Below are 57,671 nucleotides of genomic sequence, written 5' to 3' on the forward strand. Positions count from 1 at the left end.
GTCAAGTGCACGCTGTGGTCGATCACTTCCAGATCCTGCGCTGTCATGGCGTCTCTCCTTTCCTGTGGGTCAGTCTTCAATGGGCTTCATGTCCACGTCGAGCGCGACGTCCGTGTCGCCAATCATGGCCTCGAACGCGAAGCGGGTCATCGCGCCAATGCCCAGAAGCACAAGCGTGTAATTCGCCACCCAGCCCACGAAGGGGATGAAGTTCAGAAGGGCGACAAACACGATGGCCGCCGCCAGGATCATCAGCCGCGCGATCTTGCTGGGATCATCCGCGCCGCCCATCCCGATCCATAGCCGCATGGCGACGCTGTAGGCCCCCAACGCGTAGCCAAGCGTCCACGCCACCACGATGGCGAGCAAGGCAAACGGCACGAACGGCAGCCCGACGATGGTCAGCCCGGTGATCGGCACCATGCCGAACAGCACCGAAAGCCCGATCACGCCCAACAAAAGCGTCTGCCCCGGGGCTGCGGCGATGCTGCGGCGCATCCGCGACAAGCGGTTCGGCATGAAGCCCAGCATCAGCGCACCCAGAACAAGGAAGAACAGCAATGTAACCATAAAGCCGAACATCATCGACGCGAAGGTGGGCAAGGCGGGCATGTCCCGCCCGACCTGCTCCCATTCCTCGAAGACCTTGCTGCCGGAGATTTTCTCAAACGTCACGCGGTCTGCGGGCATCACGCGCGTTGGAACGTCGATCTTGGTCTCGCTGCTATAGGTCAGTGACCCCGCAATGGTCGCGTCGGGCCCGAAGGACAGCGACTTCGCCATGACGCGGACATCCCCCGCGATCTGGGCATTCAGAACCACGTCCCGGCCGATGACAGAAAGCGCGCCGCCGACCGGACCCTCGACATCGACCGAGTTGCCCATCAGCCGCGCGTTGCCGCCGATACGCGCGCCACTTTCGGTCCGCGCGGAGAAGGCCATGACCGACAGATCTTCGGCCACGGTGCCGCGGATGACTACGGTTGCGCCCATGGCATAAAGGTCCTGCGCCACATCGACATCGACCGACACGTCGAACCCGGACAAGTGCATATCACCCGAGGTCGCGCCGTCGACGCGGGCCGAGCGCGCGGTAACGAACGTGTCGCCCTTCGTATCAATCGACTGGCTGACAAGTCCGCCGGTGTAGAACGTATCACCGCCATTTTGCGTCTGAATGGTCTCGGCAGCGGCAATCTGTGGCAGGGCGAGAACGGCAATTACAGTGATGAGTTTCGGAAATACAGACATCTTCGGTCCTTCCATGGGAACTCTGGTTAGCCCCAAGGGCATAGGCGAGATCGCATGGATTCGATTGATCGGGATCAATCGGATGCGGACCGCAGCTTGCTAAGGATCGGAGGACACGACCCGTGTCGGCTACTTTCAAAAGGAGACTGCAGATGTCACGGCAAACGCTTCCACAAAACCGCAGGCCCGGCGGCGAGACCGCCTTGTTTCCTTCGCTGCAGAAGGAGATGAACCGCCTTCTCGACCAATTCAAATCCAACTTTCCCATGCTTGACGACGACGCGCGATCCGTATTCGCAGGTCCCTCTTTCCCCGCCATCGACATGGTCGAGACCGACGACGCCCTGGAGATCAGCGCGGAGGTGCCGGGCGTCAAAGAGGACGATCTGGACGTGACCGTCTCGGGCGAGACGCTGGTTCTGAAGGGCGAAAAGAGCGCCGATCACGAAGAGCAGGAAGACAGCTATCACCTGATAGAGCGCCGCTATGGCAGCTTCCGCCGCCACATCCCGCTTGGTTTTGCGCCCGAAGACGGCGCGGTGAAGGCCGACTTCGCCGACGGCATCCTGAAGCTCACGATCGCAAAGCCGTCCAACGCGAAGGCCGCCGTGCAGAAGATCGAAATCAAGAAAGCGTAAGCGCCGCCGGGGCGCGGCCCTGCGCCCCGGTTGATCCTCATTCAAAGGAACAGACCCATGGCCCTCAAGACGATACTGGTTTGCCTGACGACGCCGGACCACTCGGACACGCTTCTCAAGGTTGCGGTCCCGCTGGCACGCAAACATGGGGCGCATCTCATTGGCCTGCACACGGTCGAGGCGCTGGTCGTGTATCCGGGCATCGCGATGCATCTGCCGGACTCGGCCTTCGCGGCCATCAATCAAAGCCAGAAGGTCGAAGCAGAGACCATCAAGGGCGTGTTCGAGAAACACACCGGGCATGAGGATTTCGTCAGCGAGTTCCGCCTGGTCCGCACCGAGGCGCAATCCGCCAGCGAGCGCATGATCGAAAGCGCGCGGGCGGCCGATCTGGTGATCATGGCCCACGAGGACAGGAACAGCGACCGCTACGACCAGCGCAACGCGCAAACCCAGGTGATCCGCAACAGTGGACGTCCCGTGATCGTGGTGCCGCTCGACTACGACGGCCCGAAGGTCGGCTCGAATATCCTGCTAGGATGGAGCGAGACACGCGAAGCGGCCCGTGCCGCCCATGACATGCTGGGTCTCGCCGATGACAGCGCGGCCCTGACGGTGCTGCGGGTCGGAAAGACCCATCAGGATACGCTTAAGGATTCCGACGCCATCGACGTGACGGAGATGTTCGCGCGGCACGGCCTGAACGTCACGCTGGAGCATCGTGATCCGATGGGCGACAGCATCGCAGAGACCTTGCAATCAGTAGCCTTCGAGAAGGGGGCAGACCTGATCGTCACGGGCGCCTTCGGCCATTCCCGCACCTATGATTTCGTGCTGGGGGCCACGACCTACGAGCTTTTGCGCGATCAGAAACTGCCCGTGCTCTTCAGCAAGTAGCGGCAGGCACCGAAATGTCGGACCAGATCGGCAGATGGTCCGACGCCACACGCGCCAGCGCGCTCTGGTCGACACCCGCATTGTGCAGCGCCACGTCGCGCGACAGGGCAAACCGGTCCAGCGCCGCGATGGGCCGCCGGGCGTGGAAGGACCGCCCCGGCGTGTGCGTCTCGAACCGTGCGGCCAGGGGCTCGAACCCTTTTGTGTCGGACCACTCGTTGAAATCGCCGGCAATCACGCAATGCGCGTCCGCGCTGGTCGCCGTGTTCAGAGCGTCAAGCTGGGCAAGCCTGTCGCGCCGGCGCAGGCCCAGATGCGCCGCAACCACGGTCAGTCCGGCACCCACATCAAGCGTAAGCCGAACGGCCCCGCGGGGCTCCAGCCCCGGCAGATCCAAGGGATCGATGCTGCGCACGCCGATCCCGCGCCGCACCAGAACCGCATTGCCGTGCCATCCGATGCTGACGCCGTTGCGCGCGACTTCGACCAGATCGAAATCGGTCTCCGCCTCGATCATCTTGCGCGGCACGGCCGTTGGCCGTTGCCCGAGCCGCTTGTCCGCCTCTTGCAGCACCACGACATCGGCGCCCAAGGCGTTGATTACGTCCAGCGTGCGCCCCGGCTTGCGCTTCTGGTCAAGCCCGCGCGCTTTGCGGATATTGTAGCTGGCAAGACGTATCCGGGAGTGTTGCATATATCAGATATAGGGACCTTCATGGCAGGATGTAACGACAGACCGGAAGAAGTGAGGCGATGAGGCTGATCCGCGAAAGCAATGGCACGATGCTGGTGATCTGGGCGATGCTTCTGGGCACGGCACTGGTAGCCCTCGCGCTGGCCCGATGGTCGCTGGCTTTTGTCAGCTTTGCCACGCTTCTTTTGTCGCTCGTCCCGCCCTTGCTGGCCGCGCGATGGTCGCTGAAATTGCCCCTGCCTTTCTTGTTGTCGACGACGCTGTTCTTCTTCGCCTCGATCTTTTTGGGCGAGGCGTTTGATTTCTACGAGCGCCTCTGGTGGTGGGATATTGCCTTGCACGGCCTGTCCGCGGTGGGGTTCGGTCTGACCGGGTTTCTCTTCGTTTTCATGCTGTTCGAGGGCGACCGCTTCGCGGCTCCGCCATCGGCGATGGCCTTCATCAGCTTCTGTGTCGCCATGACCGTGGGCGCGATCTGGGAGGTGTTCGAGTTCACGATGGACCAGTCCTTCGGGCTGAACATGCAGAAATCCGGGCTGGACGACACGATGGGCGATCTGATCGTGAACGCGCTCGGCGGACTCATCGCAAGTGCTACCGGTTTCTTCTACCTGCGCCGCAACGCTGCCGGTCTATTGGGCCGCGGCCTGTCGCAGTTCATCAAGATGAACCATCGACTGTACCGCAAATACAAGCAGCGGTTGAAGAAATAGCGCCCCTATTCCGGCATCTGGTAGCGCGCCAACTGGCGACGCGCGGCGTCGCGTTGCTCCAACAGGTCCAGAACAAGCGCGACACCCGCCGTATTCACCCCAAGATCGCGGTTCAGGCGGCGCGCCTTCTTGGCGCGCACGATGCTTGTGCCCACAAAGCGCCAGTTCCGGCTGCTCCGCCCGATGGGATCGATGACCCCGTGCTCCACCAATTCGATGACCCAGGCCTCGTCCGCGTCACAAAAGCGGCAGAGGTCCTGCAAGCTGAGTGCATCCATAACTTCACTACGCAAGGTCGACTTTTTCATGGTTTAACCTCCTAGATGAGTGCGCGGATCGAAGGGCATCTCTTTTGCCATCTTCTCGAAGAAGGCCCGGGCCTCTGGCGTGTCCGCTTTTGGATTAACGATTTTCAGGGTAGCATAAATGTCGCCCTTGGGCTGCCCCGGCAGACCTTTGCCCTTCAGACGCAGCTTTTGGCCGGTGCGCGCGTTCTTCGGAATGCGCAGATCAACCTTGCCGTCCGGGGTCGGCATGGTGACATGCCCGCCCAAGGCCGCCTCCCACGGTGTGATCGGCAGATCAAGGAACAGGTCCTTGCCATCGGGGCGATAGATCGGGTGCGGCGCGAAGCTCACCTCCAGGAACAGATCGCCAACCGCACCCCCGCCCGGCGCGCCCTGACCCGCCAGCCGGATGTGCTGCCCTTCGGAGATACCCTTGGGGATCGTCACGGCAATGGTGCGGTCCTGCAGCGTCACGCTTCCATCGGGGCCAAGAACCGGGCTGCGCAGGCTCAGCGTGCGCTTTGCGCCGGTGTAGGCGTCCTCGATCGCAATCTCGATGCGGGCATGGCTGTCGCGGCCTCGACCAGCCCCGCTGCCGCCCATCGGCCCGGCCCCACGGCGAAAAAGCGTCTCGAAGAAGTCGCTGAACGCCTCATCGCCTTGTGGCCCACCCTGCGAAAAAGAGAAACCGCTGTCCCAGCCCGGGGGCGGCTGGTAGCTGCCCTGCCCGCGCGGCGGCTCTTGGCCAAGCTGGTCGTAGGCCGCGCGCCGCTCCGGGTCTTTCAGCACTTCATAGGCTTCGTTCACATCCTTGAACTTCGCCTCGGCCTCAGGGCCCGCGTTGATGTCGGGGTGGTATTTCCGCGCCGCCTTGCGGAACGCTTTCTTGATCTCGTCCGCGCCCGCGTCCCGCGCGACGCCCAGCACCTTGTAGTAATCCTTGAACTCCATGTTCCTGCCGTCCGCATGCTACCCATTGAGGGCATATTGCCCACCAAAAACAGCTGCCGTTTTGACCTGTGTCATTTGACGGCGCGCACGATGTGACATTCTGAGGTTCACTGGTCCGGCCTGTCGGCTGGACGACTTGTCGAAGGATCACCGCAATGCAAAGCCGTAGCATACTCTTCGTTTTGAACGCTCAGACCCCGGACGCGCAGATCACCGAAGCCGCAGAGGCGGCAGCAGGAGACAACACGCATCTGGTCTGCCTGCTGCTCGGTCAGGCCCCTGCCCTGCCGCTTTATTCCTACGGCATGTCACCCTATGGCGGGATGAGCATCCCCGACAATTGGAACGAGACGATGGCCGACGCCCAGAAGGCGCAGGCGGACCGAGTCAATGAGATCGAGGGCCTGCTCGCCAAGAGCGAGGTTTCGAGCGCGGTTCATTCCGCTCTGAGCATGACCCTGGACGTCAAACACCACGTGGCGCGGCTGGCCCGGATCAGTGACGAGGCGTTCTTCGCCGCTAGCCTGCGCGACGAGCCCGAAATCCTGCGCGAGGCGGTTGCGGGGGTCCTGTTCCATTCGCCCATCGGCTTCCGCATGAACGGGTCGGCCGCTCAGCGCGCCGGGCGTGTGTTTGTCGCGTGGAACAGCAGTCTAGCCGCGTCTGCGGCTGTGCACGCGGCGATGCCTTACCTGAAGGAAGCCGAAGAGGTCGTCATCGCCTGTTTCGATCCGGTGATGTCCGAAGCGCGCGATGGACCGGACCCGGGCACCGACGTGGCGAAATGGCTCAGCCATCACGGCTGCAAGGTCACCGTGTCGCAATTCCCGAGCGGCGGGCGCGAGATCGGGCAGGCCATTCAGGATCGCGCCAAGGAATTCGGTGCCGATCTTGTTGTCATGGGGGCCTACGGCCACGCGCGCATGATCCAGACGGTTCTGGGCGGCACCACCCGCAGCCTGTTGGAGCAGACGGACCTGCCGGTCTTGTTCGCGCACTAGAGCACGGACGCCCGCATGGCCTGCACGAACAAATCCGACCTTATCGCTTTGGCAGAGAAGGAATATGCCAAGCTGCACGCCCTGATTGCGCCGTTAAGCCCGGCGCAGTCGAAGCTGCATCTGGACGATGTGTCGATCAAGGACGTGATCGGCCACCGCGCCCATTGGATCGCGCTGTTCTTTGGCTGGTACAGGGACGGTCTGGCCGGGAAGCAGGTGTTCTTTCCCGCGGAAGGCTACAAGTGGAACGATCTCAAGCGCTACAATGCCGATCTTCGAAAGAGGCAGGCTCAGCTGGATTGGGCCGCTGCCAGCGCGCTTCTGCAGGAGCGCCACGACCAGCTTATCCAGTTTCTCTCTGACTTGTCCGATGCGGAACTCTACGGCGGCCCGATGAAGGGGGCCAACAACGCCTGGACCACTGGACGCTGGGCCGAAGCGGCGGGGCCAAGCCATTACCGCTCAGCCGCAAAGTTTATCCGCTCTGTCCTGCGCAGCCAGAGCTGACTGCGTGTCCGCGCGGGGCGCAAGCGCCCGGTAGGCCGCGAATTGGGACAGGTAGACCGAGCCGGTCAGATGGCTCAGAAGCTCTGCCCGCTGGAGGCGGTCCATCACCGGTCCCTTCACCTCGGACAGGGACAGATCCAACCCCAGCTCGCCAAGGCGAATATTGATCATCTCCAGCGTCTCGAGCGCGCTCATGTCGATCTCGTTCACGGCCGAACACATCAGGACCACATGCTTCAGCTTCGGGTCATCGATGACCCGGTTATAGATGTAATCCTCGAGAAACCGCGCATTGGCGAAATACAGGCTTTGGTCGATGCGCAGGGTCAGGACGGTCGGATCGGTGACCACCTGATGGCGCAGGATATTGCGGAAATGCTCTGTCCCCGGAACCAGGCCCACCTCGGCCACATGGGGCCGCGACGTGTCGTAGAGAAACAGCAGGACCGACAGGACGACACCCGCGGTCACACCGATCTCGACCCCAAATCCCAGCGTTAGAAGGATCGTCACCGCGACCGCGCCGAAGTCGCGTTTGGAATATGTCCACGCGTGGCGCAGGGTATTGAAGTCGACCAAAGACAGCACCGCCACGATGATCGTCGCCGCCAGCGTCGCCTTGGGCAGGAAGTAGATCAGCGGCGTCAGAAACAGCGCGGCGATGGCCAGGCCGATGGCGGTGAAGGCCCCGGCGGCGGGTGTTCTCGCGCCCGCGTCGAAGTTCACCACGGATCGTGAGAAGCCCCCGGTTACCGGAAAGCCCCCGGTCAGCGACGCGCCGATATTGGCGGCGCCCAGGCCGATCAGCTCTTGATCCGGGTCGATGCGTTGCCGCCGCTTGGTGGCAAGCGTTTGCGCCACGGAGATCGACTCGACAAAGCCGATGATCGCGATCAGCGTCGCGGGCATCAGCAGGGCCCCGAGCAGCTCCAGCGACAAGTCCGGCACGGTGAAGGGCGGCAAGCTTCGCGGGACCTCGCCCACGATTGCGACGCCCGATTGTGCCAGCGCGAGTTGCCAGACCAGAAGCGTCGTCACCAAGATGGCCGCGACCGGGCCCGCCTTCGCCAGAAACTCCGCCGCCCCGCGGCGCAGCCCGAGGCGCATCAACGTCGGTCGCAAACCGGTGCGGACCCAAAACAGGAAGGCCAGTGCCCCTGCCCCGATGGCAAGCGTCAGCGGGTTCGTCTGCGGCACATGCGCGACCAGCGCGCCCAGTAGCTCGACCAGGTTATGTCCCTGCGCCTCGACACCCATCAGATGCTTCAGCTGGCTGACCGCGATCAGCAGACCTGACGCGGTGATGAAGCCGGAGATCACGGGATGGGACAGGAAGTTCGCAACGAACCCCAGCCGCAAGACCCCCATCGCCAGCAGGATCGCACCCGAAAGCCCCGCCAGGGTCAAGGCGGCGGCGGCGTAGCCCACATCCATCGTAGCGGTGACATCGGCCAAGGCCGCCGCCGTCATCAGCGAGACGACGGCCACGGGGCCGACCGCCAATGTCCGGCTGGTCCCGAAGATGCTGTAAAGCAGGATCGGCACGATTGAAGCGTAGAGCCCCGCCTCGGGCGGCAGGCCCGCCAGCATGGCGTAGGCCAGCGATTGCGGGATCAACATGATCGTCACAATGATTGCCGCCGCCAGATCGCTCAGCGCGTCAGCGCCGGAATAGGCGCGGCCCCAGTCGAGGATCGGCAAATAGCGCGACCATGTGGACATGCGCGGCATGATCAGCGCGCCGACAGCTTCTCTGGCGTGGCCATCCACTCGCGCCCTTTCAACATCGCCTTCCAGTAGACCGGGGGCAGAATCTTCTCTTTCAGCAACCACGCCAGCCGGCTGGGCTTGGTGCCGTCGATCAGCCAGGACGGGAAGCTAGGCTGAAGGGTGCCGCCATAGCCGAATTCTGCCAGCACGATCTTGCCGCGCTCCACGGTCAGCGGGCAGGAGCCGTAGCCGTCATATTGCGACACCGGGGCGCGGCCCTTGATGTCGGCGATGATGTTGTCGGCTACCACGGGCGCCTGTTTGCGGGCCGCCGCGGCGGTCTTGGCATTCGGAGCGTTCATCACATCGCCAAGCGACCAGATATTCTCGAAGCTTTTGTGGCGCAGGGTCGCCTGATCCACATCGACCCAGCCTGCCGCATCGGCCAGCGGCGAAACCGCGATGAAATCCGGGGCTGACTGCGGCGGGGTGACATGGATCATGTCGAACTCAACCTCGACGCGCGCGACGGCTGTGTCGGGTTTCGACACGTCGAACCACGCCTTCCCGGCCGGGCCATCAATCGCGACGAGATTGCTGAAGAAATTCAGCCCGATCTGGTACTTGTCCACGTAGCTTTGCAGGGCGGGTACAAAGTCCTTCACGCCGAACAGCACGCCGCCTGCGTTGTGGAACCCGATGTCGATGTCCCCGATCACCCCCGTCCGGGTCCAGTGATCTGCCGACAGGTAGATCGCTTTCTGCGGCGCGCCCGCGCATTTGATCGGCATCGGCGGTTGGGTGAACAGCGCCCGCCCGGATTTGAGCCCGGACACCAGCTTCCACGTGTAGGGGGCCAAATCGTAGCGATAGTTCGAGGTCACGCCATTACGGCCCAGGGTCTCCACCAGACCCTCGACCCGGTTCCAGTCCAGCTTCAACCCGGGGCAGACCACCAGACGCTTGTATTTCACCACCCGGCAGCCATCGAGGATCACGGCATCCTTCTCCGGCTCGAACGCCGCGACGGCGGATTTCAGCCAATGCACGCCGCGTGGGATCAGCGAACCCATGGTGCGCACGGTGTCCTCGGCATCAAAGATCCCGCCGCCCACCATGGTCCAGCCGGGCTGGTAGTAATGCGCGTCCGCCGGGTCGATCACCGCGATCTCAAGCCCCGGCTGCCGGGCCTTCAGGCTCGCCGCCACAGCGATACCAGAGGCCCCTGCCCCGACGATCACCACGTCATAGGCCGCATCTTCTTGGTCCACGGGTGTCTTGCCGCCGTTCGCAATGCGGCGCACGACGCCTTTCATGTCATAGCCCGCGGCCTTCGTGGCGCTCAGGATATCGGGCAGCTCCATAGTGTTGGCCTGCGCCAGCGACCAGAGCGTCGTGGAGCGTGTGCCGGTGCGGCAATAGGCCAGGATCGGCTTTGGCAAGCTCTGGAGCGCGTCGCCAAAGGCCTCCGCATCCATATCCTGAACCAGCCCGCCCGAGATCGGAATGTACCGCATCTCGAGCCCCACCTCGCCTGCGGCCTGCGCCAATTCCTCGAACGTCGGCTGATCCGCACCCTCGCCATCGGGGCGGTTGCAGATGACGGACCGAATGCCCCGCGCCTTGAGGTCCGCCAGATCGTCGGCGGAGATCTGGGGGGAGACATAGACCTGGTCCGAGAGTTTGTTGATATCCATGGACGGGGCTTCCTTTGGGGTCGAAGTGGATCGGGACGCGGCGGCTCAGATCGCGTTGATCGGAACCTTCAGCATGGGCTTGCCATCCTCGGTCTTGGGCACATCCCCGGCGCGCATGTTCACCTGCAGGGACGGAAGGATCAGTTTTGGCACCGCCAGCGTGGCATCGCGCGCCTCGCGGAACTTGATAAACTCCTCGCGGGTCTTGCCCTTGCCCACATGAATGTTTTCGGCCTTCTCTTCGGCCACGGTGGTCTCCCACATGATCTCTCGCCCGTCGGGGCCGTAATCGTGGCACATGAACAGGCGCATATCGTCGGGCAGCGCCAGTACCTTCTGGATCGAGTCGTATAGCTCCCCCGCGTCACCGCCCGGGAAGTCCGCCCGCGCGGAGCCGCCATCGGGCATAAACAGCGTATCGCCCACAAAGGCCGCGTCCCCAATGACATGCACCATGCAGGCGGGTGTATGGCCCGGGGTATGCATCGCGAATGCCGTCATAGAACCGATCTCGTAGGTGTCGCCATCCTTGAACAAGCGGTCGAACTGAGATCCGTCGCGCTGGAACTCGGTGCCCTCGTTGAACACTTTGCCGAAGGTCTCCTGCACCACCGTGATCTGGTCGCCGATGCCGATCTTGCCGCCTAGCTTGCTTTGGATGTAGGGGGCGGCCGACAGGTGGTCGGCATGCACATGCGTCTCGATCAGCCATTCGAGCTTGAGCTTGAACTTCTCGATGTAGGCGATGATCTCGTCGGCATGCTCATAGGTGATCCGACCGGCGGCGTAGTCGATATCCATCACGGAATCGATCACCGCGCAGGACGTCGAATTCGGGTCCATCACGACATAGCTGATCGTGTTGGTTTGCGGGTCGAAGAAGGATTCAACCTCGGGGAGGACGTGCATATTGATGGGATACTGGGCCATTGGGTGTCTCCATTCTCAGCTTGGCGTCGAATGTATCGCCGCCGAATGCGGGCTTCAGTGACTTGGTCACATTGCCCCTGACACACGGCCGTCGGGTTGAGACAGATCAAGACAGCCTATTGATTTGGCCGCGGATACGAGATGTCCGTCACATCGGCCCGGTAGAACGGAAAATACGCGTCGATCCCAAAAAAGTTACCGGCCTCGACATGGGTGGGCAGGCGGAAGCCTTCGAAGTCCCTGAACTTGGACAGGACACCACCAAAAGGCTGCAGACGAAATGCGTGCTCTGGGTTCGCGTCGCTCCACCTTTGGAAGACCACCTGCGTCGGCTGGCCATCAGCGGCGACGGTGACATTGACACTTTGGACCATGTCACTATGGGTGACGGTTACGCGGGCGGTATTCTGGTCCACTGGCTGCCAGTCGACAGTCTCGGACGGCAAAACGGCGGCGGGCGTCCAGATCACGGCCTCTGCCACTGCGCGCCCGAAGGCGGAGCGCGCGTGATCCGGGTCCCCGCCCCCGCGCGCCACCGGCAGCAGCCCGCCCATCCAGAAGCGCGTCCACGCGCCGCTATCGGACCCGGACAGGCGCAGATGCCCCGACCGCACGCCCATCTTCCACACAAAGCCCTCCGGCACCGCCAGCACCTGATGGGCCTTCATGGCCATGTAATGCGGGTCGTCCTTGTCGCTCAGACTGAAATCCCCGGTCATCTCAAGCTCGGCCACGCGAAACAGCGGCGTGCCCTCATTGATGGCGAACAGGAAAAATCGCCGGGCGGGCGCGGGGAGATTGGCCACCATGTCTCGGTCAAACAGCGCAGGGGCAAGCGGTTGAACCGCCCGCAGCCGCGCCATCTCCGCCCGGTCGGACCAGTGATCCAAGGCGCGCCAGCCCGCAAGCGCCAGCACCAGCGCGCCAACAAGGAGAGCAATCAGCAGCATGCGCATGAAACAGGCTTCCTCAGCCCGAATGCCGCGCCCTGCGAGCGGCAATGGCCGCCTTCCCTGAAATTGGCCATGTCCCGTCCTCTCGAAGCTGCCCGGGGAGCTTACCCGGCAGCGTCGAGCGGCCATTTGATCCGCATCAATCCATCTCGGTAAGGCCGCGTGCGGGCCTGCCTAGAACTTCGCGATCAGGTTGATGAACACGCCGCGGTCGTCGAAGGTCAGGTCGGTCAGGTCGTCGGAGAACTTGCCGAAGTTATAACCCACGCCCAGCTTGTAGTTGTTGCCCACATGCCGGTACGCCGCGCCAAGCAGGCCGAACTCGGTGGTGCCCGCCTGCTCTGCCTTCAGCACGCGGCCCTCGACCAGCACGTCCCATTTGTGGGTCACGTGGTAGCGCGCGTTGGCGACCACGAGCCATGCGTCGTTCTTCTGGAACGCCACATTGGCATCGGGCGAGCTTTCCGAGAAGCGCGCGCCCACCTTGCCGCCGATGGTCCATTGCCGGTCCAGATCGTAGGACGCATCCACCGACAGCACATGACTCTTTTGCCGGGGCCCGGGATCATTGGTGCCGTCGATCTCCTGCCCGTAGAGATCGTGCAGATAGGTGTATTTCGCCAGCACGTTCAGGCGGTCATTGTTGATCGGGCGGTAGGCGTAGCCCAGCGTCAACTCGGCATAGCGCCCGTCGGGGATCGAAGAGCCGTCAGTGTCGGTGTAGCTGCCGTCGAAGCTGAACAGCAGCCTCTGCTCTTCGTCGATCTTGTAGCGCAGGGTGCTGGCCACCGCGACCGTGTCGCCATCCCGGCGCGAGCCCGACAGGATGCCGCGGTCGCGCCGCAGCTCCAGCCGCGCGCGGCCCGAAATCCCGGTCTCGGTCTCGTAGCGCACCCCGAAGGACAGTGCGGTGCGGTCGAAATCACCCGCAGGGTCATTGATGCGCCCGATCTCGGCCGAGGCGGAGTAGCTCAGCGCCTCGCTCCGGGCGTAATCCACGCCGTAGGTCGAGGTCAGCGAGCGGTGCACCCCGAAAAGGTCATAGGTATTTTCGGCGTAGACGCTCACGTCGCGGCCCAGCTTGCGCCGCCCGCCCGCGATGAACTGCCCGCGGTCGCGGCCCGACAAGGTCACGCCGTTGAACTCCCGGCGCGGGTCCAGCGTATAGCCGAAATAGGACGAGCTGTCGCCGCCATCGTCATAGCTCAGCAACGCCAGCGCGCCGACCCCGGTGGAGCCGTCAGAGACCTCGCCCTCGACGCTCCAGTTCTCGGCAAACTCGTAACGCGCGCCCGCGCCCACCCGGTTGTTGCGGGTCAGCCCGCCCGAGCGTGACACCGTGCCTTGCGCGTAGACATACCATTCCAGCGCCTCGCTTTGGGTGATGGTCAGCTTCGCGGCCACATCGGTGCGCTCGCCGGTCTCTTCCGCGTCGCCAGGGGTGTTCTTGCGGACATGCTCGACACCGAAATCCCAGGTCAGCCGCTCTGAGGCCTTGAAGCGCAGCTCTGCGCCTGCCTCGCGCACGGTCTTGCCCGCGCTGTCCTCGAAATCGTCGTAGTACAGCCGCCAGCGCAGCTGGTCGGTGGGCTCATATTCCAGCGCCAAGCCGTAGAGCTCTTCATCATTGGTGGTCTGATAGTCGAGCGTCGAGAAGCCCGCGTCCCGGCGTTCGGCGTAGAAGCCGAAGCGGCCCTGCACATCCGGGTTCAAGTCGGCGAATTCGACTTGTCCGCGGGCCAGATACGCCTCGCCCGTGCCGCCCACCGCGCTGGTGTTGGTCACGATCAGGCCACCGTCAGAGGAGAAGGACTGCCCGAAGCCCGGACCCTCGGTGCGGGCATATTCGAGGTCGAGATAGGTGTTGTCGGTCAGCTCGTAGCGGATATCCGCGCCGGTGGCCGTCTGGTCCGCAATATCCGTCTGCTCGACCATGCCGGTCGCGCCAAGGCGCAGGTTGTCCGTGGCCCAGACCTGCACGCGGCCCCCGTAGGCGTAGCCATCCACCGCGCCCGCGGTCGGCGTGAACTCGTAATTCACCGTCAGCAGGACGTCATTCTCGCCCAGCGGGTCGGTCACCACCGTGCCGCCGCCCACAGCGCCGGTAAGCGGGCTGTTCAGGGTGACAATACCTTGCAGATAGTTGATGTCGTAGTCGCGCCCGTAGACCAGCGTCTCGCGGCTGATCACCCGGTTGGTGTCGGGATCGCGTATCTCGACGCTGATCGTCTCGGAGCCGATTGACAGGTCCTGGCGCTGCAAGAAATAGACCGAGCCCCCGGTGCCCCGGAACACGTCCCGTCCGGGCAGGTTGTCGGGCTGCGCGGCGTAGACATCGACCGTCGCGCGCGCCTCGCCGCGGGCGGTCTGCTCTTGCGTCGCATAATGGCCCTGCGCGCCGTAGAGCGTCCGCTCGTTGCGCAGGAACTCGGAGCCGGTGATGTTGCCCTTGTAATTGCCCCACAGCGCGTAATTGCCGTCCTTTTCCGCGCGCAGGTAGAACTTGCCCGAGGTCGGCGCACCCTCGACGATCGTGCTGTCGTCGCCGTAAACCGGGTAGGCCTTGTCGCTGTCGAGCCTCAGCAGCAGATGGCGCGGGTCCTTCTTGTCGAAGTTGCGGAAGATGTCCGACAAATCCTCTTCGCCGGTATCGGCGCTGGCGGTGATTTCCCAGCCGTTTTGCGTCTTGCCCTTGGTGTAGAAGGCCAGCCGCCCGTGGCTGTAGGTCTTGTCGAAGCTGCCACCGGCGGCGTCCTTGCCGCCATCGGCGCGGTAACCAAAGGTCAGATCGACCGTCGCCACGCCGAACCATTCCGATTTCGGAATGGTGATGCCACGCTGTAGGAACAGGTCTTCCCCTGCCCCGCTGACCTGGACGTCGACCTCTTGATCGCCTGCGGGCAGGATGCGCTGCACAACGAAGCTGCCATCGGGCGCTGGCGTGATCGTCTCGCCCAGTGTGCGCACGGTCGCGCCTTCGCGCACCCCGGTGCCGTAGACCGTGACCGCGCCGCCCGAGACCGGGATGCGGCGGATTGCGGTGCGGTCGGTGCCTTCCTCGACCTCGGCGAGGATCACATCGCCGTCGCCACGTTGATCAAGGCTCAGGCCAAGCGCTTCTGTCTCGTCGAACCGTCCGCGCGCATCGTAGACGCGGTGCACAGCGACCAGATCACGTCCCTCCGGCACGGCCAGCGAGACGGTGCCATTGGGCGCGACCGGAACCACTGCCACGACCCGCGGGCCGGAGCGGCTGGAATAGTCGATGATCCGCACCTCGCCGCGCGCCACATAGGCGGGGTAATTCAGCTTCGAGCGGAAGGTGATCGTGTCGCCCGCCTTGTAGTCGCGCGCATCGCCGGTGATCGCCAGGTCGAGCGCCGGGGTCGCCCCCAGCCCGTCAAACTTCACCTGCACATCGGCATTCGACAGCGCGATATCGGTCTGGCGCGTCAGGTCCTCGACCCGCGCGTCACCGACCAACGTGTCACCATCAATGGAGATCGAGAAACCCTCGTCCTCGATGATCGCGGTGTCATTGTCGATCTCGGTATTCGCGCCGACATCGACGACCACGACCTCGCCCGCATTGGGCTGGATACACTCCGCAGGCAGGGTGCCGGAGACGGTGCAATCGTCCTCAAAGCTCTGCGCCGTGGCGCCGCTGCCAAGCGCGATCAGGGACACGGAGGTCAGGGCGCGCAGGCCGGTCAGGGACATCATCTTCATTGGCCCGCCCCCTTGTTCTTCGTTCGTTTGATCGTGCGCTCGATGTTGAGCTTGTATCGCCCGCCACCGCGCCATTTCTCGCGGATCAGCTCTTCGACCGACTTCAGGCGGGCGCGGGCGACCTTCGGGTCTTCGCCGCGCAGCACGTAGCTCAGCCGCAGCACAGAGGGCGTGACCTCGATCGTGCGCACCAGCCGCTCGATCCCGCGGATCAGCGCGGGTGACGGCGCGCCGTCCGCTGTGAAGGCCCGGGCGGTCAGGTCGATATCGACAACGTTGGACAAGGCCGCGCCGAAGTTCAGCTTGGCAAACTTACCGGCCGTGACCCGGATCACCCGCGGGTTCTCGGTGGTGACCCGGTAGCCCGAGGGCAGCGTGCGCGTGTCGAGCTTCAGCGTGAAGTTGGAGCCGATGTTCTTGGGTAGCTCCGCGCAGGGCACGTGGTAGCGGCCATGCTCGTCCGTGGTGATCAGATAGCCCTTCAAGGTCGCCAGACGCACGCCCGGAAGGCCCGGCTCGCCCTGATCCTGGTAGCCGTTCTGGTTCACGTCGTCATAGACCTTGCCGATGATGTCGGAGCAGTCGAAGACATGCTCCGGTTCGATCCGCACCACCGCCGTGGCGGTGTTCGACAGCTGGTTGCCCGCCGCGTCCGTCATGAAGCCGCGGTTGATCAGCTCCCCGTAAGACCCGTTGGCCACGACTCGCGCCGCAAGCGTCACGTTAATCGTCTGCGTCGGCGCGATGCTCAGCCCCGCCCATGTCAGGCGCAGCCCGTTGACCGCAGGCTCCAACGGCGCGCTGTCCACGCTGGCGGTGCCGGGCGTGTAAAGCATGCCCGCGGGCAGCAGGTCGACAAGGTTCATGTTGCTGACCGTGTTCGAGGTGTTGTTGGTGAAGCTCAGCGTGAAGTTCACTGTCTCGCCAAACACCGCACTTTCGCGATCCGCCTGCTTGGTCGCCAGGATGTCGGGGATGCCCTGACAATTCTCGACCGGCAGGTTGTTGTTCAGCACAAACGGGTCGCCTGCCTCGAAGGTGAAGGTCGTGTAGAACGGATTGCCCGTATCGGTGAAGTCCGACAGCACATTCGTATTGCCAACCTCTGAGCCGCCCAGCGAGGCGGGGTTCGCAGGCAACAGCGTCGTGGCATCGAGGTTGCCCAATGTCGTGCGCGTCGTGCTTGCCTGACCCAGCGACGGGTAGGTCGCGTTCAGGGTATAGGTGCCGGGCCGGGTCACGAAGAACACGAACTGCCCGCTGGAGCCGTCCTGCACGATGCGGATGTTGTTCGAGAAACCAACGCCCGTCTGGGTGCCCGCAGGCCCCGTCACGGAGATCGAGCCGCCGGGCAGGATGCGCCCGTCATCCTCGCAGTAGAAATAGCCGGTCGGGTCAAAGTCTTCTGCGTCGCAGATCCCGTCGCCATCGCGGTCATTGCCCGCGAGCGGGGAGCAGCCTTCCAGACTGTCCGGCACCCCGTCACCATCGGTATCGGGCAGCGGCACGGTCGCCTCGTTGCTTAACGTCGGCGTGGGCAGATCGGCAGATGTGACAGAGGCGATGTTGCCCGCCGTCGCCGTGCCCGGCGCGACCTCGTAGATCACGTCGATCTCCACCGTGCCGGTCTCGCCGGGCGCGAGGGAGGCGTCGCCGGTGATCGTGTCAATCACGCTGATACCGTCATAGGCCCCGTTTGGCGCACCGCCGGTAAAACCAGAGGTCCGCACAGTGACCCCAAAGGGCGCGTCGGTCAAAATCTCGGCGCTGCCCGCGAAATCGCTCAGGTCATCGCTGACCTGATAGCCGCTCTGTGTGATGTTGCCGGTGTTCTCGGTCACCAGCGTGAAGGTCACTTGGTAGACGCCGGGGAACAGCACCGACGGCTCGCCGGCGCTCTTGCTCAGTGTGTTCTCCGGCGCAGGCGCGATCTCGGCCACCGTGGGGTCGTCAAGGTTGTTGCCATCGCCCGGATTGTCGTTGCGCGACACATCCGACAGGGTCGCGCCCAGCGGTGTCGTGGCGGTACCGGTCGCGGAGTTAGACACGCCGCCCGCATCCACGTCTGCCTGCTGCAACGTGTAGAGCACCTCGTAGGTCGCGGTCTCACCGACGTTCAGACGGCCCTCGACCGGGCCGCTCGCGGTGGGAACAAAGCTTACGCTGTCCACCGTCAGCGCGCCGCCGCCAATCCGCGTCATACTGTCTGTGACCGAGACGCCGGAGAGCGTCACATTGCCCGTGTTCTCCACCGTGACGGAGAAGGCGATGACGTCGCCTTCGCGCACGCCGGGCATAGTTAGGGTCTTTACAACGTCAAGCCCCGGGTTCGCGGGGATGCTCACCACCGTCGGGTCGTCATCGTTATTTCCATCGAACGGGTCGTCATTGGCGGAGGTGTCGCTGACGTTTTCGCCACTCGGTCCCTGCCCTTCGACCAGCGCCGAGTTGGACAGGCCACCTGCATCGATGTCCTCCTGCGTCAGCACATGGGTCAGGGTCCAGACGATCTCCTCGCCCGCCCCCAGATCCGTCGTGCCGGAGGTGTTCGTCAGCGCGGGCGACGGCAGCACCGTGCCGTCCGCGCGCGTCAGCGTATCGGTGATCGTCACGCCGCTGATATCCACGTTGCCCGTGTTGCGCGCGGTGATCGTCCAGCTGACGCTCTCGCCCTCCATCGTGCCCGGCGTGCCGCTTACGGCCTTCACGGTCGTGATCTCTGGCTCGGACGTAATATCGAACGGCGTCACATCGTCGGTCGTGTTACCGTCGCCATCGTTGCCGTTGTCGGACACATCGGTGACGGATCCGGTGCCCGCAGGACCGTCAGCCGTCACTGTCGCGGTGTTGGTGAAGCCGCCCGCGTTGATGTCGCTTTGCGTGATCTCATGGGTCGCGCTGTAGACCCAGGTCTCGTCCACATCGATCCGGTTGTCGTTGTTCATGTCGCCGGAAACCAGCACAAACGGGGTGGTCAATGCGGTCGGCGTGTTGTTGTTGCGCCGCATCCTGTCGGTGATGTTCGGGTTTGTTAGGGTCACATTTCCGGTGTTCTCGACACTCAGCAGATAAGTCACCACATCGCCCACACTGCGCCCGGTGGTGGTGGCGATCTTGGTGGCCTCCAGCGCGGGTGCGCGGGTCGGGCCGGGCACGGTGATGCTGTCGGTGCCGGATGTCGGGTTGCCCAGCAGATCGACCGCGTCGACAGTGACATCGTTGGTCACCTCGCCCGCGTCGATCATGTTTTGGGTGACCTCAAGCATGAAGGAACAGCTCACCGCGTCCACCTCGCCCGGGGCCAGCCGCGCGATCTCGCAGGCGGGGCCGGTGTCGAGCGCATCGTCGACGGAGATGTTCTGAAGCGTGGTCGTGCCAGTGTTCTCGACCTCGAAGCTGAAGGTCACATCGCTGCCCACGGGTCCCAGCACCGTCGGGCTGGCAGTCTTGGCGACGGTCAGGGCCGGTGCGGCGGCGGGCACGGCGGTGTTCTCCACCGCCTCGACCGGACCGACCGGATCGCCGGTCGGGGTCTGCGCGCTTACGGACGCGGTATTCTCGATCCCGCCCGCGTCGATATCGGCCTGCGTGACGGTATAGTCCTGCGTACAGGTCAGATCGGCGCCACGCGCCACCGTAGTGGCCGAGCAGTCCAGCGTCGGCAGGCGTGCGTCGCTGACATTCACCGTATTCAGGGTCTGATTACCCGTATTCGTGGCGACAAGCGTGTAAGTCACGGTGCTGCCGACCGGCCCTGCCGGGTTCGGGGCAGAGGTCTTTGAGAGGGTCAGCGCAGGCTGCGCATCCGCCGCGACTGTTTCGGTCACCGGCGCAGATGTCACCGGCGTCGGGGTGTTCGGGTCACCAAAGCTGGTCTGCGCAAAGGCCTCGTTCGTCACCTCGCCCGCATCCAGATCATCTTGGGTGACGGCATAGGTGAAATCGCACGAAATCGTCTGCCCGACACTCAGCGTGTCGTCGCCCGGGGGCAATGGGCAGTTCAACCCGGTATCGCCACCGAGGATCTTGTCGTCAAATATGGTGACCGCGGCGCTGAAGGCCTGCGTTCCATCGTTCGTCACCTCGAACGTGTAAGTCAGGATATCGCCGACTTCAGCAAAGGTAGAGCCTGTTGCGGCACTCTTGACGACCGAGATTGAAGGGGTCGCGTTGTTCGGGATCGTCTCAGAGGTCAGCGGGCTGGTCACCGAACCGCTCGTCGACGAGGCGAGGTTGGTCACGGAGAACAGCGCGACGTCATCGGCGGTGACCGTGTAGGTGCCCAGACATTCCAGACTGTCGCCCGGCAAAAGCCCGCCCGCGGGCAGATCGGCGCAGGTCACGGTCGGGATCAGGTTGTCGCTGACCGTGATCGGGTCTGTCAGCGTGATGTTGCCGTCATTGGTGACGGTGTAGGTGTACTCGACCTGCAGCCCGACATCGAAATCGGCGGGCGGCACGCTCTGCGCCACTTTTTCGACCGCCATGGACGGGGTCTGCAACGCCGGTACGGTCGCAGTGTCCTCGGGGCTGGTTGTGGTGCCAACGGACGCTGTCGCCGCGTTGGTCAGCGAGCCGCGGTCCAGATCCGCCTGCTCCACGAAGTAGGAGCCCGTGCAGATCACCTCGTCCCCCGGCGCCAGCGTCGCCGCCGGGCAGGTGACCGCGTTGCCTTGCGCGGTGATCAGCGGGTCCGCGACGGTGAACGGCCCGGCAAGCGTGACGTTGCCCGCGTTGGTGATCGTGAACTCGAACAGTAGCTCTTGGTCGAGCGTGTCGAAGTTGCCCGGCTGGCCCGCGGCCAGTGCCTTGGCCAAGGTCAGCGCAGGCGCGGCTGGCACCTCCAGCAGGGTTGGATCGTTTTCCGTGTTGCCGTCGCCGTCATCGCCATCGTCGGTCACGTCGCTCACCGGCGATCCCACCGGCGGTGTGCCGGTCACGGTCGCGCTGTTGGCGATGCCTCCCGCGTCGATATCGTCCTGTTGCAGGCGGTAGCTGGCGACGAAGGTGGCCGTCTCGCCCGGCAGCAACGTGCCGGAGGGGGAACCTTGCGAGGCGCTTTGGAAGGTCGGCCCACTGGTCAGCGCCAGCGCCGTGCCATCGGCCCGCGTCAGCGTGTCAGAGGCGACATCGACGCCGGTCAGGGTCACATTGCCGTCGTTCGTCGCGGTGATTCTGAAGGTGACAACCTGATCCACCTCAATGGTGCTCGAGGTCACGGTTTTCTCACCCGAAATTGCAGGCATCGAGGGCACTGAGAACACGGTCGGGCTGTCATCGCCACCGGGCTGGCCGTTGCCGGAGCGGTCCTGCGTTGGGTCCCCGTTTGGCCCCCGGCTGGTCGCCAGAACGGAGTTCGCGACCCCGCCTGCGTCAATATCGGGCTGTGTTAGAGTATAGGTGGCCTCGTAGGTCCAGGTCTCGCCGACATCAAGCTTGCCCGCTGTGCCGCTGTCGGCAGTGTCCCAATCCGGCCCACTGGTCACCGCCAGCGGCGTGCCGTCCGTGCGGGTCAGCGTGTCGGTCAGGCTCGGCGCATCGAGTGTCACATTTCCGGTGTTCTCAACGGTGATCTGGAAGGTCACGGTGTCGCCAGCCGCCATCCCGGTCGAGTTTGCGACGGTCTTCAGAACTTCCAGCGCCGGGGTGGTGTCTTCGACCGGCACACTCACGTTTACGCTGTCGCTCGGCGGGCTCGTGCCCGGCGGACCGGTCGCGCTCACGGAGGCGGTGTTGGTCAGCGGATTGCCCGCGTCCACATCGGCCTGGGTGACCGTGTAGCTCGCCGTGAACTCCGCCACATCGCCCGGGGCCAGCGTATCCCAGCTGCCATCCGCAGCGCTGTCGCTGGAATCGCCTTGCGGGCCTGCATCCGTCGCCAGCCTGTCGCCCGCGACTGTCAACGCGGCCGTCCCCGACGCGCTGGTCTGCGTATCGCTGACCGCCACACCCGTTAGGCGCGTATTGCCAGTGTTGGTCGCGGTGTAGGTGTAGGTGATCACATCGCCTTCCGCCGCATCCGTGGGGATCGACGGGGTCTTGGTCAGCGCGATGCCCGTGCTGCGCGTGCCGTTCACCATTTCGGTCGCCTCGGCCGGGGTGGTGACCTCCGGGCTGCTGACCTGCGCGATGTTGGTGACGACGCCTGCGTCCATATCATCCTGCGTGACCGTGTAGCTTGCGGTGCATTCCACCACATCCGTCGGCAGCAGGCCGCCCGCAGGGATCGTGCCGCAGGAGAACGTGCCGATCTTGTCGTCGACCACCGTTGGCTGGTCGAACAGGGTCACATTGCCCGCGTTGCCCACGATGTAGCTGTAGGTGATCACGTCGCCCGCTTGCGTGAAGTCAGAGACATCGGCGGTCTTGGACATCGCAAAGGCTGGCTCGGCATCGGGGCCAACAACGGTGATCGTATCCTCGCCCGCGACCGTGCCGCCGGAGCGCGGCGCGCCGGTCGCGGTGGCGGTGTTATCGAAGGTGCCATTGTCGATCTCGGCCTGGGTGACTACCACCTCGAAGGTACAGGCGGTAGAACTCATGCCCGGCGCCAGCGTGCCGACGGCACACGTCGCGGGGCTCGCCGCATTAGCCGCAGAAACGCTGTCCACGACGGAAATCGAATCCACTGTGATATTGCCGGTATTCTCAACAGTGATGGCAAAGGTCACCGTCTCATCAACGGCGGAATAGGCCGGATCGCCGATGCCTGGCGCGGGTGTCACGCTTTTGGTCACGGTCAGCTCGGGCGCAGGGGGATCAAGCGCCGTGAAGGTGTTTGTACCGCTACCGGGGATATTGTTGCCCTGCGGGTCGTTGCCCATGGCTTGCGCGGTGTTGTCGATCTGGCCCGCGTCCACGTCCGCCTGCGTCACCACGTAGTCGCCAACGCAGGTCAGGATCTCGCTTGGTTCGAGCACGACATTGGCGGGCGCTGCGACCTGGCCGCCGCTGCCGTCGTCCACTGTACAGGTCAGGGTCGGGACCAGCGGATCGGACACCATCACCTGTCTTAGGGTCTGGTTACCGGTGTTTTCGGTCAGGATCGTGTATTCAATGGTCTCACCCGCCGCGGGCGCGGACGGGCCGCCGGTGACGGATTTGGTCACGGTCAGGCCCGGGTCGGCGTCGGCGGCGACCGTCGCGGTCGAGGGGGCCGAGACCACGTTGATCGGGTTCGGGCTGTTGGGCGCAAAGACCGTCGTGGCCACCGCTTCGTTCATCACTTCGCCACGGTCGAGATCATCCTGCGTGACGAAATATTCCGCCGTGCAGGTCTCTGTTTCGCCCGCGTCGAACGTGTCCGGCAGCGCCGGGGTGAAGCAGGTGAAGGGCGCGCCGATATCAGGGTCGTTGATCTGCACCGGCTCGGTGAAGGACGCGCCGGGCGGGTCGACAGAGGTGTTTTCGACCAGGAACTGGAACTCGATCCGGTCGCCCACTTGGGTGAAGTCCGCGCCGCTGAGCGCAGTTTTGGTCAGGGTCAGGGACGGCTCCGCGCCCGCGGGCACGGTCTCGGAGGTCTGCGGGCTGGTCGTGGTGCCATCGCTGACCGATGCAAGATTCGTCACCTCGCCCAGCTGCACATCCTCAAGCGTCACGACGTAAGAGCCAGTGCAGGTGTAGGACGCCGCCGAATTGACGCGCAAAGGCTCCAGCACACCGCCGCCCGCCGGGCAATTGACACTGGCGATGCGGCTGTCGGTGATCGTCAGCAGGCTCGTGTCGATCTCCGTGTTGCCGGGGTTCGTGATGATATACTCATAGGTCACCGTGCTGCCGTTCTGGAAGCTGCCACCGGTGCTGCTTTTCTCGATCGCAAGCTCCGGCTCCTGCACTGCGGAGGTGGTGAAACTGTCGGTGGCATCCGTCGGCACATCGGGGCTTGAGGCGGTGCCGATATTGGTGATCTCGCCCGCGTTGATCGCTGGTTGGGTGGCGGACCACACCAGCTGACAAGTCACGCTGCCGCCCGGCGCCAACGGCACGGGGCCACAGGTAGTCGTGCCAGCGATCTGGTCGTCCGAGACGGTGATGGGCGAGGTTAGAGTCTGATTGCCGGTATTTGTAACCGTGTACTCAAACGTCACCTGATCACCCACATTGGTGTAGGTCGTGGCTGATCCCGCCGCGATTGCCTTTGACAGTATGAAGGCCGGCTGCTGGTCCGCGTTCACCGTCTCGCTATCCGGCGCAGAGGTCGATGTGGTCGGGCTCGCCCCGCCGTTGATGCGCTGCGACACGGACGCTGTGGCGCTGTTGGTCACCGCGCCATTGTCGATATCATCCTGCGTGACGGTATAACTGGCCGAGCAGGTCAGCGTCGCCCCCGGCGCAAGTCCTGTTGCGGGCACAGCGGGGCAGTTGACCGGCACGTCGACCGCGGGAGACACGGAGGTCACGCTGTCGGCCACCGTGATCGCGCCCGTCACCGTCACATTCGAGGTGTTCGTGACGTCATACTCATAGGTGATCACATCACCCACAGCGTTGAAGGTGGTGCCAAGCGTCTCGCGCTTGTCGATGTCGAGCGTCAGGGTCTGCGTTGGCCCGGTCACGGTCACCTGCGCATCATCTGCGACCGGAGCGCCACCCACTAGCGACTGACCCGTCACGGTCGCGGTGTTCGTGTAGCTCGCCGCGTCCACGTCGCCTTGATCAAAGCTGCGAGCGACCTGCATCGGCGCGCCGCCAACGCAGGTGGCCGTCGAATTCGTCGCCGGTGCGGGCGGCAGGTCTGCCACGTCGCAGCGGAACGTCTCGCCATCGGCGTCGACATCCACCAGTTCCAGCCCGGTCAGGGTCACATTGCCGGTGTTCGTCACCGTGAAGCTGAAGTTGATGCTGTCGCCCACGCCCGCGTAGGTCGCGGCGGAGGCCACCTTGGTCACCTGCACCTGTGGGTTGGCGACAGGGCCTTGCGCGGTCTCGGTCGCGGTCTCGCTGAGCGGCGTGCCATCGGCGCCGGTGCCGGTCACGGTCGCCGAATTGTCCACCTGTCCGGCATCCAGATCATCCTGATCGACGACGTAGGACAGCGAACAGACCACGGCATCAAAGCCCGGGGCGATATCGCCCACCGCGCAGGTCTCTGCCGGGGTGAAGATCGACGCATCCTCGACGCTTACGCCGGTGGCCGTGACATTGCCGGTGTTGCGCACGCGGATGTCGAAGATCACCGTGTCACCCACATTGGTGAAGCCGCTGCGTGCAACCTTCTCGATCTCAAGCGCCGCGACGCGGGCGGGCCCCGGGATCGTTAGCGCGCTTTGGTCGGGCCCATCGGTGACCTGCGGATTTGTTGCGGTGGCCAGATTGTCCACCTGGCCCGCATTGATGTCCGCCTGCGTGACCGTGTGAGTGTATTGGCACAGATCAAAGCTTTGCCCCGGCGCGAGCGTCGGGATCGTGCAGCTGAACATCGGGTCCAGAATGTCGGTGACATTTGTGTTCGTCAGCGTCTTGGTGCCGTCATTGGTCACCTCGATCGTGTAGGTGATCGTCTCGCCGACAGTCGCGAAGCTGGTCTTGTTGGCGGTCTTGTTGACCGCCAACCCGAAGATCGCGCCCGCCGGATCGAGCGTCGAGGTCTCGGTGGCATTGGGCGGGGTGAATTGGCTGCCCTGCCCGCTTGTCCCGGTGGCCGTGGCGGTGTTGGTGATCACGCCCGCGTCCACATCGGCCTGCGTGACGGTATATTGCGCGCTACAGGTCCCCGTCCCGCCCGGTGCCAGGTCGGTGATCGGACAACTGACATTGGGGATCCGGTTGTCGGCAATCGTGACGGCCGCAAGGGAGACATTGCCGTCATTGACGATGGTAAACGTGTAGTCGATCACGTCGCCAATGGCGAGGAACGTGTCCGGCCCGTCCTGCTCCTTGGCGAAGGTAAAGCTCAGGTCCTCGGTGATTGGCGTCGTTTCGACGAATTCCTGCGAGGTGACCTGGATCGTGCCGCTGCCGGTGTTGAACGGGAAGCTGCCGGAGACCGTGTTCACGACCTGCCCCGCATCGCGCTCGGCCTGGCTGATGCTGGTGTAGTCGCGCTCGCAACTGTAGCTGTCGCCCGGGTTCAGCACATTAGGCTGCTCGACGGCGCAAACGAATGGCGAGGCATTGATCTTGTCGTCCGTTATCGTGATCGGCGAGGCGGTTTCGATGATCTGCGTGTCGCCCGTGTTTTCCACCGTAAAGCGGTAGCGCACAGATGTGTCATTGGCCCCAATGGGGTTGGTTAGAGCCTGTTTTGTCACCGTGATGCCGGGCGTGCCCGCGTTCGAGACGGTCTCCGACGCATCGGGCGAGGTCACATTCCCATCGCTCGCAGAGGCGACATTCGTCACTGCGCCTGCGGCGACATCATCGACGGTCAGCTGATAATCGGCGGTACAGGTGTCGGACGCACCACGGGCAAGCGGACCGGGCAAACAGGGGAAGGTTCCGATGCGGTTATCGGTGATCGTGAGCGGATCGGTGATGTCGGTGTTGCCGCTGTTGGTCACCGTGAACGTATAGGTAACCGTCTCGCCGATGGTGAAGGATGCCGGGTCTGCGCCCGACTTGGCCAGCGTCAGACCGGGGGTTTGCACGGCGGGCACAGTCAGCGTCTCGTCGGTGGAGGTCACCGTGTCGCTGCCCCCTGCCCCGATAGTCGTCGCGTTGGCGGTCGCGATATTCGTCACCTCGCCCGCGTTCAGGTCGTCCTGCAAAGTCGCGTAGCTCGCCGTACAGGTCACCGAAGTCCCGGGCAGGATATCACCCGCTGGGCAGCTTACTGCGCTCGCCACGTCAACCTTGTCATCGGCTACGTTGGGCGATGTTAGGGTCACACTTCCGGTGTTGGTCAGGACATATTCATAGGCAATCGTCTGCCCCTGATCATCAAAGCTGGTGCGTGAGGACGCGGCCAGGCGCTTGACCAGCGTCAGCCCGGTCGAGCGCGTTGCAGGCACCGTCGCGGAGGCCTGCTTGTTCACATTCACGCCGCCCACGGTGATGTCGGCGGTCACCGTATTGTCGACCTGGCCGTCATTGATGTCACCCTGCTGCACATCGTAGCTGACCTGACACACGACCGTGCTGCCCGGCGCGACCGGGCCGGTGGGGCAATTGACGACGGCCCCCGGAAGCGCCTCGGTCACGGTGGGCGTGTTGGGGAAGGTGACATTGCCGGTATTGGTGATCTCGACATTATACTGAAGCGTCTCGCCCTCGGCGGCGAAGGTGCCATTCAGCGCGGTCTTGGCAATGGTGAAGTCCGGCGCAGGGGCGGGCCCGGGGATCTGATCCTGATCAAAGTCGGACGGGTTGGGTCCGCGCGCCGCGGTCGCCGTGCCGCGGCCGACATTGGTCAGCTCGTTGGCGGGGTTCGCGGCGAAACTGTCAACGTCGTCCTGCGTGACAGTGTAGTCGACCGAGCAGCTGTCGCTCTCCCCCGGCTCAAGTCGCGCGATGGTGCACGAGAAGCTCGGGACCAGATCATCGGTCAGCCGCACATTCGTCAGCGTCACGTTGCCGTCATTCGTCGCGGTGATGACATAGGGCACCGTTGTGCCTGCGTTGCCAAAGGTCTGGCCGGGCTGGTCCAGCACCGAGGTCTTGGTGATATCGAGCGACGGGTTCGCCGCTGGGCCGTTGATCGTCGCGCTGTCGCTCACCGAGCCCAGCACGCCTTCATCCGGGTCGCCTTCGGCCACGGCAACATTGGTCAGGGTGCCATCGTCGATATTGTCCTGCGTGATCTGGGTCGTGACCGTACAGATCGCCTGATCCGGCCCGCGCGGATCGCCCTGCGAGCGCGGCAGGATCGTCGTCTTGTTACACGTGATCGGATTTGCCGCCTCGTCGATCTGGTCATCTTCGATGGTCAGGTTGCGGATCGCGACAGAGCCGATGTTGCTGACGGTATAGGTGTATGTCACCGCGTCACCGACTGCGGCGTAGCTCGGCACGGAAGCGGTCTTCTCGATCGTGTAGCCCGGGGCCACTGTGCGGATCTCGTCACGGGCCAAGCGCGGGCCGCGCTGGAAATCCCAGAAGTTATCATTCGGGTCGCGGTCGCGCACCTGCGTCGTGGTCTGTCCGGAGTTGAGCAGGCTGTCGAATAGTGCGGGATTGGTCGAATCAAACCAGCCGGTGTTGAACGTGTTATTTCCAAAGCCGTTCTCGAAGCCTTGCGACCGCGTGCCGCTGTTATTCGTCCGCTCGGTCTGGCGCCCCGACCAATTGCCCACGTCGAAGCCGTTGATCACCAAATCAATGTCATTCTCGTCGAACCCGCCGACCTGCGTGTCGCCGTCATAGGCGGAGAAGCGGATATAGACCCGCGCCAGATCGCCACCGAAATAATCGCGGCAGGTACTGAACCCGCAATTGAGCGGGATAGGATCATTCACGGTGAACGGATTGCCCTCGAGCTCGTCGCGGTTGGCGCGATTGTTGCGCCCGCGAAACGCGTTCTCGGGGTCGGAGAACTGGTAGTAGATGTTGCCGTTGACGCCGACCATGACGATCGCAACGCCGCCCGCCTCCGGGTAGTCCTGCGGCAAGGTGATGTTGGTGCCGGGCACGGTGGTCGTGAAGGTCGTCGCCTGGGCCGCACTGATAAACAGCAGACCGACCCACGCCAAAATCCACGCACCGAATGCGGCCAACCGCCCACTTCGACCTTGTCGCGTCATCTTTATTGTCCCTGCTCTGCGCCGAGGTTTGTCCTCGATCACCCTGCATTTATTAGTTTGTGCTGAAGCTCGTCTTGAGCCTTACGGAAGCAAAATGACCCTAAGAAGGGGAAAACACCAAGATACTCCTCAGACTATGCCGCAATGCCCTCAAAAACGAATCGTTTTCCCGCGAAAATCCCTTATTTCGTTGGCGCAGTGATGCAGTTGAGCCACAAGGCTGAGGGCAGCTATAAGCTAGGACATACGCTCCGCCGTAGCCCTCAGTGATGAAAGGACCAGCGGCACGGGAAAAGGAATCTGTTGCCAGGCCGCCCGATTCTCCGCTAAGGAAACGCTAAAGAAAGCGCTGTCGGAAAAAAGCGTTACTCAACAGGCGGTAAAGACCGATGCTGAAGCAGGCGGGCTCATTCAACATCAATACGCGCATTCGCGAGAATGCGGAAGACCTGAGTGCGGCCCTGCAAAGCCACATGCTGAAGGTGTTCGCCCCCGATGCGCGCAAGGAATTACGGCTTTTCTCAGCCGGCGAGACGGCGGATCTTCTGGGCATCTCCACCAGCTTCCTGCGCAAGCTGCATTTCGACGAGAAGATCGACGATGTGCAGGCGACATCGGGCGGAAGAAGACTCTATTCCGCCTCAGATATGCTCAAAATCCGCGAAACGCTGGAAAAGACCGCCAAGGTCAAAGGCACCTACCAGCGCGGCCGCAAGCCCGGCGACAAGGTGCAGGTGCTGTCCTTTCTGAACTTCAAGGGCGGCTCTGGCAAGACCACCAGCGCGGTCCACACCGCCCACAGGCTGGCACTGAAAGGCTACCGGGTGCTCTGCGTCGACATCGATCCGCAGGCCTCGCTGACGACGCTGTTTGGCTACGCGCCGGAGGTCGATTTTCTCGATTCCGGCACGATCTACGACGCGATCCGCTACGACGACCCCCTGCCCTTCTCGCAGATCGTTCAGAAGACGTTTTTCACCGGGATCGATCTGGCCCCGGGCGGTCTGCTGCTTCAGGAGTTCGAGCACGAAACCCCCCAGGCCCTGCGCGCCAATATCCAGCCGCCGTTCTTCGCCCGGCTGGCAACCGCGCTGCAGGAGGTGGAAGCCGACTACGACGTGATCCTCTTCGACTGCCCGCCGCAGCTGGGCTACCTGACGATGGCCGCGCTCTGCGCCTCGACGGGCGTGTTCATCACCATTGTGCCGAACATGCTCGACGTGGCGTCCATGTCGCAATTCCTGCAGATGAGCGCCGACCTGCTTGATGTCGTCTCTGACGCGGGTGCGAACATGGAGTTCGACTTCATGCGCTTCCTGATCAATCGCTACGAGCCCAATGACGGGCCGCAGCAACAGGTCGTGGCCTTCCTGCGCCAGCTCTTCGAGGAAGAGGTGATGATCGCGCCGATGCTCAAATCCACCGCGATCTCGGATGCCGGGCTGACGCAGCAGACGATCTACGAGGTCGAGCGCGCGGCGTTCCATCGCAACACATATGACCGCGCGGTGGATTCACTGAATCTTGTCAATGATGAGGTTGAACAGCTGCTTCAATCCGCATGGGGGCGATAGCACATGGCACGTAAAGGCATTCTCAGCAGCAATATCCAGAAGGGCGAGCGGTCGAGACCGTCGACCCCGATCTCGACCGGGCCGATCCGACGCGGTACCGTCGGGGCGCTGCAATCCTCGCTGACAAAGCTGCAGGAAGGCGCGGTACAAGAGATAGATCCCGGCCTGATTGATGACGCAGGCATCGAGGACCGGCTGGGGCTCGATACGGCAGCCCAAGAGCAGCTGAAAGACAGCCTGCAGACCTACGGTCAACAGGTTCCGGTCCTGCTGCGTCCCCATGGCGAGATGCCGGGGCGCTACGAGATCGTCTATGGCCGCCGTCGCCTCGCCGCCTTGCGCGATCTGGGGCTGCCGGTGAAGGCGATGATCCGCCAGCTCGACGATCATGAGCTGGTGTTGGCGCAAGGCCAGGAAAACACCGCCCGTCAGGACCTCAGCTTCATCGAGAAGGCGTCTTTCGCAGCCCAGCTGCAAGAGGGCGGCTATGACCGGCAGACAATCGCAGCGGCGCTGTCGATCGATCTGCCCATGGTCTCGCGATTGCTGAAGATCGGCACCGCGTTCGAGCTGGAAATGCTGCGCCAGATCGGCTCTGCGCCCGGGATCGGGCGGGACCGCTGGTTCGATCTGGTGCGCGCGCTTGAAAAAGACGGCGCCATGGCTCGGGTGAAGCAGCTTCTCAAGACACCTGATTTCCGCGGCAGCTCTGACGCGCGGTTCGAGCTGGTGCTGGCCCGCGCGCTGCAGACGCCGTCCGCCAAGCCGAAGAAGGCCGCCCTAAAGGCCCGTACGCTTCGGGCAGGGGGACAGGCTGTCGCTGACATCAAGGCGGGTCCGCGCGGCGTCACATTAACCGTTCAGGCGCGCAATTCGGACGGGTTTGATCAATGGATCAACGCCCATGCCGACGCCCTGATCCAAGAGCTTCACGACCGTTTCAAAAAAGACGGCGCAGAAGAGCAGACTTGAGGAAGAGCAACCAAGGAAAGGCACGAGCAAGACAGGCAACACCCGAAAAAAGAAAAGCCCCCCAGGTATGATCCCGGAAGGCCCTTCTCGATCTTTGCACCTTTGAGATAGCCCCCATCCGATGATCCTGTCAACTCCGCGTTCGCCGCGGGGCAGGGGATTTGTTGTCTTTCGTGAAATTGTGATGAAACACGCGTCCCAAACCGAGTTTTGGCGGCCGGTAGAGGTCGTCCTGCCCCCTGATCACGGCTCCTGCATCGACAAGTGGCAGGCGCTGAACGCGCTCACCGATGCAGCCGAACAGTTCGAACTGACCCACCGCACGCTGGGCGTTCTGAAGGCGCTGATGACCTTCCTGCCGGATCGCCTGATCCACCCGGAGCCCGGGCGCGCGATCGTCTTTCCCTCCAACAAAACGCTGGCCCACCGCCTGAACGGGATGCCCGACAGCACGCTGCGCCGCCATCTTGCGCGGCTGGTGACACTTGGGATTGTCAGCCGTCACGACAGCCCCAACCGCAAACGCTACGCGCGCAGGGCAGGGGGGGCAGAGCTGGCCTTCGGGTTTGACTTGTCTCCCATCGCACGCCACGCGGACCAGCTTCAGGCCGCCGCAGAGCGCGCCCGTGAAGCGCGGGAGGCTTTGGCATTGCTGCGCGCCCGACTTGGCACCCTGCGGCACCGATTGCTCGAATGCGAAGGTCTCAGCTCTGTAACCGAGGACGCCCGGATTGCACTCCGCCGCAAGCCCGATCAGGCGCGTCTCACCGAGCTTTCCGACAGGCTTCAGGCTCGTCTCGAAGAGGTCGAATTGAGCAACGCTGACGCCCAAAATGAGCGGCACATACAAGCTGGATATAAATATATCTCTGACTCTAAGGGAGGTTCAAAAAACGCGCTTGCTACAAAAAAAAGAAACGAGGAATATCCTTCTGACGAGCCGCACGAGACGACCAAGCCGATTTCCTTGCAGGAGGTCACAGCGCGATGCAGAGAATACCAAAGCTACTTTCCCGACCGTATCACCAGTTGGTTAGATGTTGTACTGATTGCCAGCCGGTTAGCGCACATGCTTGGGATTGAACGCGAGGTTTTTGACGAGGCCTGTCGAAATCTTGGGCAAGAAAGTGCGGCGATTGTCGTTCTATGCCTGCTTGAAAATGCGGGTCGGATCAAGAATCCCGGGGGATACTTGCGGCAGCTTTCCAAAGATGGCAGGGCAGGGGGCGTGAACCTCAGAGCTTTGATGCCCTCAGTGGGCGAAATTGTCAGCTGACAATCTAAAAATATAAATGAAAACAATGAACTAGAAATCTGTGCCGCCCGGAATTTACCACTGTATGAGTTATAGATAGGAGGTTTATCCCTCAAGTCGTGTGACGCGCAGCTCCCGCGCGACGGCGACCAGGGATCTGCAGGACCGTGTGGAAATGGGCGCGCTGCTGGCTGAACCTACCTGCCAAGAATCAAGACACAGGCTAGGCGGTCTAGCGTCACACGGATGCCCTCCGTAGGGGTGCCTATCGGAAAGACTGGCAGCATGCTGCAAACTAGAAGACGAATGGAAGATGCGGTTCGGATCACCGGGCGGATACATACGCGGGTTTGTTGAACGTACACAGGCCGGAGAACTGCACCTGGAACGCAGCCTAGACGGCAGACCCAGTGAACAACGCGTGGTTGTGGTGCAGGGTATCAGAGACCGGCGGCTTTTGTCAGGTTCACGCGGAACCGGTCCCGTCGACGCTGATAGCGGCGGTCATCTCAGCCGAGGCGTGCCCCAACTGCTTCTGGACATAGCGTTCGTCGACTTCTGCCGAGCTGGCGAGACCTGCGCGCAGGCTATGGCCGGAGAACAGCGCGAGGCGGTCCTCGTCAGGCAGGTCAGACCGAATGCCGCTTCCGAGCACAGTCGCCTTGATCAGCCTCGCAACATGCTTGTCGGAAAGTCGGTTGGTCAAAGCGCGTTTGCCGTCGCGGGACGTGCGCACGAATACAGGCCCGAAGTCGATCTTTGCGAACTGCAGCCATTCCTCGAGCGCGTGCACGGGGCAGGTCTTAGTCATTGAACCACGTCCGATCTCGACCTCGCGCCACCCCGTCTTGGCATTAAGAGTGAGCAAGGCACCCTTGTCGAAGATTTCGATCCAGCCGCCGGAGTCCGGCGTGTCGTCCTTATGCACATCCAGTCTGACGATTTCGGAGCGGCGAAGGCCCCCGGCGTATCCCAAGAGCAGGATCGCCCGATCCCGCAGTCCACGCAGATCATAGGGCAGGGTGGCGACCATCGCGAGGAGGTCCTCGGCCAGGATCGCTTCCTTCTGAACAGGGGGGCGCGCATGCTTGCGCTTGATCCCCGCCAAAACCGTTGCGATGTGACGGTTCTTACGATCCAGCGAGAACCCGCGCTGCGCGTAGTTCCAGGCGAGGCCCGAAAGCCGGCGGTCGATGGTGCTGACCGACAGGGGTCGGCACGCCAACTGCGAAGGGGAGCGACTCGAGCCGCCGGCCAGATCAGCAAGGTAAAGCCCGATCATCTCGGGCGAGGGGGGGGGGAGTGGCTGCGCGCCGTTCATCCGGCACCAACGTGCAAAATGCGCCCAGTCCTTCGCGTAAGCCTTCCGCGCATTGTCGGAGACCGCGGTGCGGGCATAGTCCCGGGCTGTCTCGACCAGCCGGTCAAGGGTGCCGGATCCGGCTACGTGGGACGGCATGGACATGCAATCTCCGTCCTCTTGATCCCTCTCGCCCGCGCGATAATCCTCAAGCTCATCAGAGAGAGCAGGCGTCGATTTCTCGGTCTCCGAGGGCATTTCTCACTTAATCCGTCGATTAAAATGAAGCACTTTCGAGTATATCTTTTAATGTCCGATAAGGCAAACTTATTGGACACAACGAAGATCGGCAGGGTGGGGCGGTTTGTACATCATATTGTGGACGAAAGCGCCGCGAGAGGATAGTCTTGTGGCATGACATATCAGTCCGCCACGATCTCTAACGACCTTGACACTCTACCTCAGCTGCCGGGTTGGGTCACCTCGGCGCGTGCTGAAACCCTTGAAAATGTGGCGTTTTTATCAGGGGCCGTACTGAACCATCTGCATCTTGTGTTGAGCCGGGATGAGGTCCCCCAGACCTTGCTGCGGGCACGGTTGGCGCTGCGGGCCGCGGAGGTCTGTGTAACAAATCAGGGGCGTCCGGAACGGTCAGGGGATCTGCGTGACGCGGTGGGGTTTCTGCAGCCCGGCGACAGTCCGGGACCGGCGGGGGAAGTCACCCTGTCCTGGCAGCGCGCCGTCGAGCGACCGGTGTCGGCCAAGGCGCTGGATCGGGCATTGCCCGAGATCGAGCCGGAGCCGATCGCCGTTTGGCTCGACGGGTGCGACCCGCGCGGAGCGGGGCAGGGGGCTCCGGTCTCCCATGCCGCGGCCGTGCTGCAGGCGGTTCTCGCCGATCGTCCACGGGAGGCCGCCGCTGCGTTGATCCTGGCCGATGCGGCTTTGGCGCAAGCGCTTGGGTGGCGCCATGTTGTGCCGCTCCTGGCGCTCGGTCTCAAGCGGGCCGATTTGAGGAAGACCGGCGCAGAGCTGCGGGCGGCCTCTCATCGGGCGATCGTTGCAGCGGCGGTCGAGGCGACGCGGGAGGCCGCTGATTTGGCCCGTCGTGCAGCCCGCTTGAAAGAGGTCGCGCCGAAGCTCCGAGCGAAGGGATCCGATGAGGCCATCGCGCTGTTTTTGAGCAAGGAAGCTGTGGCTCCGACGGCGCTCACCTCGCTTCGTTCTGATCGCGCCGCGCGTCGGTTCTGCGACCGGTTGGTTGAGCTTGGCGCAGCGCGCGAACTGACCGGGCGCGACACATTCCGGCTCTACGGGGTTTGATCGATGGCCAAGGATCACAATGAGCCCGATCTGGACAGAGAGCTCGACGACCTGCCACCCGATCTGCGTTGGCGAGAGTGGATGCGCCGGATTGAAGCTGTGCTCTTTGCGTCTGCCTCGCCGGTGCCACGCGAGGACCTGGTCCGCGTGGTGGGGCAGGGGGTCTCAGTCGATCTTCTCATTGACGATCTCGCCGCCGACTTGGAGGGGCGGTCGTTCGAAGTCGCGAAGGTCTCTGGCGGCTGGATGCTGCGGACGCGGCCAGCCTATGCGGCGGCAATCCGGACCGCGGCGGATGTCGGAGACCAGGACCTCGATCTGCGCGAATACGATGTCGCCGTGCTGGCCGCCATCGCCTACCACCAGCCGATCACTCGCGATGGGCTCAAGGATATCTTCGGCAAGGAGATCAGCCGCGACCTGATCGGACGGTTGCACGCACGCGGTCTCATCGGAACCGGCCCGCGCTCGCCGCGGCGCGGAGCACCCTACACCTATGTGACAACCGAAAAATTTCTGATCGCCTTCGATCTGGAGTCTTTGCAGGACCTGCCGGACCGTGAACAGCTGACGGATGCGGGACTGGCTGCAGAGTGACATGCCAGCGGCAAAAACCGCGATCTATCGCTCAAATTTTGGCCATTTATGAGTTATAGAACTACATCCTATAACTCATGACCATTTGCTGGCTTGGCGGTCGACGCTTTGTTGACTCCCAATCATCGGGCTCCTGACTTCCAATCGCCAGGCCCTTTAAGGTCAGGCTGCGTTGATCTCCGCCTCCAGTGCTGCGATCGCGCTCATCACGTCATCAAAGCTTGGCGCCTCGCCCATGATCATCTCACGCATACCGGCATAGTCCCGACGGAGTGCGGCCTCGAGGTCTTTGCCTGGGGCTAGGCGAAGCGATCCCAGTTTTGCATCTTCGTATTTCGCCCAGGCAGCTTTGAAGAACACCGACTTATGATGGCCAACCTCGCTCAAGAGGTCGAGATTGGCCAAAGCCCGCGCCTTGGCGTTGTGCTGGGTCAGTTGCGCCATGTCATAGTAGTGCCGGGACATGCGGTCAGCGAGCGGTTTGCTTCTGTCCTGATGGAACAGCATGTGTAGGATCGTCGCCTTCTCCCAGAAGGTCCGTTCGATCCCGAGGGTGCGCACATCAACAGAGTTAAGGCCGGGCAGATCGGGAAAGGCTTGTTGCACATAGGTTGAGAGGGTTCGTTGTTCGGCCGGAAGCTGTGCGCCACGTGCGCCGAACTCAAACCGTACGATAGGTTTGATGTAACCTGGGTCATCGGCGCCGACGGATGGGTAAGCGAAGAGTATGGTCTGAGGGTCGTCTTCGTCAATCTGGAGCGAGAATGGCTGGTCCAAACGCGACGCGAAGGCGGTGTTGATTTCTTCGAGCAGGGGCCCGGCGACAGCGGCCTCGGCGGCCTCCTGAAGATCTTGCAGCAGCGTTTTGCGCTTGCCGCCCGAGAGGTCGGGGTTCTCAGGATCACGGTCTCCTTCAAACCCGAGCTGCGCACGGTCTAGAGACAGATCGACGTCCTCGGAAAACCTGTGGATGACATCGTAGGCCTTCGAAAGCGACGTGCCTCCCTTGAAGATCAGGTGATTGCCGAAGGAGGGGAGGGCAAACAGGTGCTGCAGGGACCAGCAGACCCAGAAGTCTTTCTCGACAACCGCCTTTGCAAACCCCAGCTCCGCTGCGGCTTGCCGAAAGGCTTCATCGCGGTTTGCAGGCGTGTCGTTCGCGAAGGCGTCCATGCTCAAGCGTGTGCCACGATCTGGTCGACAACAGGATGCATCCAGGCCGGAACATGTCTGCTTTGCTTTGCAAGCTGCGCCCGGTCTTTGGCATCCAGCGTGCGGGCGATCTTGCCGATCACCTGATCGTCAACACGATCCTTGCCGACATAGCGGAGCGCCTGGAAAACAGTCCCTGTCTTTGACCCGGCACCGACCAATGTCTTCGGAGAGGCATTCCGGAACTGGATCACCTGCCGCCCGATCTTCTTGGTTCGGGTAGGCCCGTCGGTCATGTAGGTCGGATTGGACGGGACCTGGGTGGACAGACCCAACTGGTTCGCTGCCATCGCAGGGGAGGGCTGCAGAACCTGGTTGTCCTTCCGCGCTACTGCGCGTGCGATGTCATCGGCTGAGGGTGCCAAGGCACCGAAAAGGGGGCTGTGCTTGGGATAGTCGTAGAGCCCACGCGTCAGCCGCCGGATCACACCCTGATCCGCCAGGCGCGACAGTGCCTGATCCACGCTTGCACGTGATCCGATATCGAGGAAGTCCGACGGCGCGAAGATGGCGCCCCGGCCTTTCCCAACGATGCGCTGCTTGATTTTCGACGTGATCATGGTTCAACTCCGTGTCAGAAAATAGGGTATATTTTTCTGAACGTCAAGATGGAGAGATTGTTGCAAAAGAGGTCAAACAACAGCAGCGGAGGCTTAGGGCAACCGATCCATCACAATCCAGAATCAAACACTGAAGTTGGATTCAGTAACATCATTGGACTGAGGTGGAGAATTTGTCCGATACTCGTATCATGATCGAAAGCGACAAGACGCATCTGGACCTTGTCCGAATTGTTCCCTCCGAGAACATGGCGCGGTTCTATGGGATCGCGCTCCAGCCTACCCTCTTTGGCGAGGTTGCCGTCGTCAGATGTTGGGGGCGGATTGGCACACGTGGTCGTGTGATGGCCATCACATATCCGGACGCAGAGCAGGCTGTCGATGCACTCGCAAAGCTGGAGAACATGAAGCGCCGACGTGGCTATGTAACGACCGATGAGTAGGAAGAGTTGGGCGGAGAGCCGCCGTTCGCTGCGCACCCTAAGAGATTTTTTTGGTTTCCCGAATGCAGACATTAGAATTCTCGTGGTCGGGAGAGTAGAATTGCTAACTCAAAAAACTCAAAAAGTAGTCAAACTTCGGAATGTTCATCCTGGTAGACCTGCCGAGCGGAAAAACCGTTATCAACTCTGAACCGTTTCTCCGAACATTGCACCCGAAAACGCTCCTGTGGGATCGCTGGTATGACCTAAAATCGTCCATGATAACCTTAGGAATGTTTCACAACTGAGCGCGCGAGCGACAGGTCTGCGTGCTCAGACCCTGAGAATTCGGCGTTCGGCCTCGGCATGTATCGCCCGAACCCTACCGTCTCACCAAGAATTTTTGATCTTACTCGATCGGGGTTGACGGAGAGACGTCGCAGATTGTTCACATTTGCGAAGTGGGGATCACAAAACGATGAGGGACAAAGTATCGTTAACAATGACGGCGCATTACGCTATCAGGGCTTAACGTGCGATTTGACGAACCCTTCAATGAAATCGGCACCTGCATATCCTGCGGCCATGATCGTGAGAATGAACTCGCCGTCTAACTTTAACGCACCGTCGGCCGGGTTAGGAATAAAGCCTTCGCCTTTCAAGATCGTCATGCCGATCAATGAGGCGACGCCCGCCAAAATGCCAAACAGAAGACTGAGCCACAATTTAATGCTGTCAAATTCATGTTTAAACGCGGCAGGATCGCTTCCGGTCGATTGTTGCAGTTTGTGAATCCCGACCGCGATTCGAATAAGCTGGCCCAAGATACCGAAACCCGCACCCAAAGCTGCAAGAGTAATCCAGTCCAATGGTGTCAGTGTCATGTCTACACTCCATATTTTTCAGAATAAATTCAGTGGCTTCGACCATGCCTGAGCGCCGTAAATGGACCGTGAAAGGATCGTTATTTTGGTCTTTCAGTGGATTTGATGCCAAAAATTGGTAGATTTGAAAGGTGGGGTATGGGGTTAAGATGGACGTTAATACTTTAGAGATTTCTTTACTAAATTCGGTCCCGGAAATACGGTATCGCGGCGACTTGGTGCAACTGAACTCCAAGAAGGCCGAAGCCTTGCTGATCTATATCGCGCTTACGAAGGAGCGCTTTTTCCGGCGTGATTTCCTGGCAATGCTTCTGTGGGAGGATCGCGACCTCAAGCTGGCGCGTGACAATCTCAGACAGACACTGGCGCGTATCAAACGGACCTGCGGAGAACTGCGCCCGGCTATCGAGATACAACGCAGCAAGATTCTGGTGGATGCAAAGTCGGTTGCGAACGATATCCAGACCCTCGTCCTGAAAATCACGGAGCAACCGGAAGACTTGCGCCCGGCGGACTTGAATTTTGAATTTGATCGGATACTCGCACAGTTCGACGAAGTTGGCGAAGCGTTTAGTTCCTGGATTCACGTCGCCCGGCGCACCGCTGAAGACAACATTTCGCAGGGGCTTCTTGGTCTGTTGGCAAAGCCCAATCTTGATCCGAATGCCGGTCTTATGGTGGCGAATGCGCTTTTGCGGATTGATCCGACGAATGAAACAGCCGTGCGTTTCAAAATGCAGAATCTTGCCTTCAGAGGAGAGCCTGCGGTCGCCTTGCGGGCCTATAACGAGCTCTATGATTTGCTAGACAGGGAATATGATGTCGAACCGGCACCGGAGACGATTGATCTGAATGCGGCGATCAAACTGGGATCATTCGCATCGGCGAATGCACCTAGCAATCCGATAATCCACAGACCGGCAAACGACGAGCCACCGCAGATTTTTGTCTCGGACTTTACGGTCTCCAACGACCCTTCGAAATCAAAGATGCTAGCGCAGTTTTTTCGCTCCGAGGTGTTGAGCAACCTGTCACGGTTTCGAGAATGGAGCGTGGTTGATTTTCGCCCGCAAGGCCGGGATTTCTATCAACTGGATTGCCAGATCGCCAGCCGGCAAGATGATATCGAAGCGATTGTGACGGTACGGCGGGATGCTGATGGCCGGATCGTCTGGAGCGAACACTTCATTACCGGATATGACAACTGGCGCACCACGCAATGGCGCATTGCGAGGCAACTGGCCCTGGCAATCAACCTCAGCCTGTCGACAGACCGACTGAAGTCATGTCTGCGAGAACGGCCCGAGGACCGCACGACCTTCGACAAATGGGCCTTGTGCAACGGGCTGAATTCGCAATGGTCGCCTGATGCCATGAACACGGTGATTTCCAACCTTGAAGAGATAGCCAAAACATCACCGCAATTTGGTTTGGCTCATTCGCATCTGGCGGAATATTACAACAAGAGACATCTGGTCTATCCGGGCCTTTTTCGATCCAAGGAAAGTGTCGCGAAGGCGCTTTATCACGCAAAGCAATCCATGGTTCTGGATCCGCTGGACACTCATACGCACCGGGTGCTTGCCTGGGCGCGCACGCTCAACGGCGAATACGATGTGGCGGAGTTTCATTTCCAACAGGCCTTTGATTTGAACCCTGCGAACCTCAATGTCCGGATCTCCTGCGCCTTGGGCTTTGCGTTTCTGGACAATCTAGAGAAGGCCTGTTCGATTGCCGATGAAACCCGCAAGATGTCGGTGCCCTTACAGCCCGTTCACTGGGCCTATATGCAGAACATCTACTTTCTGTCCGGTCGATTGTCTGATGCGAAACAGGCCGGTGACATAGCCGATGATGCTATATTGAATATCCCTGCCTGGCAGGCAACGGTCCTGAAAGAGCAGGGCGACATTGATGGCGCTGAGCGCCAGAAGGCACGGTTTTTCGAGCTGACGCGTCAGAACTGGCATGGTGAGGCGGAACCAGACGATCAGAAAATTCTCGAATGGTTCGCGCAGTGTTTTCCGATCAAGAACACGGAGAAAGTCGAGGGTCTGTTCCGCTTTATGCAGCGATCACCTCAACCACATTGACGGATCGGGTAGGACCCGAGCTGTTCGAAGAACAAACTTTCATCGTCGCCTGCAGCATCCGTTTTCTTCTGTAACTCATCAAGCTCGGTTTCGATGAGAGGCCGCACTTGATCGGCAATGGTGTGTCCCAGTTCCGCTATGATTGCGCTTTCAATACCGGCAGCAAGCTCCCGCGCGCTACCAACAAGTTTCTCAATGTATTTTGGTTCGCCCATCGGCCTCCCCTGAGCGAGGCCGTAGTCCAAAACACTCTGATGCGGAACCGCGATGATGATTTCATCTTCGCCCTCAAAAACGAACCTCACCTTGATATTATCAGTGAGACTGGTGCAAGCTCCCGGGCCAATGATGTCGCCCTCGGACCAGCCACCTGAGGTGTCCTTTTTCACCTTGGTTATGGCGAGCGCATTGCAGATTTTCGTGCCAGCGGCGCTTAAATCAGCATCATCGCTGCCGATAATGCCTTCGAGGTCCATAAAAGGCGTTTCGCCAGTTGGTGGAGACGTGAGTGCCGCATTCGCATTGAAACTCAGGTCCTTTATTGCGTTTCCGATTGCAGACAAATCGGAGGTTTCATCTGTGAGATTGTCCTTACTCTTAATTCGGGTGTAAAAACTCATGCGAGTGCTCCTTTCGTGGATGGCAGTTTTGGCTTCGACTTTCTCATATCTGCGAAGTTTTTCGGGAGACCATCTGCCAATTTCACCAGACGGAGTTGGTCCAGAATCCCGAGGTATTTGTCTCTGACAACCCGGATGTTGGTGTCGAGGAATTGCCTGACGGCAGCAGAGGCTGTCGGACCCAGTGTGCCGGATTCTTGCTCGCAATAACCTTCCGCCAGGAAGGCAAGATGCAAGGGCAGATTTTTCGGCTTTAGCTTGTGATTTGAACCGTGGTTCTGGATGTCTTCGAGCAATTTTTCGACACAAGGAGAGAGATGGCGGTACTTTCCCAGGGTCGAGACCTCGTGCTCTTCCGCGGCGGCTCGGTCCTTCTCGAAGATCGGCTTATCGCCAAATCCTGCCGAGAAACTGGGCGTAAAGGCGGTCTTGTTGACATCTGGATCAAGAAACACATCCCATCTGATCGCCCAATCCACGCTCCAGCTTTCCAAGCTTGCCCGAATTGCGTCGGCCAAAGACGCGGTGTTTTTCCCCAGCTTAAGTCGAGGCTTGCAGGTGTCCCATGCGAGCATGCGCAGCAATGTCTCGCTCTTGGCCCCGTCTTGGAGGTGATATCTGTCTAGGGCCAGGCAATGAAAGGCCCGGAATACGCCCTGGAAGGTGTCTTTTCCGACGGGCGGTCGTCCGATTGACCGGGTGCCGTCACGGCAACAGACTTGATCGCCCAATTCATGCAAGAGGATGTTATGATAGGTCAGAACAGTGAGGGCGCGCGCGGCTTGAAAAGCAACCTCCGGCGCCGAGTATCGCTTTGGGTTAGATGATCTGAGCGCTTTCACCCATCGGTTGTGATAGCTCATGAATTCGGCTGTGATCTGCATCAGGATGGGCTGGTCCGCGTTTCGAGGGTCGGCAAGACGCGGGACCAAATGTTCAAGCGGTATCTTGTTTCTTTTGCCCCACCGCTGGAAGTTGAGCGAGAACGCAGGCAGCGTAACGGTTTGCTCCCATTCGGGGTGGTCATACGAATTCAGAGCGAATTCTGCTGAGGGTTTGCGGCCAAGAAAATCCAAAGGAACATAAAACTGGGGGTCGAGATGGAGGCCCTCCCCGTAAATCGTGTCAAGCGACAGCGGGTTGGTGCGCAAGTTTGAAGGCCTCATTTGCCTGACACGCGCAGGGCTCGCCGATTGAATATCGAACTTCACCGAAAACGCGACATCGTGCGCCATGAGCTGGGCGAGGTATGTCACGATGGGAGAGAATGTCTCGCGTTTATGCAAGCAATGTTCCCGCCATTTCTCGCTTGTGAGAGTGTTGTTCAGGGCCTCGAATTCGGCCGACAGTTTTTCGTCCTTGGGTTTATCTTTGTCTGACGGAATGCTGTCCCAGATACTAAATACTTCACCGTGTCTCATAAGTTCCCCCTCCTCAAATACAACAAAACCAATACCCGTGAATTCAGCGTGAATCGCAAAATATGTAAATGACTATAGAGGCGCGTGGTCGCTTCCTGATCGAAAAGGCGCATGCCTGGGGTTGCGGAACATGGCTCGCCATGTGGGAACGCCGATGCGCGGTGACGTGAGATCTGTCAGAAAAACAGGGACACCCCCGTCCTCCAAACCGCGCCCCAAAAACTGCGGATCCCGGGCAAAACCGGACGGCAAGATGACGTCGTCGATATCGTGGTCTTGCGGTGGTGTATCGCTGAAGAACTTCTGGAGGCGTCTCTGCAATCTGGATGCTCTGTCGCGGTTGGTGCCGGGCTCAATCTTGTCACCGTCTATCTGACCACGCACCAGATCGGCTGTTTCAAGTTCAACGCTTAGCAACTCCTCCAGCGCACCGTAGAGGGCGGCGAAGGGATTGGTATCAGCGGCGAAACCTATTGCGAGTTGCCTGCCTGAAAGATCGCTGCCGAGCGCGCCGATTACGTAGCTGCCCGGTGGAGCGGTCAAAAACAGGAACCGGGTCCTCCGCGCCAAAGGTGCCTGGCCGCGGAGGCGTGCCACCAAGGGCGTGATGTTCAGCCGGTCACAGGTGGTCTGCGGAAGCCACTGCGTAGGAGTGCTGCCTTTCCACCAGTCTTCGATAGCGCGCCGTTCGCATAATTCGAGAAGCGCACGATACTTCGCCTCACGAGCGATATTGTGGGTGGCCGTGCCATGGCTGCTCAGGGGCCTGTCATCGCCGTAATAGAGGGCCGGGTCGATTTCATGTCTGTTGCCAGAAACAGGATCGACACAGGTCCAACTCTGCTGACTGCTTGCTGTGAGCAGGCTAGCCCTTTCGACGGCTTCGCCGAGCAGGCGCTGCTCTGCACCGCGACGGGTCCGTCCCTTCCCACTTACGTAGACAGGAGGATAGGTAGGCACTTTCCACCCGGGTTTGAGGCGGGCTGCACAGACGTGAAAGTTCCGCGCATAGGGGCTTGCAAACCATCGCGTGCCCTCGATCTCCTGCTTCATGCGTGTTACCATTTAAACTCTCTAACATTCGGCTTTATCAGTTTCCGGTTTCTGCGACCTCCTCGGCGTAGGCGGGTTCTGCTTTCGCAAATACAGGGTTTTGGTCAAGGGCACATACGAGGACTTCGACAGCCCGGGGCGAGGGATGTCCGGTGTTGCGCAGCCGTTCCCCAAGTCCGAAAGCGACGATGTCGAAGCCGTATTTCTCCAATGCCAGTTTCGCGAGGTGCGTTGGTTCGGCCAAGGGAGCATCAAAAATTGCCCGCAAGAGCCTCTTTTTGACCCATTCAGCCCGCTGCTCGGACAATCTGATGTTCGATGCGGGGTCGCCCGTGTAGCTTGCGCCGCCCTGCAATACCACGAGGCGTCGTTCCTTGATGGGACTTTCCGTTGCGGCGCGAAACGTTGCGACAAGCTCTTGCAGGCCCGGGTCTTTTGGGCTGCGCGTCGCACCCTCCCGGAACTCAACGAAATGCCGAAGCGCGGCAGGGGATGACAGACATTCGCGCAATTCGACAGTCCGGCGACGTCGCAGGAAATCGGTCAGAACGCTGCTTGGCGGAGTGGTAATGCCTTCCCGGATCAGATCAACGAGTTCCGGCGCCTCGCCCAGACCGCCAGTGCCCGAAGTGCGGGGCAGGGTCTGAACCGTATCTTCCAATGCCTGCAGGCGCCCCCAGACGTAACGCCATCCGAAATCGTTCCGTTCAAGTGTCTCTATCCGACTGGACAGGTGCAGGACGGTGGTGCGGGATCGCTCCAGATTGGCACTGAAGACGGCCCGAGTTTCGGTGCTGGCAGTGTGCAGTTCGGCAAATCTGGTGAGTTGCTGGGTAACCGCGTCGCCGAGTTCGGTCACTCGCCGCTCGGATGACCAGACTTTGCCGGCGAGTTTCACGTTTTCGCGGGACAAGCCGTTTAAGTCGCGTTCGGATCGGGCCAAACGTTCCCGGACATCTGCCAGCCCGTCCGAGATATTCGCCCGAAATCGGTTCAGGCCCGAAAACTCGGAATGGCCGTGAGGTGCTGAAGACGTCGTTCCATTCGAGTTGGACGCCACATTGCGGAACCACCAATGGAATCTGTCCTGTGTTCTAGAGAGTGTTGCACGCAGGTCGGCCACATCGCCCTGCAGAGCGACAAGTTCGGGAGGGGGCGCTTCGGATTGGGACCCTGGATGAGGACATTTCGGCAACGGTCTTCCCTGCGCCTCTGGCGCTTCAGTGGCACCCTGGGAGGCGATGCTGCATGCCGTGAATTCCAAGATCGAGGTTCTGCGGATCAGGACCCGTTTTTCGATTTCGCCGATGGGGGCCAGCAAGGCCCAGTTTCCGAAGTCACCAACATAGAAGACTAGGTCTGTTTGTAATGTGCGATCACCCGATTGTGCGCTGGTCGCCGAGAGTGGCAGATGGGTTGCGCTTCCCGCGGTATTGGTGAGCGTCACCGTTCCAGGTCGAAATTCCTGGACGAATATCTTCAAGAACTTCTGTTTCGCTTGGTCGAGGTAAGCTCCGTACCACGGGGGTCCTTGGTCCAGCTTTCCTATCTTGTCAGCGAGCCCATGTTCGGGCGGGGAGGCTGTGCGCAAAAGAAATTGATCGGATATGGTTTCTGCTTTTTCTTCGACACTGGCCATGACGCGCGTTTGTTGAACGGCAACAGAAGTTGCCACGGCGCAAATCAGAATGGCGCGCAGGCTTGCTGCCCGCCAGGACTTTTCTTCCCAGGACCAAAAAACCCGCCGTCCCCTGTGCCACGTACGCGAGAGCTTGGCCCATACCGTTTTTCTTCTTTCCGACACGTCTTCTTTAGCGCGCTGATACCCTCGCTCTCTTTCGCGAATGCGGCGCGCCAGCTCTGGCTCGACCCGGTCAAACCAGGTGGCAGGTTGATCTTCGCCAGGGGATCGAGACAGCTTTTTCAGCGCTTTTCGAGCGGCAACCGCAAGTTCCCGTATGAGGGCCAAGGCCCCGCGATTGAGAAAAACGAGCGTGAACCGCCAAACTCGCGTGAACAATGCGATCCCCGCGACGACCAGCGAGACGAGGATACAGGTCAAAACGAGTATGGCTATGACGTTTCCTGAAAACACAATTATGAGAAATGTGTTCCGGATCGCTGTATCGACGATGTCGAAACCGTCCATTGTCAATGCAATGGGAAGATCAAGGTTCAAGCGTTTCAGGACCTCGAAAAGATACAGGACAAGGGCAGCCAAAGCGCTGACCAGGGTGACTGCGCCAAGTGACAACGGCCCCACCCGAAATTCACTCGGTGTTTGTCCGCTTCTGGAATCTGACATTTGAAACCTCTCGTGTTCTGAAAAACGGCTTTTCTAATGCGGATGACCTTTGCAGGCGCCCGTGAACCGATCGTGAAAGCGCCCTACACGACGCCCCCTCAGAGAAGCTGTCCGTCCCCAATTGCGTGTTCACGACGCGGTCACGAACCGCTCACGGGGGCGTGGGAATCCGATCTTCAGCGATTTTTCGCGGACAGACTGATTCAGAATCGGAGAGGAATATGATTTTTCTAAATGGACACGGACGGACAGCGGTGCCGGACGGGGATGTGGGTTCGGCATCTTACAGCGGGGTTAAGACCAGCCCGGTTTCGCAGGTTTGCGGATTTTGCGACTATTCTGACTACGGCGATCCCGAATTCGGCCCTTTCGGATACCTTGCCCCGGATGCGCAGGAGTGGACGCATCAAGACGGGCTGACCCAAAAGCTGGACGATTTGGCGGACGCGATGATCGAAGATGTCGCGGCACCGGACCAGGATTCGTATATCCCCCCGGTTTTCACGTATCTGGGCCAGTTCATTGACCATGACATTACGGCGAATACGGACCGCGATACCGGACTTTCCACCATTGAGCATGACGAGGTTGTTCCAGTTCCTCGCAAAGAGGTGGTGGGTGGCCTTGGCAATCTTCGCGCGGGCTCACTGAACCTTGACAGTCTTTATGGCGGCGGGCCCGTTCAGGGGCCCTTCGCGCAAAAACTCCGCCGCTGGCTCAGGTTTCCCGATGACCCGGCCAAGTTGTGGGCCGGCACCCTGTCGGATGTCGGCTTTGGTTCTGTTCCGCTTCCCGATGATATTGCGGGCGATCTTCTGCGGGTCGGACGTGTCCTGAAATCCGGGTTGGTGTCGGAGGATGAGCTGAAGGCATTGCCGGACCACCTGCGGGAGATGTTTGTCAATGCAGACGGAACCATCAAAGAGCAGCGCGCGATCATCGGTGATGCCCGTAACGACGAAAACCTTGCCGTAGCGCAGGTGCATCTGGCTTTTGTGCGGCTTCACAACAAGATCGTCGATGAAGCCCACAAGCATGTGAAGGATCCGACGGACCGCGATGCGGTTTATGCCTGGGCCCAGAAGATGGTGCGGTGGCATTACCAGTGGCTTGTCGTAAACATCTATCTGCCCGCGGTCTGCGATGACCGGATCGTGGATGCCGTAAAGGCCGCAGGCGCGCCGCTTTACAAAGCGTTTTTCGACCGTGTCGGGCGATCGGCAAAAGACCTGATGCCGATGCCGCTGGAATTCTCCGTAGCGGCATTTCGGTTCGGCCATTCCATGGCGCGTGCAAGTTATGACTGGAACCGGTTCTTCGGACGTCCCGTTGGAAGCACCGCTCCGTTTGCCGATCAAGCAAGCTTTGTGCAATTGTTCCAGTTCACAGGCGACGCAACCGAACCGATGCCGGTGCCGGGACAGGACAATGCCGGATCGCTCCCGAGCCACTGGCCGGTCGAGTGGGACCGGTTCGCACTGCCCGTTTCAGCCGCGACGCCTGACCGTTCTGCGAGACGGATCGACACCAATCTCGCGCCTCCCCTGCTTGACATGATCAATCAGCCGGAGGGGCTGTTTCGGAACCTCGCGAAACGAAATCTGCGCCGGGGTCTGCGCCTGAACATTCCAAGTGCGCAGGATTGTATCGATGCGGTCGAGGCTGCGACGAAAATGCGGGTCCCCCGGCTTTCGGCGGAACAACTGTCCGAGGGCAGCGCGGGCCCCGCCATTGAAGCGGGTGGTTTCACTGAAAAAACCCCGTTGTGGTTCTATGTTCTGCGCGAAGCCGAAGTCCTGGGCACCCGGGGTCGTCTGGGGCCGCTGGGCAGTGTCCTCATCGCAGAAACGCTGTGTGGACTCGTTGTGCAGGACCCGTCGAGCTATTGGTGGCAATCCGGCTCTGATGACCAAAAACGCTGGCATCCGGCGGATGGCGTGAAACCGGGCGGGCATGTGATTGACAGCCTGCCGGACATGCTACGCGCGGCAGGCCTGCTTTAGGCGGTCGCGACAGCAACGATCTGCCGCCGGGACGTATCCGTGTTTTCAATCAACGAGTTTCCGGCGGCAGTCAGCCGCGGCGCTTGGGGTGGCCTCCCACGCCTCAAGTGCCACGGTCCTTCTGAAGTCCCGACTTCGGCAAACGAAATATTCGAACGAGGAAAAACCCCGATGATAAGAACTCTGATTTTTGCCCTGATGGCGGCATCTACGACGGCGTGCGCCTACAATTACGCCGTTCCGATCACAGATGCGAACCGCAAATCCCCTGGTATCCGGGTCTATGGGACCAAGCCTCTTCTGCAGGTTTCCGCCTCGGAGGTTAAGGTGCTGTTTGTCCCCAATTACAACGAGGAATACGCCCTGCGCTTTGGTGCTTTTCTGGCCAAGAACGATGTGAATATTCAGCTTGGACCCTCGCAGACCTTGCAGAGCATCACAGCCAAACCCGACGGAACGGCACTGGTTACCGGGTTGCTGGATTTCGCCAAAGAGGCGGTCAAACAGGGCGCCGATGACCTGGGAGATGCCCTGTTCTCCGGGCGGACGGCGGGCGAGGTTCAGGTCTATGACATCATCTTCAACCCGGACGGCAGCATTCGCGAATTGCGACCGCTTATCGGGCCGGATGCGCGGTTCAAATCGCTCGACCGCCCGGGGTTTCCGACCAACCCCGATCAGGGTGGCGACATTGGACCGCTTCCGGAGTAAGGCTGATGACCCGTATCCCTGTCCAGACCCTGCGACGCTGCCTGCCGCGGATCGAGCAATTTTATCGACAGACGCCGGGCCTGTTGCTGGTCGGATTGGCGGAAAAGGAGGTGGCGGGTTCGCGCGCGGGTATCCTTGCGGTGGTATTCGTGGTCCGGAAGAAACGGGCAAACCCGAAGGTCTGCCTTCCAAGCTCTGTCGAACTTTCGCGATTTGATCCGGCGTTGCCCAAGGAGAGCCGCGTCGCGACCGACGTCGTGGAGCGCAAGATGGATGAAGCGCTGCTGACAATCGACGGGGCTGACATCATTCGATCAGAAAAGCTGCTGGATCATGGAACGCTTGGCCTTGTTCTGGACACCAGGGATGGCAGCGGGCGTGTCTGGGGCATTACCAATGCGCATGTTTTGGCGCCCCCCGAAGCTGATGTGCGCACCCATCAGGTGGAGTCCAATTCCTTTTCACCGATGCGCATTATCGGACAGGTTTTTGCGCATTCCAGGCTCAAAACGTCGCGGCAAAATACCGTTGATCTGGCGCTGATTGACGTGGATGAGCGCTTATCGAACGCGCCGTTGGCTGTTCAGGGTGCCGTGCAAAGGCTGGCGGGGTTCCGGACTGTGAGCGAGGCCATGCAGGGTGGGTCCCGTCGACAGTTCAGCTACCGCAGCAACGGGCAGGAGGTTATCTGCCACAAACCTAAACTGCTGATGCGCAAACGCCTTCGTCACCCCGATGGAACGCCGCTTGAGTTCGTCTCTTTCTACCAATTGGATGTCTCGCCCGCATCGCCGGACCGACCCAGAGGGGGACATTCCGGGTCGCTGCTGCTGACAAGTATCGGCGACCGTAGCTATGGTGCCGGTTTGGTCTTTGCTGGAAGTGCGAACTCTGTACTTGTTTATGGGTGGAGCACGATCCGTGGCCATCTGAGAAGGTGGGTGCCGGGCATCGGAAGCTGAATGACGTGTATCGCTATCACTTCGGTGTTCCTGTATACCTCGATAATCATGAATAGAACGAGGATGTGTTGTTGTTGGCCTATGTCCTTGAGACTGTGCCGTTGGGCTGGCCGCTGAAAAGTAAGTTCTCATAGCTACGAAGCTATATCCAGATAAAGGAATCCTAAAGCTTCTGAGTGAGCTCAAACTTACGTTGACAGCAGGCGATATTTTGCTTCAGCGAGCGGCTAGCCGTCCATAGTGGGTTGGCGGTTTAACAGCAGATTTCTGGAGAATCGATTCCGCCAGCGGATCAAAGCGAGCGTCGCTACTTCTTTCGGCGGGCGGGAAGCGGAAGTTCGCTGCGGTCGCAAAAAGCTGGCTACAACTATTCGTTAGCGGACATTCAGGCATGGACCGTTCGAACTATTGCTCGCCTTTGATCAAAAGATGCAGAGCGCGAGCACGTGTTGCAAAAGATAGATACCAAAAAGGCAGTCAATCAACCCAGTTAACGCTTGAAGCGTATTGTTCACCGTTGGTCTTCAAAAATTATGGTCAAGCGAGCAGCATGGGCTGCTCGAATATGTGCGCGTGCGGCGTTCTCAGCCTTCGCCGCGTCGCCCTCGGACATTGCATCAAGGATTTTTCGGTGTTCGGCAATGGCTTCGGCCTTTCGGCTCTCAAGGCCAAGGGTTGACCGGCCAAGAAGGGCCATGGATAGATCGAGGCTATCGATCATTTCCACGAGGTAGCGGTTATGAGCGCTTTGGCAGAGGGTGTGGTGAAACACCTTATTGAGCCGGGAGGCTTCCGCCACATCGTCCTTGGCTGCGTCTTGCACTTCTAGTAACTCATAAAGGGCCTTCAACTCGACCGTTGACATCTGCCGCGTCGCCATCGCCGCGGCCGTGCCCTCCAGCACTTCGCGGATCTTGTAAAGCTCGGACACCGATTGATAGTCGAGCTGCCGAACGACTGCTCCCTTGTTGGGTTCTTGAGTCAAAAGTCCGTCGCTCTTCAGTCTGTGAAACGCCTCGCGCACTGGGGTGCGGGACAATCCAAGGCTCTCGGCGATTTCAACCTCGCGCATCTTCTGCCCGGGCTTCAGATCGCCGCTTATAATTCGGTCATGCAGGATCTTGTAGGCGTCATCCGCGGTCATCCGACCTTTTGCCATGGGTATTTTACTCTCTCTTGTTCCACCGCACTTTGCACATCGTACCTCTAAGTGGCAGCCAAAAAGATGTTGTATTGCAATGTATACAAAACAATACAATAAAGGACAGAAGCGAATCTGAGCGAAGGTAAGAGCCCCTGTATGAATGTGTCAGAGTTGATAGCAGAGACGCTGAAGGCGGCCGGGACCGGACCGGTCTTCGGATATCCGGGCGATCCGTCGGTGGAGTTCCTCGAGGGTTGCCGCAAGGTGGGCGTCGATTTCGTATTGGGACGGCGGGAAGGCACGGCTGGCCTGATGGCTGAAGCATGGGGCATGCTTTCCGGCAAGCCGGGCGTGGCCCTGTCAACTCTTGGGCCTGGCTCAACAAATTTGGTCAATGCGGTCGCGAACGCATATCTTGACCGGACCCCAATGATCGCCATTTCAGGGCAAATCGACACCAAGCGTCAGCCCACATTCACGCACCAGGTTGTCGATCAGCACGCCCTTTTTGCGCCGGTTTCGAAATACGTGGCTAGCGTTGCCCCAAACTGCGCAGGGCAGGTGATGCGCAAGGCGTTGAGGGTCGCGGCGGCGCCGCGCCCCGGGCCGGTGCATTTGTCCACTCCAGCTGACTATGTCGGGGCAGAGGTTTTAGACAGCGACATCACGTTGCCACCTAGCGGTACGGTGCATCATGGCCTGACCGTGGTTGGCGATCAGAGCCCGCAGCACGCTATCCGGCAGGCGAAACGGCCGCTAATCCTGTTCGGCATTTCCGCCATGCAAAGTGACGCCGGGCCGGAGATCGTAGCGCTTGCAGAGAAGATCGGTGCGGCGATTGTTGCGTCCCCCATGGCCAAGGGAACGGTTGCAGAAGATCTCCCGCTTTTTGCGGGCACTCTTGATATGGCGTGCAATGACCTGATGTGGGATTTCGTCAACGGCGCGGACCTTGTGTTGAACATCGGGTTCGACGCGGTCGAGCTTATCAAGCCATGGACCGTGACATCGCAGGTCATCCATATCGACTGCGTTCCCAACACCGACCAAATCTACGCCGCGGACATCGAAGTGATTGGCCCGGTGAAAGAGGCCGTCGCTGCCTTGACCGACGATCTTGAGAGTCAGTCGGGATATGACCTTTCAGACGTAAACACGCACCGCGCGGATTTGCAGCAGGCGTTCGATGCCGGACGGGTTTCTGGCGTGATGAACCCGTCTGACGTAATCCGAACCGCCCAGGGGGTTGTTGCACCAGACGCCATCGTCACAACCGATGTTGGCAGCCACAAGCTGCTGGTCGGGCAGGGGTGGCGCCCCTCTGGCCCCCGTAAGCTCTTGATGACCAATGGCTTGTCCTCGATGGGGTTTTCCCTTCCCGCCGCCATTGCGGCCAAAATCTATGCGCCAGAGACCGAAGTGATCTGTTTCACAGGCGACGGGGGGCTGGCTATGGTGCAGTCAGAGCTGCGGCTTGCGGCGTCCATGGGGCTCGGGATCAAGGTTGTGGTCTTCCTTGACCAGTCTCTCAACCGCATTGAGTTGAAGCAGATGGCCCGGCAATTCGCCTCCACCGGGACGGTCATCGAAGAGACCGACACCGAGAAGATGGCGCAATCCATGGCGTGCAACGGAATAGTGGTCGAAACCGAGACCGCGTTGGCAGAAGCGCTTGGCTCAGACACCGGGAATGTGCCGCTTGTGATCGGCGCACGGATTAGCCCTCGGCAATACGAGGCGCAGTTCTGATGGCGGGAATAGGCGACATACCGACGGGGCTGTTTCGTGGAAACGCGTTTTACGAAACGCAGGCCAGCTTTGCAGTGTTGAACAAGTACGACCAGACCGAAATCGCTAACGTTTCCGAGTCCGGGGCCGAAGATGTAGATACCGCTTTGGCCCAGGCGGTGGGCTATTCTCGCGCTCCCCTTAAGCCTTACGCCCGCTACGAGATTCTGACGCGCGTGCGCGACATGGTGACGGAGCGGCGCAAGTTGTTCCAGGCGGCGATGACGGCGGAGGCAGGCTTTCCAATCAAGGACGCCAATGGCGAAATTGACCGCGCCGTACAAACGCTGACCCTTTCGGCCGAAGAGGCCAAACGACTGTCTGGCGAATTCGTGCCTTTCGGCGGTGCGCCAACGGGTGGGGGCCGCATTGGCTTTACCATGCCCTTGCCGATTGGAATTGTCGTGGCCATCACGCCCTTCAACGCGCCGCTGAATACGGTCTGCCACAAGGTGGGCCCCGCATTTGCGGCAGGCAATGCCGTCGTGCTTAAGCCCTCGGACAAAACCCCGCTGACCGCCAACCTGCTAGCACAATGCTTTGCCGAGGCAGGCGCGGCCGATGGTGCTTTGGCTGTGCTTCATGGGGGGATCCCCGTGGCGCAGGCGCTTTTGGCGGACAGTCGTCCAGATTTCTATGCTTTCACGGGCTCAACCGGGGCCGGGCGTGCCATACAGGCAGCGGCAGGTTTGCGTCGGACGCAGATGGAGCTTGGCTCCATCGCCGCGACCATCGTTCTCGCGGATACCGATATCGCAAGTGCCGCCGCAAAATCCGCCGCCGCCTCTTTCAGGAAGGCGGGGCAGGTTTGCACGTCGATACAGTTGCTCATGGTTGAAGAGCCAGCGCATGCCGAATTTAGAGACGCCTATCTTGCAGAGGCGGAGCGCCTCGTTACGGGCGACCCCGCAGATGCGGACACGGATGTAGGCCCAATGATTTCGGTTGAAGCGGCGGATCGTGTGACGCGGATGCTTGAAGGTCAGCGGCTGCTGCTCGGTGGCGGGCGCGATGGTGCGGTGATGCAGCCTACCATCATCGACAACCCGCAGCCAGATGCCGAGGTGATGACGAAAGAGATCTTCGGCCCGGTGTCCTGCCTTTTGCCCATTGCAAGCGTCGAGGAGGCAATCGCGCGTGTGAACACCACCCCATACGGGCTGGCGAGTGGGATATTCACCAATGATTTGCAACGCGCCATGAGCGCGGCACTCGCCCTTGACGTTGGCGGCGTTCATATCAATGAGACCTCGTCCTCGCGTGTTGATCTCATGCCCTATGGTGGCACCAAGGATAGCGGCTTCGGGCATGAGGGGCCGAAATACGCGATCCGTGAGATGATGAAGGAAAAGCTGGTGACGATTTCGGGTTTGCCGGTGTGACCTACGATGTCTTGATTGCAGGTGGCGGCAATGCCGCCTTGTGTGCGGCGATCTCTGCCGCCAAAGGCGGGGCCTCTGTTTGCATCGTAGAAGCTGCACCCAAGGCGTGGCGCGGTGGGAACACGCGCCATACTCGCAATTGCCGGCTGGCCCATGACGAGGGTAACGGCATCCTGACCGGTCCCTACCCGGTCGAGGAATACATGGAGGACCTCATGCGCGTGACCAAGGGCGTCACGGATGAGGAGCTTGCCGCCTTGACGCTCGAACGCTCCAAAGAAGTGTGGGATTTCCTGGCCGAGAATGGCGTGCATTTCCAGCCGTCGCTGGGCGGCACCTTGTCACTTGGCAGGACCAACGCGTTCTTCATGGGGGGCGGTCGGTCCATGTTGAACGCGCTCTATCGCACTGCAGAGGATCTTGGTGTCGTCGTGTATTATGACGCCGCTGTCACCGGCTTAGAGATCGAAGACGGCTTCTTCCTTGCCGCAGATGTAACGCATGGCTGGGATGGCGACAGCCCCAAGGCCGACCGTATCGAGGCCCGCGCCTTTGTTGCGGCGGCGGGCGGCTTTGAAGCGAATATCGAATGGCTGACCGAGGCATGGGGCCCTGCAGCGCAGAACTTCCTGATCCGCGGCACACCGTACAACACCGGCGGTTTGCTGCGCTTATTGATGGATGCAGGCGTGCAGACGACGGGCGAGCCGGATCAATGCCACGCGGTCGCTGTCGATGGCCGCGCGCCAAAGTTTGACGGTGGGATCGTAACCCGCCTTGACTGCGTCCCGTTCGGCGTTGTGCTCAACGCGGACGCCAAACGGTTCTATGATGAGGGTGAGGATTTCTGGCCAAAGCGCTATGCCATCTGGGGGCGGCTTGTTGCAGCGCAGCCCGATCAGGTTGGCCATGTCATCATTGATGCAAAGTCCTTTGACCTTTTCATGCCGTCGGTCTTCCCGCCTGAAACAGCCAACACGCTCGAGGAGCTTGCCACAAAGATCGGGCTCGATCCCGAGCAGATGCGCCAAACGGTAGACACCTTTAACGCGGCCTGCGTGCCCGGTGCATTCGACCACACCGTTCATGACGAATGCCACACAGAAGGTTTGGAGCCGCCGAAATCACACTGGGCGCGACCCATCTCGGAGCCGCCCTTTTACGCCTATACACTCAGGCCGGGCATCACCTTCACGTATATGGGGGTCAAGGTGAACCGCGATGCACGCGTTGTGATGGAGAACGGCACAGTCAGCCCCAATCTTTTTGCCGCGGGAGAGATCATGGCAGGCAACATTCTGGGGCAGGGGTACCTCGCCGGGATCGGTATGACCATTGGCAGCGTCTTCGGGCGCATCGCAGGCACGGAGGCCGCGCGCCATGTCAGAAATTGATCTTGCCGCGCTGACGCAAATGAACCGGGAAGAGGTGGCGCGCCAGATGGCGGTCTGCAATGCATGCCGCTACTGCGAAGGCTTATGCGCTGTCTTCCCAGCCATGGAACTGCGCCGAACTTTTGCGGCAGGCGATGTCGACTACCTTTCGAACCTTTGTCACAATTGCGGTGCTTGCTACCACGACTGCCAATACGCCCCGCCGCATGAATTTGCGATCAATGTGCCAAAGGCGATGGCGGATCTGCGCGAGGACACCTATGCCACCTACGCATGGCCAGCCGCTGCGCAACATCTCTTTCAGCGCAACGGCTTTGTCATCGCGCTGTCCTTGGTTCTGGCCGTGGCCGCTTTCATCGCCGGTTTTGTAGCGGTGTCTGATCCCGCGGCGCTCTTTGCCAGCGGAACTGAGGCGGGCGCCTTTTACCGTGTCATGCCACACAACATGATGGTCGTGATCTTTGGTGGTGCATTTCTCTTTGCGATCCTCAGCATTGCGATCGGCGTCACCCGATTCTGGCGGGCCGCCGGACCCATGCCCGTTACACTGAGGTCGCTTTGGCGCGCTGCCAAAGATGCAGGGAAATTGCGCTATCTCGACGGGGGCGGCATGGGCTGCATGAACGAGAACGAGCACCCCAACGACAAGCGCAGGCTTTACCACCATCTGACCTTCTACGGCTTCTTGCTTTGTTTCGCGTCAACGAGCACGGGCACCCTGTTTCACTATGTGTTGGACTGGCAGGCCCCTTATCCGTGGTGGACGCCCGTCAAAATCTTCGGCGTACTTGGAGGCATCGGACTGGTCGCCGGGCCGATTGGGCTGATGATTGAAAAGCGCAATCGCTTGCAGGTGTTAAAAAGCGAAGATCAGGGGTTTGGGGCCGCGTTTCTCTGGATCCTGCTGTTGCTTGGCCTTTCGGGGCTAGTTTTGACCGCTTTTCGTGCCACCCCGGCTATGGGCCTGCTCCTGGCGCTGCATTTGGGCGTGGTGTTCGCCTTCTTTGTCACAATGCCATACGGCAAGTTCGTCCACGGCATCTATCGCTTCGCGGCGCTGATGCGGCATGCGCACGAGCAATTTGCCGAACATGGCGAGCAGGTGCCACCGCCCAAGCAGCCGCTGCCACGACAGCCCGCGGAATGAGGGTCGGCGTCCTGGGATATGGCGAGGCGGGTCCCTTCTTTGCCAGGCAGCTTCGCGCCTCCGGTCTCGATGTCTGCGCTTATGACATCCTCTTGGGCCAATCGCAGGACCGCGCGGGCCTGCAGGCACGTCTGAAAGAGGATGGAATCTGTGCCGCCGCCTCTGCGATTGACCTCGCAGAGAGGTCGGACCTGATCCTCTCAACGGTGACGGTTGCCAATGCCGAGTCGGCTGCGTTGAGCTTAGGTCCGTTGAAGGGAAAGACCTTCGTAGACTTGAACTCAATCGGGCCGGAGACCAAAACCCGGATCGCCCATCACGTGATCGCACAAGGCGGTAACTTCACGGCTGGCGTGGCCATGGACACGGTTCCCCAGCGTGGCGTTCGGGTCCCTTTGTTATTGTCTGGCCCATCGGCAGAACTGACGGCCTGTATGCTGGACGATCATGGCCTGAACGTGCGTGCGGTCGGTACGCAATACGGTCTGTCAGCGCAGATCAAACTGACACGCTCGATCTTCATCAAAGGCTTTGAGGCAGTCTTTGTTGAGGCGATGGATATCGCTGAGGAGACCGGGACATGGGCCGAGGTCTGCGGGTCTTTATCCGATACCTTTCCAGGCTTCGATTGGGCGGAGCTGGTGCCTTACCACATTGCCCGCGTGAAGGCGCATGGCGAACGGCGTGCGCAGGAGATGCTTGAATGCGCCTCAATGATCAAAGCCGCAGGACTCGACGCTGCCTTGACCCGCGCTATCGCGGCCAAACATCGCAGCACCGCAAACCGTTAAGCGAGGCCGTACCCGCCCCGCAGCTTCAGCTGGGGGGTCAGCGGAGCGGCCAAGGAAGATCAACATATTCTTGCAGCACGCCGGGCGGGAAGTCGCGGTTCAAAGAACCTGCCAGAAAGC

The 57,671-nt window shown here is 61.0% G+C and carries 40 protein-coding genes and 1 pseudogene (2 of these 41 cut by a window edge); 20 read left to right on the forward strand and 21 right to left on the reverse strand.

Annotated features, from left to right (window positions below):
• A protein-coding gene (locus C8N43_RS19135) for a DUF2267 domain-containing protein (RefSeq protein WP_107847512.1) crosses the window boundary here: on the reverse strand, positions 1-47 show its 5' end (the start). Its footprint begins 385 nt before the window's first position; the window shows 47 of its 432 coding nt (coding positions 1-47); its start codon is at positions 45-47; the stop codon falls past the left edge of the window.
• A gap of 22 nt (positions 48-69) precedes the next feature.
• Complete coding sequence (locus C8N43_RS19140; RefSeq protein WP_107847514.1) at positions 70-1,251, reverse strand: DUF8173 domain-containing protein; 1,182 nt, start codon at positions 1,249-1,251, stop codon at positions 70-72.
• A 152-nt stretch (positions 1,252-1,403) separates the two neighbouring features.
• Between C8N43_RS19140 and C8N43_RS19145 the strand changes: the two genes are divergently transcribed.
• Both C8N43_RS19145 and C8N43_RS19150 read left to right on the forward strand, forming a co-directional pair.
• Complete coding sequence (locus tag C8N43_RS19145) at positions 1,404-1,889, forward strand: Hsp20/alpha crystallin family protein (RefSeq protein WP_107847516.1); 486 nt, start codon at positions 1,404-1,406, stop codon at positions 1,887-1,889.
• A gap of 57 nt (positions 1,890-1,946) precedes the next feature.
• A complete protein-coding gene (locus tag C8N43_RS19150) occupies positions 1,947-2,786 on the forward strand; it encodes a universal stress protein (protein WP_107847518.1) in 840 nt (279 codons plus the stop codon).
• On the opposite strand, the gene C8N43_RS19155 is transcribed toward C8N43_RS19150, so the two are convergent.
• Entirely contained in the window at positions 2,776-3,480 is a 705-nt protein-coding gene (locus tag C8N43_RS19155; protein ID WP_107847520.1) for an endonuclease/exonuclease/phosphatase family protein, read from the reverse strand. The two genes, C8N43_RS19150 and C8N43_RS19155, sit on opposite strands and share 11 nt — an antisense overlap.
• A gap of 59 nt (positions 3,481-3,539) precedes the next feature.
• Between C8N43_RS19155 and C8N43_RS19160 the strand changes: the two genes are divergently transcribed.
• Entirely contained in the window at positions 3,540-4,193 is a 654-nt protein-coding gene (locus tag C8N43_RS19160) for a DUF2238 domain-containing protein (protein ID WP_245913101.1), read from the forward strand.
• Positions 4,194-4,198: 5 nt separating this feature from the next.
• On the opposite strand, the gene C8N43_RS19165 is transcribed toward C8N43_RS19160, so the two are convergent.
• Together C8N43_RS19165 and C8N43_RS19170 are read right to left on the reverse strand one after the other, a co-directional pair.
• Complete coding sequence (locus C8N43_RS19165) at positions 4,199-4,501, reverse strand: chaperone modulator CbpM (protein ID WP_107847522.1); 303 nt, start codon at positions 4,499-4,501, stop codon at positions 4,199-4,201.
• A gap of 3 nt (positions 4,502-4,504) precedes the next feature.
• Entirely contained in the window at positions 4,505-5,431 is a 927-nt protein-coding gene (locus tag C8N43_RS19170; RefSeq protein WP_107847525.1) for a DnaJ C-terminal domain-containing protein, read from the reverse strand.
• Between the two features lie 155 nt (positions 5,432-5,586).
• Here C8N43_RS19170 and C8N43_RS19175 point away from each other — a divergent pair, with 155 nt between their 5' ends.
• Both C8N43_RS19175 and C8N43_RS19180 read left to right on the forward strand, forming a co-directional pair.
• Positions 5,587-6,432: a universal stress protein gene (locus C8N43_RS19175; RefSeq protein WP_107847527.1), complete on the forward strand. Its 846-nt coding sequence runs from the start codon at positions 5,587-5,589 to the stop codon at positions 6,430-6,432.
• 15 nt (positions 6,433-6,447) lie between these two features.
• A complete protein-coding gene (locus tag C8N43_RS19180) occupies positions 6,448-6,939 on the forward strand; it encodes a ClbS/DfsB family four-helix bundle protein (RefSeq protein WP_107847529.1) in 492 nt (163 codons plus the stop codon).
• Here C8N43_RS19180 and C8N43_RS19185 read toward each other — a convergent pair.
• The 6 genes from C8N43_RS19185 to C8N43_RS19210 all read right to left on the reverse strand — a co-directional run bounded on the left by C8N43_RS19185 (position 6,895) and on the right by C8N43_RS19210 (position 28,638).
• On the reverse strand, positions 6,895-8,661 hold the full coding sequence (locus C8N43_RS19185) for a SulP family inorganic anion transporter (protein ID WP_425437103.1): 1,767 nt from the start codon (positions 8,659-8,661) through the stop codon (positions 6,895-6,897). The genes C8N43_RS19180 and C8N43_RS19185 overlap by 45 nt on opposite strands.
• 11 nt (positions 8,662-8,672) lie before the next feature.
• Positions 8,673-10,346: a bifunctional protein tyrosine phosphatase family protein/NAD(P)/FAD-dependent oxidoreductase gene (locus C8N43_RS19190; protein ID WP_107847531.1), complete on the reverse strand. Its 1,674-nt coding sequence runs from the start codon at positions 10,344-10,346 to the stop codon at positions 8,673-8,675.
• 45 nt (positions 10,347-10,391) lie between these two features.
• A complete protein-coding gene (locus C8N43_RS19195; RefSeq protein ID WP_107847533.1) occupies positions 10,392-11,276 on the reverse strand; it encodes an MBL fold metallo-hydrolase in 885 nt (294 codons plus the stop codon).
• 116 nt (positions 11,277-11,392) lie between these two features.
• A complete protein-coding gene (locus tag C8N43_RS19200; protein ID WP_107847535.1) occupies positions 11,393-12,232 on the reverse strand; it encodes a DUF6544 family protein in 840 nt (279 codons plus the stop codon).
• 171 nt (positions 12,233-12,403) lie between these two features.
• Positions 12,404-15,958 (reverse strand): TonB-dependent receptor, encoded by a 3,555-nt coding sequence (locus C8N43_RS19205; RefSeq protein ID WP_107847537.1) that lies wholly within the window; start codon positions 15,956-15,958, stop codon positions 12,404-12,406.
• Positions 15,955-28,638, reverse strand: a complete 12,684-nt coding sequence (locus tag C8N43_RS19210; RefSeq protein WP_107847539.1) for a DUF7507 domain-containing protein — start codon at positions 28,636-28,638, stop codon at positions 15,955-15,957. The genes C8N43_RS19205 and C8N43_RS19210 overlap by 4 nt, the downstream gene beginning before the upstream one ends.
• Positions 28,639-29,027: 389 nt before the next feature.
• Here C8N43_RS19210 and repA point away from each other — a divergent pair, with 389 nt between their 5' ends.
• From repA to repC, 3 genes are all read left to right on the forward strand, one after another.
• Positions 29,028-30,212 (forward strand): plasmid partitioning protein RepA, encoded by a 1,185-nt coding sequence (repA, locus tag C8N43_RS19215; RefSeq protein ID WP_107847541.1) that lies wholly within the window; start codon positions 29,028-29,030, stop codon positions 30,210-30,212.
• Positions 30,213-30,215: 3 nt separating this feature from the next.
• Positions 30,216-31,184 (forward strand): plasmid partitioning protein RepB, encoded by a 969-nt coding sequence (repB, locus tag C8N43_RS19220; RefSeq protein ID WP_107847543.1) that lies wholly within the window; start codon positions 30,216-30,218, stop codon positions 31,182-31,184.
• A 184-nt stretch (positions 31,185-31,368) separates the two neighbouring features.
• Complete coding sequence (gene repC, locus C8N43_RS19225) at positions 31,369-32,460, forward strand: plasmid replication protein RepC (RefSeq protein WP_158270032.1); 1,092 nt, start codon at positions 31,369-31,371, stop codon at positions 32,458-32,460.
• A gap of 419 nt (positions 32,461-32,879) precedes the next feature.
• Here repC and C8N43_RS19230 read toward each other — a convergent pair.
• A pseudogene (locus tag C8N43_RS19230) lies at positions 32,880-33,997 on the reverse strand (tyrosine-type recombinase/integrase).
• A 156-nt stretch (positions 33,998-34,153) separates the two neighbouring features.
• On the opposite strand from C8N43_RS19230, the gene C8N43_RS19235 reads away from it, so the two are divergent.
• Together C8N43_RS19235 and scpB are read left to right on the forward strand one after the other, a co-directional pair.
• Entirely contained in the window at positions 34,154-35,062 is a 909-nt protein-coding gene (locus tag C8N43_RS19235) for a DUF1403 family protein (RefSeq protein WP_107847547.1), read from the forward strand.
• Positions 35,063-35,065: 3 nt separating this feature from the next.
• Complete coding sequence (gene scpB / locus C8N43_RS19240; protein WP_107847549.1) at positions 35,066-35,659, forward strand: SMC-Scp complex subunit ScpB; 594 nt, start codon at positions 35,066-35,068, stop codon at positions 35,657-35,659.
• A 162-nt stretch (positions 35,660-35,821) separates the two neighbouring features.
• Here scpB and C8N43_RS19245 read toward each other — a convergent pair whose 3' ends face one another.
• Both C8N43_RS19245 and C8N43_RS19250 read right to left on the reverse strand, forming a co-directional pair.
• Positions 35,822-36,832 carry a nucleotidyl transferase AbiEii/AbiGii toxin family protein gene (locus C8N43_RS19245; RefSeq protein WP_107847551.1) on the reverse strand — a complete coding sequence of 337 codons (1,011 nt, stop codon included), beginning with the start codon at positions 36,830-36,832 and terminating at the stop codon, positions 35,822-35,824.
• Positions 36,833-36,834: 2 nt separating this feature from the next.
• Entirely contained in the window at positions 36,835-37,431 is a 597-nt protein-coding gene (locus tag C8N43_RS19250; RefSeq protein ID WP_107847553.1) for a DUF6088 family protein, read from the reverse strand.
• A 173-nt stretch (positions 37,432-37,604) separates the two neighbouring features.
• Between C8N43_RS19250 and C8N43_RS19255 the strand changes: the two genes are divergently transcribed.
• Positions 37,605-37,874 (forward strand): WGR domain-containing protein, encoded by a 270-nt coding sequence (locus C8N43_RS19255; RefSeq protein ID WP_245913102.1) that lies wholly within the window; start codon positions 37,605-37,607, stop codon positions 37,872-37,874.
• Positions 37,875-38,374: 500 nt separating this feature from the next.
• On the opposite strand, the gene C8N43_RS19260 is transcribed toward C8N43_RS19255, so the two are convergent.
• Positions 38,375-38,737, reverse strand: a complete 363-nt coding sequence (locus C8N43_RS19260) for a hypothetical protein (RefSeq protein WP_107847557.1) — start codon at positions 38,735-38,737, stop codon at positions 38,375-38,377.
• 149 nt (positions 38,738-38,886) lie between these two features.
• Here C8N43_RS19260 and C8N43_RS19265 point away from each other — a divergent pair, with 149 nt between their 5' ends.
• The gene (locus C8N43_RS19265) at positions 38,887-40,830 is read left to right on the forward strand and encodes a BTAD domain-containing putative transcriptional regulator (protein WP_107847559.1); all 1,944 of its coding nucleotides are present in this window, start codon (positions 38,887-38,889) and stop codon (positions 40,828-40,830) included.
• On the opposite strand, the gene C8N43_RS19270 is transcribed toward C8N43_RS19265, so the two are convergent.
• From C8N43_RS19270 to C8N43_RS19285, 4 genes are all read right to left on the reverse strand, one after another.
• Complete coding sequence (locus C8N43_RS19270; protein ID WP_107847561.1) at positions 40,818-41,450, reverse strand: hypothetical protein; 633 nt, start codon at positions 41,448-41,450, stop codon at positions 40,818-40,820. The two genes, C8N43_RS19265 and C8N43_RS19270, sit on opposite strands and share 13 nt — an antisense overlap.
• Positions 41,447-42,871: a peroxidase family protein gene (locus tag C8N43_RS19275; protein WP_107847562.1), complete on the reverse strand. Its 1,425-nt coding sequence runs from the start codon at positions 42,869-42,871 to the stop codon at positions 41,447-41,449. The genes C8N43_RS19270 and C8N43_RS19275 overlap by 4 nt, the downstream gene beginning before the upstream one ends.
• A 72-nt stretch (positions 42,872-42,943) precedes the next feature.
• Complete coding sequence (locus C8N43_RS19280; RefSeq protein WP_158270033.1) at positions 42,944-43,924, reverse strand: YcaO-like family protein; 981 nt, start codon at positions 43,922-43,924, stop codon at positions 42,944-42,946.
• Between the two features lie 37 nt (positions 43,925-43,961).
• On the reverse strand, positions 43,962-46,229 hold the full coding sequence (locus C8N43_RS19285) for a hypothetical protein (protein WP_146174256.1): 2,268 nt from the start codon (positions 46,227-46,229) through the stop codon (positions 43,962-43,964).
• 125 nt (positions 46,230-46,354) lie between these two features.
• On the opposite strand from C8N43_RS19285, the gene C8N43_RS19290 reads away from it, so the two are divergent.
• The 3 genes from C8N43_RS19290 to C8N43_RS19300 all read left to right on the forward strand — a co-directional run bounded on the left by C8N43_RS19290 (position 46,355) and on the right by C8N43_RS19300 (position 49,905).
• Positions 46,355-48,232 (forward strand): peroxidase family protein, encoded by a 1,878-nt coding sequence (locus C8N43_RS19290; protein WP_146174257.1) that lies wholly within the window; start codon positions 46,355-46,357, stop codon positions 48,230-48,232.
• A gap of 171 nt (positions 48,233-48,403) precedes the next feature.
• On the forward strand, positions 48,404-48,943 hold the full coding sequence (locus C8N43_RS19295; protein ID WP_107847571.1) for a hypothetical protein: 540 nt from the start codon (positions 48,404-48,406) through the stop codon (positions 48,941-48,943).
• Between the two features lie 5 nt (positions 48,944-48,948).
• On the forward strand, positions 48,949-49,905 hold the full coding sequence (locus C8N43_RS19300) for a hypothetical protein (RefSeq protein WP_107847573.1): 957 nt from the start codon (positions 48,949-48,951) through the stop codon (positions 49,903-49,905).
• 511 nt (positions 49,906-50,416) lie between these two features.
• Here the strand turns inward: C8N43_RS19300 and C8N43_RS19305 are convergent.
• Positions 50,417-51,049: a GntR family transcriptional regulator gene (locus tag C8N43_RS19305; protein ID WP_158270034.1), complete on the reverse strand. Its 633-nt coding sequence runs from the start codon at positions 51,047-51,049 to the stop codon at positions 50,417-50,419.
• 162 nt (positions 51,050-51,211) lie between these two features.
• Here C8N43_RS19305 and C8N43_RS19310 point away from each other — a divergent pair, with 162 nt between their 5' ends.
• The 5 genes from C8N43_RS19310 to C8N43_RS19330 are packed head-to-tail and all read left to right on the forward strand — an operon-like array spanning position 51,212 to position 57,551.
• Complete coding sequence (locus C8N43_RS19310) at positions 51,212-52,798, forward strand: thiamine pyrophosphate-binding protein (protein ID WP_158270035.1); 1,587 nt, start codon at positions 51,212-51,214, stop codon at positions 52,796-52,798.
• A complete protein-coding gene (locus C8N43_RS19315; protein WP_107847579.1) occupies positions 52,798-54,219 on the forward strand; it encodes an aldehyde dehydrogenase family protein in 1,422 nt (473 codons plus the stop codon). Before C8N43_RS19310 ends, C8N43_RS19315 begins: the two co-directional genes overlap by 1 nt.
• A complete protein-coding gene (gene tcuA, locus C8N43_RS19320; protein ID WP_107847581.1) occupies positions 54,216-55,613 on the forward strand; it encodes an FAD-dependent tricarballylate dehydrogenase TcuA in 1,398 nt (465 codons plus the stop codon). The genes C8N43_RS19315 and tcuA overlap by 4 nt, the downstream gene beginning before the upstream one ends.
• A 19-nt stretch (positions 55,614-55,632) precedes the next feature.
• The gene (gene tcuB / locus C8N43_RS19325) at positions 55,633-56,760 is read left to right on the forward strand and encodes a tricarballylate utilization 4Fe-4S protein TcuB (RefSeq protein WP_107847623.1); all 1,128 of its coding nucleotides are present in this window, start codon (positions 55,633-55,635) and stop codon (positions 56,758-56,760) included.
• Complete coding sequence (locus tag C8N43_RS19330; protein WP_107847583.1) at positions 56,757-57,551, forward strand: DUF1932 domain-containing protein; 795 nt, start codon at positions 56,757-56,759, stop codon at positions 57,549-57,551. Before tcuB ends, C8N43_RS19330 begins: the two co-directional genes overlap by 4 nt.
• Positions 57,552-57,588: 37 nt before the next feature.
• On the opposite strand, the gene C8N43_RS19335 is transcribed toward C8N43_RS19330, so the two are convergent.
• Positions 57,589-57,671, reverse strand: partial view of a tripartite tricarboxylate transporter permease gene (locus C8N43_RS19335; protein WP_107847585.1) — the final stretch only. Its footprint extends 1,933 nt past the window's final position; 83 of the gene's 2,016 nt are visible here — the last part of the coding sequence; its start codon lies beyond the right edge, outside the window — the gene reads right to left on this strand; it ends in the stop codon at positions 57,589-57,591.

It is taken from the genome of Litoreibacter ponti, from assembly GCF_003054285.1.
GTDB lineage: Bacteria > Pseudomonadota > Alphaproteobacteria > Rhodobacterales > Rhodobacteraceae > Litoreibacter > Litoreibacter ponti.

Coding starts and splice junctions, on each gene's coding strand:
- C8N43_RS19330 (WP_107847583.1), top strand. CDS start 56,757: ATGAGGGTCGGCGTCCTGGGATATGGCGAGGCGGGTCCCTTCTTTGCC.
- C8N43_RS19265 (WP_107847559.1), top strand. CDS start 38,887: ATGGACGTTAATACTTTAGAGATTTCTTTACTAAATTCGGTCCCGGAA.
- scpB (WP_107847549.1), top strand. CDS start 35,066: ATGGCCAAGGATCACAATGAGCCCGATCTGGACAGAGAGCTCGACGAC.
- C8N43_RS19140 (WP_107847514.1), bottom strand. CDS start 1,251: ATGTCTGTATTTCCGAAACTCATCACTGTAATTGCCGTTCTCGCCCTG.
- C8N43_RS19190 (WP_107847531.1), bottom strand. CDS start 10,346: ATGGATATCAACAAACTCTCGGACCAGGTCTATGTCTCCCCCCAGATC.
- tcuB (WP_107847623.1), top strand. CDS start 55,633: ATGAACCGGGAAGAGGTGGCGCGCCAGATGGCGGTCTGCAATGCATGC.
- C8N43_RS19270 (WP_107847561.1), bottom strand. CDS start 41,450: ATGAGTTTTTACACCCGAATTAAGAGTAAGGACAATCTCACAGATGAA.
- C8N43_RS19235 (WP_107847547.1), top strand. CDS start 34,154: ATGACATATCAGTCCGCCACGATCTCTAACGACCTTGACACTCTACCT.
- C8N43_RS19150 (WP_107847518.1), top strand. CDS start 1,947: ATGGCCCTCAAGACGATACTGGTTTGCCTGACGACGCCGGACCACTCG.
- C8N43_RS19195 (WP_107847533.1), bottom strand. CDS start 11,276: ATGGCCCAGTATCCCATCAATATGCACGTCCTCCCCGAGGTTGAATCC.
- C8N43_RS19210 (WP_107847539.1), bottom strand. CDS start 28,638: ATGACGCGACAAGGTCGAAGTGGGCGGTTGGCCGCATTCGGTGCGTGG.
- C8N43_RS19155 (WP_107847520.1), bottom strand. CDS start 3,480: ATGCAACACTCCCGGATACGTCTTGCCAGCTACAATATCCGCAAAGCG.
- C8N43_RS19285 (WP_146174256.1), bottom strand. CDS start 46,229: ATGTCAGATTCCAGAAGCGGACAAACACCGAGTGAATTTCGGGTGGGG.
- C8N43_RS19300 (WP_107847573.1), top strand. CDS start 48,949: ATGACCCGTATCCCTGTCCAGACCCTGCGACGCTGCCTGCCGCGGATC.
- C8N43_RS19165 (WP_107847522.1), bottom strand. CDS start 4,501: ATGAAAAAGTCGACCTTGCGTAGTGAAGTTATGGATGCACTCAGCTTG.
- C8N43_RS19175 (WP_107847527.1), top strand. CDS start 5,587: ATGCAAAGCCGTAGCATACTCTTCGTTTTGAACGCTCAGACCCCGGAC.
- repA (WP_107847541.1), top strand. CDS start 29,028: ATGCTGAAGCAGGCGGGCTCATTCAACATCAATACGCGCATTCGCGAG.
- C8N43_RS19260 (WP_107847557.1), bottom strand. CDS start 38,737: ATGACACTGACACCATTGGACTGGATTACTCTTGCAGCTTTGGGTGCG.
- C8N43_RS19185 (WP_425437103.1), bottom strand. CDS start 8,661: ATGTCCACATGGTCGCGCTATTTGCCGATCCTCGACTGGGGCCGCGCC.
- C8N43_RS19295 (WP_107847571.1), top strand. CDS start 48,404: ATGATAAGAACTCTGATTTTTGCCCTGATGGCGGCATCTACGACGGCG.
- C8N43_RS19280 (WP_158270033.1), bottom strand. CDS start 43,924: ATGAAGCAGGAGATCGAGGGCACGCGATGGTTTGCAAGCCCCTATGCG.
- C8N43_RS19180 (WP_107847529.1), top strand. CDS start 6,448: ATGGCCTGCACGAACAAATCCGACCTTATCGCTTTGGCAGAGAAGGAA.
- C8N43_RS19315 (WP_107847579.1), top strand. CDS start 52,798: ATGGCGGGAATAGGCGACATACCGACGGGGCTGTTTCGTGGAAACGCG.
- C8N43_RS19245 (WP_107847551.1), bottom strand. CDS start 36,832: ATGGACGCCTTCGCGAACGACACGCCTGCAAACCGCGATGAAGCCTTT.
- C8N43_RS19305 (WP_158270034.1), bottom strand. CDS start 51,049: ATGACCGCGGATGACGCCTACAAGATCCTGCATGACCGAATTATAAGC.
- repB (WP_107847543.1), top strand. CDS start 30,216: ATGGCACGTAAAGGCATTCTCAGCAGCAATATCCAGAAGGGCGAGCGG.
- repC (WP_158270032.1), top strand. CDS start 31,369: ATGAAACACGCGTCCCAAACCGAGTTTTGGCGGCCGGTAGAGGTCGTC.
- C8N43_RS19250 (WP_107847553.1), bottom strand. CDS start 37,431: ATGATCACGTCGAAAATCAAGCAGCGCATCGTTGGGAAAGGCCGGGGC.
- C8N43_RS19200 (WP_107847535.1), bottom strand. CDS start 12,232: ATGCGCATGCTGCTGATTGCTCTCCTTGTTGGCGCGCTGGTGCTGGCG.
- C8N43_RS19160 (WP_245913101.1), top strand. CDS start 3,540: ATGAGGCTGATCCGCGAAAGCAATGGCACGATGCTGGTGATCTGGGCG.
- C8N43_RS19275 (WP_107847562.1), bottom strand. CDS start 42,871: ATGAGACACGGTGAAGTATTTAGTATCTGGGACAGCATTCCGTCAGAC.
- C8N43_RS19170 (WP_107847525.1), bottom strand. CDS start 5,431: ATGGAGTTCAAGGATTACTACAAGGTGCTGGGCGTCGCGCGGGACGCG.
- C8N43_RS19145 (WP_107847516.1), top strand. CDS start 1,404: ATGTCACGGCAAACGCTTCCACAAAACCGCAGGCCCGGCGGCGAGACC.
- C8N43_RS19205 (WP_107847537.1), bottom strand. CDS start 15,958: ATGAAGATGATGTCCCTGACCGGCCTGCGCGCCCTGACCTCCGTGTCC.